55 protein-coding genes and 6 pseudogenes (1 of these 61 cut by a window edge) are annotated in these 55288 nt (G+C 63.0%); 29 read left to right on the forward strand and 32 right to left on the reverse strand.

Going from position 1 to position 55288, the window contains the following annotated elements; genetic code table 11:
* Positions 1–267: pseudogene (locus AC1DSZ_RS05735) on the forward strand (hypothetical protein); the annotation flags it as partial.
* Positions 268–443: 176 nt separating this feature from the next.
* Positions 444–890 carry a response regulator gene (locus tag AC1DSZ_RS05740; protein WP_476837431.1) on the forward strand — a complete coding sequence of 149 codons (447 nt, stop codon included), beginning with the start codon at positions 444–446 and terminating at the stop codon, positions 888–890.
* A gap of 43 nt (positions 891–933) precedes the next feature.
* Here the strand turns inward: AC1DSZ_RS05740 and AC1DSZ_RS05745 are convergent, their stop codons facing one another.
* From AC1DSZ_RS05745 to AC1DSZ_RS05755, 3 genes are all read right to left on the reverse strand, one after another.
* On the reverse strand, positions 934–1353 hold the full coding sequence (locus tag AC1DSZ_RS05745) for a response regulator (protein ID WP_476837432.1): 420 nt from the start codon (positions 1351–1353) through the stop codon (positions 934–936).
* 263 nt (positions 1354–1616) lie between these two features.
* Positions 1617–2183 (reverse strand): substrate binding domain-containing protein, encoded by a 567-nt coding sequence (locus AC1DSZ_RS05750; RefSeq protein ID WP_476837795.1) that lies wholly within the window; start codon positions 2181–2183, stop codon positions 1617–1619.
* Positions 2104–2511: a LysR family transcriptional regulator gene (locus tag AC1DSZ_RS05755; protein ID WP_476837433.1), complete on the reverse strand. Its 408-nt coding sequence runs from the start codon at positions 2509–2511 to the stop codon at positions 2104–2106. The genes AC1DSZ_RS05750 and AC1DSZ_RS05755 overlap by 80 nt, the downstream gene beginning before the upstream one ends.
* A 168-nt stretch (positions 2512–2679) precedes the next feature.
* On the opposite strand from AC1DSZ_RS05755, the gene AC1DSZ_RS05760 reads away from it, so the two are divergent.
* Together AC1DSZ_RS05760 and AC1DSZ_RS05765 are read left to right on the forward strand one after the other, a co-directional pair.
* Positions 2680–3099 (forward strand): nuclear transport factor 2 family protein, encoded by a 420-nt coding sequence (locus tag AC1DSZ_RS05760; RefSeq protein ID WP_476837434.1) that lies wholly within the window; start codon positions 2680–2682, stop codon positions 3097–3099.
* Between the two features lie 62 nt (positions 3100–3161).
* On the forward strand, positions 3162–3560 hold the full coding sequence (locus tag AC1DSZ_RS05765; RefSeq protein ID WP_476837435.1) for a MoaF-related domain-containing protein: 399 nt from the start codon (positions 3162–3164) through the stop codon (positions 3558–3560).
* Positions 3561–3674: 114 nt separating this feature from the next.
* On the opposite strand, the gene AC1DSZ_RS05770 is transcribed toward AC1DSZ_RS05765, so the two are convergent.
* A complete protein-coding gene (locus AC1DSZ_RS05770) occupies positions 3675–3920 on the reverse strand; it encodes a hypothetical protein (RefSeq protein ID WP_476837436.1) in 246 nt (81 codons plus the stop codon).
* Positions 3921–4947: 1027 nt separating this feature from the next.
* On the opposite strand from AC1DSZ_RS05770, the gene AC1DSZ_RS05775 reads away from it, so the two are divergent.
* Positions 4948–5217 (forward strand): hypothetical protein, encoded by a 270-nt coding sequence (locus AC1DSZ_RS05775; RefSeq protein WP_476837437.1) that lies wholly within the window; start codon positions 4948–4950, stop codon positions 5215–5217.
* An 11-nt stretch (positions 5218–5228) separates the two neighbouring features.
* On the opposite strand, the gene AC1DSZ_RS05780 is transcribed toward AC1DSZ_RS05775, so the two are convergent.
* The 5 genes from AC1DSZ_RS05780 to AC1DSZ_RS05800 all read right to left on the reverse strand — a co-directional run bounded on the left by AC1DSZ_RS05780 (position 5229) and on the right by AC1DSZ_RS05800 (position 9414).
* Entirely contained in the window at positions 5229–5498 is a 270-nt protein-coding gene (locus AC1DSZ_RS05780) for a hypothetical protein (RefSeq protein ID WP_476837438.1), read from the reverse strand.
* A gap of 340 nt (positions 5499–5838) precedes the next feature.
* Positions 5839–6024 carry a DUF3606 domain-containing protein gene (locus tag AC1DSZ_RS05785; protein ID WP_476837439.1) on the reverse strand — a complete coding sequence of 62 codons (186 nt, stop codon included), beginning with the start codon at positions 6022–6024 and terminating at the stop codon, positions 5839–5841.
* A 97-nt stretch (positions 6025–6121) separates the two neighbouring features.
* The gene (locus tag AC1DSZ_RS05790) at positions 6122–8098 is read right to left on the reverse strand and encodes a hybrid sensor histidine kinase/response regulator (protein WP_476837440.1); all 1977 of its coding nucleotides are present in this window, start codon (positions 8096–8098) and stop codon (positions 6122–6124) included.
* 142 nt (positions 8099–8240) lie between these two features.
* A complete protein-coding gene (locus AC1DSZ_RS05795; protein WP_476837441.1) occupies positions 8241–8639 on the reverse strand; it encodes a response regulator in 399 nt (132 codons plus the stop codon).
* Between the two features lie 562 nt (positions 8640–9201).
* A complete protein-coding gene (locus tag AC1DSZ_RS05800) occupies positions 9202–9414 on the reverse strand; it encodes a DUF1059 domain-containing protein (RefSeq protein WP_476837442.1) in 213 nt (70 codons plus the stop codon).
* A 1001-nt stretch (positions 9415–10415) separates the two neighbouring features.
* Between AC1DSZ_RS05800 and AC1DSZ_RS05805 the strand changes: the two genes are divergently transcribed.
* On the forward strand, positions 10416–12254 hold the full coding sequence (locus tag AC1DSZ_RS05805) for a methyl-accepting chemotaxis protein (protein WP_476837443.1): 1839 nt from the start codon (positions 10416–10418) through the stop codon (positions 12252–12254).
* A gap of 10 nt (positions 12255–12264) precedes the next feature.
* Here AC1DSZ_RS05805 and AC1DSZ_RS05810 read toward each other — a convergent pair whose 3' ends face one another.
* Both AC1DSZ_RS05810 and AC1DSZ_RS05815 read right to left on the reverse strand, forming a co-directional pair.
* A complete protein-coding gene (locus AC1DSZ_RS05810) occupies positions 12265–12555 on the reverse strand; it encodes a hypothetical protein (protein ID WP_476837444.1) in 291 nt (96 codons plus the stop codon).
* A gap of 266 nt (positions 12556–12821) precedes the next feature.
* On the reverse strand, positions 12822–13028 hold the full coding sequence (locus AC1DSZ_RS05815; protein ID WP_476837445.1) for a hypothetical protein: 207 nt from the start codon (positions 13026–13028) through the stop codon (positions 12822–12824).
* 220 nt (positions 13029–13248) lie between these two features.
* Here AC1DSZ_RS05815 and AC1DSZ_RS05820 point away from each other — a divergent pair, with 220 nt between their 5' ends.
* On the forward strand, positions 13249–13479 hold the full coding sequence (locus tag AC1DSZ_RS05820; protein WP_476837446.1) for a hypothetical protein: 231 nt from the start codon (positions 13249–13251) through the stop codon (positions 13477–13479).
* 79 nt (positions 13480–13558) lie between these two features.
* On the opposite strand, the gene AC1DSZ_RS05825 is transcribed toward AC1DSZ_RS05820, so the two are convergent.
* The 5 genes from AC1DSZ_RS05825 to AC1DSZ_RS05845 form a co-directional block, all read right to left on the reverse strand.
* Positions 13559–13990 (reverse strand): Ros/MucR family transcriptional regulator, encoded by a 432-nt coding sequence (locus tag AC1DSZ_RS05825; protein ID WP_476837447.1) that lies wholly within the window; start codon positions 13988–13990, stop codon positions 13559–13561.
* A 149-nt stretch (positions 13991–14139) separates the two neighbouring features.
* A complete protein-coding gene (locus AC1DSZ_RS05830) occupies positions 14140–14838 on the reverse strand; it encodes a DUF930 domain-containing protein (protein ID WP_476837448.1) in 699 nt (232 codons plus the stop codon).
* A gap of 75 nt (positions 14839–14913) precedes the next feature.
* Positions 14914–15561: an SOS response-associated peptidase gene (locus tag AC1DSZ_RS05835; RefSeq protein WP_476837796.1), complete on the reverse strand. Its 648-nt coding sequence runs from the start codon at positions 15559–15561 to the stop codon at positions 14914–14916.
* A 388-nt stretch (positions 15562–15949) separates the two neighbouring features.
* Positions 15950–16165, reverse strand: coding sequence for a hypothetical protein (locus AC1DSZ_RS05840; protein WP_476837449.1), 216 nt, complete (start codon positions 16163–16165; stop codon positions 15950–15952).
* A 2-nt stretch (positions 16166–16167) separates the two neighbouring features.
* On the reverse strand, positions 16168–16353 hold the full coding sequence (locus AC1DSZ_RS05845; RefSeq protein ID WP_476837450.1) for a DUF3606 domain-containing protein: 186 nt from the start codon (positions 16351–16353) through the stop codon (positions 16168–16170).
* Positions 16354–16507: 154 nt separating this feature from the next.
* Here AC1DSZ_RS05845 and AC1DSZ_RS05850 point away from each other — a divergent pair, with 154 nt between their 5' ends.
* Positions 16508–17014 (forward strand): YqhA family protein, encoded by a 507-nt coding sequence (locus AC1DSZ_RS05850; RefSeq protein ID WP_476837451.1) that lies wholly within the window; start codon positions 16508–16510, stop codon positions 17012–17014.
* A 55-nt stretch (positions 17015–17069) separates the two neighbouring features.
* Here AC1DSZ_RS05850 and AC1DSZ_RS05855 read toward each other — a convergent pair whose 3' ends face one another.
* Positions 17070–17468: a hypothetical protein gene (locus tag AC1DSZ_RS05855; protein WP_476837452.1), complete on the reverse strand. Its 399-nt coding sequence runs from the start codon at positions 17466–17468 to the stop codon at positions 17070–17072.
* Positions 17469–17657: 189 nt separating this feature from the next.
* Between AC1DSZ_RS05855 and AC1DSZ_RS05860 the strand changes: the two genes are divergently transcribed.
* The 3 genes from AC1DSZ_RS05860 to AC1DSZ_RS05870 all read left to right on the forward strand — a co-directional run bounded on the left by AC1DSZ_RS05860 (position 17658) and on the right by AC1DSZ_RS05870 (position 20017).
* Positions 17658–19133, forward strand: coding sequence for a hypothetical protein (locus AC1DSZ_RS05860; protein WP_476837453.1), 1476 nt, complete (start codon positions 17658–17660; stop codon positions 19131–19133).
* Positions 19126–19455 (forward strand): hypothetical protein, encoded by a 330-nt coding sequence (locus AC1DSZ_RS05865; RefSeq protein ID WP_476837454.1) that lies wholly within the window; start codon positions 19126–19128, stop codon positions 19453–19455. The genes AC1DSZ_RS05860 and AC1DSZ_RS05865 overlap by 8 nt, the downstream gene beginning before the upstream one ends.
* Positions 19456–19525: 70 nt before the next feature.
* Complete coding sequence (locus AC1DSZ_RS05870; protein WP_476837455.1) at positions 19526–20017, forward strand: hypothetical protein; 492 nt, start codon at positions 19526–19528, stop codon at positions 20015–20017.
* 56 nt (positions 20018–20073) lie between these two features.
* Here the strand turns inward: AC1DSZ_RS05870 and AC1DSZ_RS05875 are convergent, their stop codons facing one another.
* The 4 genes from AC1DSZ_RS05875 to AC1DSZ_RS05890 are packed head-to-tail and all read right to left on the reverse strand — an operon-like array spanning position 20074 to position 25243.
* A complete protein-coding gene (locus tag AC1DSZ_RS05875) occupies positions 20074–22749 on the reverse strand; it encodes a hypothetical protein (RefSeq protein WP_476837456.1) in 2676 nt (891 codons plus the stop codon).
* Complete coding sequence (locus AC1DSZ_RS05880) at positions 22746–24218, reverse strand: hypothetical protein (protein ID WP_476837457.1); 1473 nt, start codon at positions 24216–24218, stop codon at positions 22746–22748. Before AC1DSZ_RS05880 ends, AC1DSZ_RS05875 begins: the two co-directional genes overlap by 4 nt.
* Positions 24219–24227: 9 nt before the next feature.
* On the reverse strand, positions 24228–24713 hold the full coding sequence (locus tag AC1DSZ_RS05885) for a hypothetical protein (RefSeq protein ID WP_476837458.1): 486 nt from the start codon (positions 24711–24713) through the stop codon (positions 24228–24230).
* On the reverse strand, positions 24710–25243 hold the full coding sequence (locus AC1DSZ_RS05890; RefSeq protein ID WP_476837459.1) for a hypothetical protein: 534 nt from the start codon (positions 25241–25243) through the stop codon (positions 24710–24712). Before AC1DSZ_RS05890 ends, AC1DSZ_RS05885 begins: the two co-directional genes overlap by 4 nt.
* A 380-nt stretch (positions 25244–25623) precedes the next feature.
* On the opposite strand from AC1DSZ_RS05890, the gene AC1DSZ_RS05895 reads away from it, so the two are divergent.
* Positions 25624–26286: a recombinase family protein gene (locus AC1DSZ_RS05895; protein WP_476837460.1), complete on the forward strand. Its 663-nt coding sequence runs from the start codon at positions 25624–25626 to the stop codon at positions 26284–26286.
* Positions 26287–26351: 65 nt separating this feature from the next.
* Here AC1DSZ_RS05895 and AC1DSZ_RS05900 read toward each other — a convergent pair whose 3' ends face one another.
* From AC1DSZ_RS05900 to AC1DSZ_RS05925, 6 genes are all read right to left on the reverse strand, one after another.
* Entirely contained in the window at positions 26352–26579 is a 228-nt protein-coding gene (locus AC1DSZ_RS05900) for a hypothetical protein (RefSeq protein WP_476837461.1), read from the reverse strand.
* Between the two features lie 275 nt (positions 26580–26854).
* A complete protein-coding gene (locus AC1DSZ_RS05905; protein ID WP_476837462.1) occupies positions 26855–27319 on the reverse strand; it encodes a terminase small subunit in 465 nt (154 codons plus the stop codon).
* A 379-nt stretch (positions 27320–27698) separates the two neighbouring features.
* A complete protein-coding gene (locus AC1DSZ_RS05910) occupies positions 27699–29948 on the reverse strand; it encodes an AAA family ATPase (protein WP_476837463.1) in 2250 nt (749 codons plus the stop codon).
* Between the two features lie 54 nt (positions 29949–30002).
* Entirely contained in the window at positions 30003–30272 is a 270-nt protein-coding gene (locus AC1DSZ_RS05915) for a hypothetical protein (RefSeq protein ID WP_476837464.1), read from the reverse strand.
* 90 nt (positions 30273–30362) lie between these two features.
* Positions 30363–30902, reverse strand: a complete 540-nt coding sequence (locus AC1DSZ_RS05920; protein ID WP_476837465.1) for a hypothetical protein — start codon at positions 30900–30902, stop codon at positions 30363–30365.
* A 406-nt stretch (positions 30903–31308) separates the two neighbouring features.
* A complete protein-coding gene (locus AC1DSZ_RS05925; protein ID WP_476837466.1) occupies positions 31309–32565 on the reverse strand; it encodes a tyrosine-type recombinase/integrase in 1257 nt (418 codons plus the stop codon).
* A 511-nt stretch (positions 32566–33076) separates the two neighbouring features.
* On the opposite strand from AC1DSZ_RS05925, the gene AC1DSZ_RS05930 reads away from it, so the two are divergent.
* Positions 33077–33559, forward strand: a complete 483-nt coding sequence (locus tag AC1DSZ_RS05930) for a hypothetical protein (protein ID WP_476837467.1) — start codon at positions 33077–33079, stop codon at positions 33557–33559.
* A gap of 187 nt (positions 33560–33746) precedes the next feature.
* Here AC1DSZ_RS05930 and AC1DSZ_RS05935 read toward each other — a convergent pair whose 3' ends face one another.
* Positions 33747–34253 carry a hypothetical protein gene (locus AC1DSZ_RS05935; RefSeq protein WP_476837468.1) on the reverse strand — a complete coding sequence of 169 codons (507 nt, stop codon included), beginning with the start codon at positions 34251–34253 and terminating at the stop codon, positions 33747–33749.
* A gap of 270 nt (positions 34254–34523) precedes the next feature.
* Here AC1DSZ_RS05935 and AC1DSZ_RS05940 point away from each other — a divergent pair, with 270 nt between their 5' ends.
* Genes AC1DSZ_RS05940 through AC1DSZ_RS05965 form a run of 6 tightly spaced genes read left to right on the forward strand, consistent with a single transcriptional unit; the run spans position 34524 to position 41538 of the window.
* Positions 34524–36737: a DUF3141 domain-containing protein gene (locus AC1DSZ_RS05940; RefSeq protein WP_476837469.1), complete on the forward strand. Its 2214-nt coding sequence runs from the start codon at positions 34524–34526 to the stop codon at positions 36735–36737.
* Positions 36738–36751: 14 nt separating this feature from the next.
* Positions 36752–37519 (forward strand): enoyl-ACP reductase FabI, encoded by a 768-nt coding sequence (gene fabI, locus AC1DSZ_RS05945; protein WP_476837470.1) that lies wholly within the window; start codon positions 36752–36754, stop codon positions 37517–37519.
* Positions 37520–37566: 47 nt separating this feature from the next.
* Positions 37567–38982 (forward strand): bifunctional enoyl-CoA hydratase/phosphate acetyltransferase, encoded by a 1416-nt coding sequence (locus AC1DSZ_RS05950; RefSeq protein ID WP_476837471.1) that lies wholly within the window; start codon positions 37567–37569, stop codon positions 38980–38982.
* Positions 38979–40205 (forward strand): acetate/propionate family kinase, encoded by a 1227-nt coding sequence (locus tag AC1DSZ_RS05955; RefSeq protein ID WP_476837472.1) that lies wholly within the window; start codon positions 38979–38981, stop codon positions 40203–40205. The genes AC1DSZ_RS05950 and AC1DSZ_RS05955 overlap by 4 nt, the downstream gene beginning before the upstream one ends.
* Positions 40202–40855 (forward strand): CoA transferase subunit A, encoded by a 654-nt coding sequence (locus AC1DSZ_RS05960; protein WP_476837473.1) that lies wholly within the window; start codon positions 40202–40204, stop codon positions 40853–40855. The genes AC1DSZ_RS05955 and AC1DSZ_RS05960 overlap by 4 nt, the downstream gene beginning before the upstream one ends.
* The gene (locus AC1DSZ_RS05965; RefSeq protein WP_476837474.1) at positions 40855–41538 is read left to right on the forward strand and encodes a 3-oxoacid CoA-transferase subunit B; all 684 of its coding nucleotides are present in this window, start codon (positions 40855–40857) and stop codon (positions 41536–41538) included. The genes AC1DSZ_RS05960 and AC1DSZ_RS05965 overlap by 1 nt, the downstream gene beginning before the upstream one ends.
* Before the next feature lie 49 nt (positions 41539–41587).
* Here the strand turns inward: AC1DSZ_RS05965 and AC1DSZ_RS05970 are convergent.
* Both AC1DSZ_RS05970 and AC1DSZ_RS05975 read right to left on the reverse strand, forming a co-directional pair.
* A pseudogene (locus AC1DSZ_RS05970) lies at positions 41588–42672 on the reverse strand (porin).
* Between the two features lie 35 nt (positions 42673–42707).
* Positions 42708–42882, reverse strand: a pseudogene (locus tag AC1DSZ_RS05975) (aspartate 4-decarboxylase); the annotation flags it as partial.
* A gap of 508 nt (positions 42883–43390) precedes the next feature.
* Between AC1DSZ_RS05975 and AC1DSZ_RS05980 the strand changes: the two are divergent.
* Entirely contained in the window at positions 43391–43933 is a 543-nt protein-coding gene (locus tag AC1DSZ_RS05980) for a hypothetical protein (RefSeq protein WP_476837475.1), read from the forward strand.
* A gap of 15 nt (positions 43934–43948) precedes the next feature.
* Entirely contained in the window at positions 43949–44143 is a 195-nt protein-coding gene (locus AC1DSZ_RS05985) for a hypothetical protein (protein WP_476837476.1), read from the forward strand.
* A 132-nt stretch (positions 44144–44275) separates the two neighbouring features.
* Here the strand turns inward: AC1DSZ_RS05985 and AC1DSZ_RS05990 are convergent, their stop codons facing one another.
* On the reverse strand, positions 44276–44602 hold the full coding sequence (locus AC1DSZ_RS05990; RefSeq protein WP_476837477.1) for a response regulator: 327 nt from the start codon (positions 44600–44602) through the stop codon (positions 44276–44278).
* Between the two features lie 1642 nt (positions 44603–46244).
* Here AC1DSZ_RS05990 and AC1DSZ_RS05995 point away from each other — a divergent pair.
* Positions 46245–48404: a lysylphosphatidylglycerol synthase domain-containing protein gene (locus AC1DSZ_RS05995; RefSeq protein WP_476837478.1), complete on the forward strand. Its 2160-nt coding sequence runs from the start codon at positions 46245–46247 to the stop codon at positions 48402–48404.
* 525 nt (positions 48405–48929) lie between these two features.
* Positions 48930–49583, forward strand: coding sequence for a hypothetical protein (locus AC1DSZ_RS06000; RefSeq protein WP_476837479.1), 654 nt, complete (start codon positions 48930–48932; stop codon positions 49581–49583).
* A gap of 824 nt (positions 49584–50407) precedes the next feature.
* On the opposite strand, the pseudogene AC1DSZ_RS06005 reads toward AC1DSZ_RS06000, so the two are convergent.
* A pseudogene (locus AC1DSZ_RS06005) lies at positions 50408–50602 on the reverse strand (integrase core domain-containing protein); the annotation flags it as partial.
* Between the two features lie 8 nt (positions 50603–50610).
* Between AC1DSZ_RS06005 and AC1DSZ_RS06010 the strand changes: the two are divergent.
* The 6 genes and pseudogenes from AC1DSZ_RS06010 to AC1DSZ_RS06035 all read left to right on the forward strand — a co-directional run.
* On the forward strand, positions 50611–50847 hold the full coding sequence (locus AC1DSZ_RS06010) for a hypothetical protein (protein ID WP_476837480.1): 237 nt from the start codon (positions 50611–50613) through the stop codon (positions 50845–50847).
* 294 nt (positions 50848–51141) lie between these two features.
* A pseudogene (aqpZ, locus tag AC1DSZ_RS06015) lies at positions 51142–51849 on the forward strand (aquaporin Z); the annotation flags it as partial.
* A gap of 727 nt (positions 51850–52576) precedes the next feature.
* Complete coding sequence (locus AC1DSZ_RS06020; RefSeq protein WP_476837481.1) at positions 52577–52831, forward strand: hypothetical protein; 255 nt, start codon at positions 52577–52579, stop codon at positions 52829–52831.
* A gap of 52 nt (positions 52832–52883) precedes the next feature.
* Positions 52884–54027: pseudogene (locus tag AC1DSZ_RS06025) on the forward strand (IS3 family transposase).
* Between the two features lie 548 nt (positions 54028–54575).
* A complete protein-coding gene (locus AC1DSZ_RS06030) occupies positions 54576–55064 on the forward strand; it encodes a Spy/CpxP family protein refolding chaperone (protein ID WP_476837482.1) in 489 nt (162 codons plus the stop codon).
* 157 nt (positions 55065–55221) lie between these two features.
* Positions 55222–55288: the 5' end (the start) of a hypothetical protein gene (locus tag AC1DSZ_RS06035; protein ID WP_476837483.1), read on the forward strand. It continues 461 nt past the right edge of the window; only the first 67 of its 528 coding nucleotides appear in the window; the start codon lies at positions 55222–55224; the stop codon falls past the right edge of the window.

Here is a 55288-nt window from a genome sequence, read left to right on the forward strand (position 1 = left end):
CCGACGGATTCCCGACGGATTCGAACCATCGAGAGCAATGCCGCAGCGGAGATTGCTGCTCTCACCGAGGAGTTAACGCGCACCCGAGATAAAGTTCGCCAACTTGAACAGCAGGTCGCGGAAGCCGAGGTCCGCATCAAGGCGGCAGATAACCGGGTAGCTGAAGCCGAGTGTCGCCTCCAGAGCGCAAACGACTGGGTGCACAAACTTCATGACGCCATCACCAAGGCGTTCTCGGCCTATGAGGGCACGGCAGCCACTCGGTGAGTGTCTGCCAACTGCCGATCCACGATTCTGTCGCGGAAAGCAGGCCGTGCAACATTAGCGGCGGCACTGGCGGAATAATGCTACGGTCGCTCATCGTCAGCTGTAGCTCACCGGTTGCTGACGCTGTGAGATGACGGATTGGCCGTCTGCTCCATCCTCTGCGGTTGGAGTACGACATGACGGCTACACCCGCAGGTGCATTGATACTTCTCTTAGTAGAAGACGATTCCGACCTTCAAACCCTTCTGCACGTGGCACTTTCGGACGAAGGCTTCGATGTCGTTCTTGCCGACAGCGGGGCCGGAGCTGTCGCCGAGATGGCCACCGATGGCGCACATTTCAAAGGGCTTATCACCGACATTCAGCTTGGCGCTGGCCCCAACGGTTGGGACGTAGGGCGTAGGGCGCGGGAGGTGTTTTCCAGTATCCCGGTGGTCTACATGAGCGGCGACAGTGCGCATGAGTGGTCAGCCAAAGGCGTGCCGGAAAGCATAATGCTGCAAAAGCCCTTTGTGATGGCCCAACTCGTCACCGCAATTACAACGCTGCTGAATGACGCGAGCAGCGCCACCGCGTTGAGCGAAGCCATGGCCCACGACCGGAACACCAAGCCAAAGGAATAGCTGTTCGCCGCAGGCGGCCCATGCCCAATCAGGGCGTTGATCGTTAAACGGGTTCGCACCACTGAGCGCTGGAGCCGCCTGGCATCAAACCAGCAATGGAGATTGCGGTCGTGTGTCTACGAAGGGTTTGAACGAGCTCTTCGAAGCGAGGCGGCTTGCTAAGCCAGGCATCGTATTTGAACGTCACAGTGGTCGAATGTTCCGGGTGACCAGACAGGATCACGATGGGCACGCCGCGCCGGCGCAACTCATCAATCTGGACATCGCCCCGCCCATCAGAAAGCTGGACGTCCATCAAGGCGCAGTCGGGTGTGTCGTGAACAAGGTAATTGGCGATTTCAGCGCAGGTCCCGAACGGGCCAGCGACGCTGAACCCCTCTTCGGCTAGAACTTCGCCGATCGTGAATGAGACGATGGCTTGATCTTCCGCGTAAAGAACGATGGGCTTTCGGACGTCTAACATGGGGAGATCTCAGGCGCGGAGAGACCCCAGGCGTATCTATCACTGACCCGCCGAGATACCCGCTGCCGCGTCGGGCACGGCGGGTATCTTAAGCCTAGCTGTTCGTGCCTTGGCGAACGAGTCAGGATCATTACGGAGCCTGGTTATGCTCTGTTGTGCCTGAGCATCTCGCCCTCGGCCATGCCTTGGGATCCGCGGCCCGGCTGGGATACCCCTCACGTCTCGTGGCATTGGCAACATGGATCAGCTGGGGCCCCCGGCATTCAGGATCGGCGTTCATCAGCCAATTCAGCTGCGATGATGTCGGTTAAAGCCCGCACCTTGGCAGGGATAAACCGGCTGCTAGGATAGATCGCATAAGCAGTCCGCGGCAGTGGCTGATAGTCCCTGAGCACCGGAACGAGTTTACCCGTTGCAATCTCTCCCCCAACGATAAACGCCAGTTGAAACACTATGCCTTGGCCCGCAACAGCGAGCGCGCGCAGTAGGTCGCCATTATTCGCCTTTACCGACCCGCGCACGCGCTGGGCGATGCGCTCACCATTATGCTCGAACGTCCACTCGTCTGGAGGTTCGTTATCGGTGTAGATCAGGCACTCGTGGCCGGCGAGATCGGCCGGAGTTTCGAGAGCGCCGCGCCGCTCCAGATAAGTGGGTGCGGCGCATGTGACGATCGGAACCGAGGCGATCCGCCGTGCGATCGTCGACAAGCGCAGCTCAGACGCTATCCGGATGCTCAGGTCGAAGCCATCACGGATCAGATCCGTTGGCGAGTCGTCCAATCGAATTTCCAAATCCACATAGGGATGCTCCTCGCGAAACCGGCATATTGCTGCATCGAGCCGTCGTGTCGCGAAAGTGGGGCAAAGCGACACGAAGGCGGGCGGCGCCGATGCCATTCGCTCCTGAAGCTTCGGCCTCGATGCTTTCCAACTCCTCGATGACCTGGCCGTAGAAGGCGAAGAGCTTTTCACCCGCATCGGTGAGACTGAGGCTCCGAGTCGAGCGGTTCAGCAGACGGACGCCGACCGCTTCCTCCAGCTCGCGCACTAATCGTGATGCACTGGTCTGGGAAAGATCGGCTTGTTCCGCCGCCCTGACGAACGAACCGGCCCGCACGACCTGCAGGAAGACCTTAATTGCCGCCAGCTTGTCCATTCGACATCACTCCCGTGCGTTGCTCGATTGTGCCGCGTGACGGCATACACTCAGCCTCAAAGGCTCGATTATCACGATCGAATTGCCTGTCTATCTATGGGCGCGACAAGCCAAGGGAGGCATGTGGTGAGATCGATCATAAACATTGTAAGTGGAGCAGCGATACTCATGAGCGTAATCATAAGCCAAGCGACCGCGGGGTCAGTTCAAGAGAGCAATAAAAAGCTGGTTAGTGACGCGATACATGAGCTATTCGTCACACGAAATGCCGAGAAAGCCGTCAAGCTATATTTCGGTGCACCGTATCATCAGCACAACCCGATGATCCCGGATGGCGCAGAGGACCTTCCTGCGGTCGTGAAGGGCCTTCCGGCTAACTTCAAGTACGAGCCAGGCATCATTGTCGCGGATGGCGACATGGTGATGATCCATGGCCGCTACACCGGGTGGGGCCCCAAGCCGTTGGTCACCGTGGACATCTTTCGGGTGAAGGACGGCAAGCTCGTCGAGCACTGGGACGTGATGCAGGAAGATGTCCCGGCGTCGCAAACAAAGAGCGGCAGGCCGATGTTCCCGATCGAGCGCTGAAACTCGGCGTGCGGTCGCGCTGATCGCCTGGCCGCACGCTGCTCCCGTACCAAGGATGGGTTATGCCGAACAAGGATACGATTGGGAAGATGGTGGCGGTCGGACTCGCTGCCTCGGCGACAGTGCCTCCCTATTCCCATGCAGCAGCCCCGAGTACTTATCCGCCCGTGGGTAAGATCGCCGTTGTCGACTTCGGGAATGCGGTGTTCCAACTCAACTTTGTTGACGGCCGCACTATGTCGTTCAAGGACGCATCTGGAGCATTTCAGGGCGTCACGGACACCATCGAGTACACCGCTTTCAAGGTAAGCGGTCAGGTGTTCATGATTTACTGGCATGAGCCAAGCACCGGCTCTAACGTCGTCCATGTTCAAGACTGGAATACGGGCACGGTCTACACCAATATCGCAGCGAAAGACGGCTCGTTTCTTCACTTCAAGGGCACAATCCGACTGCAATAAAGATCCTGGAGTTTACCGTCACTCCGGCTGCCGGATTGCAGGAATTCAGGTCACGCCTATGGCAATCCGCCGTGCCTCGTCCCAGGTGAGATCCCCTGCCCTCGGGTCGTTGTATTAGACGCAGCCAAGCGCGAACCCCGGCGAGTTCACCCTAAACATGCCGTCGCTGTCCTCCACGGCGTACGGGCCGGCGGGGATGTCGCCCAGGTCGGCCCTCTCGCCTTTCAGCGCCGCCGGCAGCTTGGCGATGGCGTGCGCGACCCACTCGGCCGTTGCGGCGTCCATCTGGCCCATGACGGAGCTGCGGCCCTGGAAATCGGCGTAGCAGTAGACCAGCCGGCAGCCTGTCGCGTCAGACACGAGGAAGCTGCCGGGAACGCGGTGGGCGGACCAGGGTGGCGGAAACCGCCGAGCCGTGGAATCTTCGCCCTTCGAAAGGGAGGGCTCGTAAATGTTTCCGTACTCTGAAAATGCAACCGATCGCCTGGCGGAGATCATCGGCGATGTAATGTCGCTGCTGGTTGTGCTCGGCCTTTTCCTCACCGCGTTCAAGGTCTGGTGATGGACGGCGTAGCGTGGCTGAGAGAGCCCCGAGCCTCATCGGTTATCTTTGGCAGCTTCGGGCCTTCCATTCGCCATGCTCTAAGGCCGGGTGCCCGCCACCAGAAACCATGCGGCCTAGCCCATTGGCTCAGGCCTGACAGCTTCCAAGCGCATCGCGCAAGCATGGCGGAATAAGTCAAGTCCGTGTTCGTCGTGAGCATCCACGGATGCGATGCCGTCCCTGCGCTTGGCAAGAAGATGCCGAGCTCGGCGCGGCTTCGCACCAGTGGCCATGAGTGGAGATCTTGGCCATCTAACTCAAGTAGATCAAATGCCATCAGCACCGCCCGGCCGGCGCCATAGCGGGACCGCAGAGCGTGCAAGTCGTCGCGTCAATTGGAGAGCTGCACGACGGCTTCGCCATCGAGGATGCAAGAGCTGCAGGGAAGGCGCAGGAGCCCGCAGCGTTACGCGGGAGGCGATCGGTCCAAACAGGGCCGTTGCGGCTGTACAGGCGCGCGCCTGCCTCCCATTGGCCCTGCATTCGAAGCCATCTTGCTTGACCTGGTACTGCCAAACAGGACCGATTGGAATCACATCGCTCTGAGTGGCAAGCGTAGGCGGGATGAACCCTTCAGGGCTCTACCGATCGCGAGCCCACAGCCGTGCAAGCCGAGCCATAGAAAGGATGATTTCAGGGCAAGGTGGTTCGCTGGCGGATTGCCTGCGCGTCGGATAATTGACTCGAATTATAGAACGTTTGAATGGCAGGGCGCTTGGGGCGGGAGTATGAGCCCATCGACAACGATAGCTGGAATCAGACGTGACGAAGCCGCGGCCAGAGGTGACCAGCCTCGCGAGAGAGTTTCTGGAAGGGTGGCTCGATGAGCGGTTGCCGACGGCTATCACACCGTTCGACCTCGTGCATGCCGAGGCTTGTCGTCTGTCTTTCGAATGCCTGGTTGCTGCAGACATCGCTGGCATCCGGCGGCAGGCGATCGAGAGAGCGGTTGGCGATCTGGTCAGCCATATCGAAGTCGCTCTCGAGGAGCGAAACGCCGAGTTGCGAGGAGGCGTGGTCCCACTCGGACGCTCCGCCAAAATTGTCTCCTAGCCTCCGCCCGTTTAGTGTTGATCACCATTCGAACCGGAACGGAGTTCGCGGCAGGTCTGCCCAGAACGGCTCTGCAATTTGCCGGTCTCGTCGTAGTGCATCACGGTCACGGATCGGCAGCGGGGGCTCACGCTTCCCGTCTCGATTTCGTCATTGTAGCGGGATGGATGCTCTCGGTCCCAAACGCGGTCAAAATGCATTTTGTGGTCGAGATCATTAGCGGCGCCGATCGATGCGAAGCTTGCAGCAAGCATGATCCCCGCAACGATCGTGCATTGCATCCGACCTCCTCGCGCCCCCGCTCCAATCCAATCTGACTGAGCGCTTCCGCCCCCACGGCAGCGCTCCTTCGAAGTTCCCAGCTTGGGCAACACAAAGCCGCTCCGAGGCGAGCGTCTGTTATGCGCGAGCGATATGCCGGTCGCCACGTTAGGCCCCGCTCTTCGGCTTTGATAACTGCTTCTCCGACGTCGGCCCTGCCAGGCGCTCTTGCCGGAGGCGCTCCGTCTTAGCTCTCATGTCGCCAAGCTCTTTCTCCAGCAAGGGCTTCACATGCTCATCAGTGGCGCGGGCGCGTTCAGAAGCCGACATCTTGGGTGACTTCTCGGACGTGGTCACTGCTCACCCCTTCAGCTTCCCGGCTGCCGCATCAAGCACCTTACGGTTGCCGCCATGCTCTTTGAACAGCTGCTCAGCCTGATCGACGGTGGTGCTGTGCTTCTTGGCGAAGTAGCGAACCGCGTACCCTTTCTCCGCCGACACGCGGCCGCGGTCCTGCTGGCCTTTCTGGGCCTTATCGTCGCTCATCCCTGTGCTCCCGTCAGAGTCGGCTAAACCTGAAGCTGAGCGATTCAGTTCCGCGGCGGGATTGCACTGGCTACAGAAAGCTTTGCCCCGGGTGAGATCATTTTCGAAAAGGCAGTACATCCCCCGGAGGCAGGCTTTGCTTTACAGCCGAGTAAATTGCGGCCACGAGGTCACGTTGTAAAAATGGCTTTGAAAGCCGTCTCGCGCCTTCGGCCCCACCCGGCGAGATGTCGCCATACCCTGTCGCCAGCACCACTGGCAGATCCGGCCGCTGGGAAACGACGGCGGCGATAAGCTGAGTACCCGTCATACCCGGCATCAGCTGATCCGTGATCAGGAGATCAATGGACGGATCGCGTTTAAGAATGCGGAGCGCTTGCTCACCGGATCCAGCTTCCAGCACCGTATGGCCGAGATCTTCCAGCATGGCGGCGGTGTTCGCGAGCACCAGGCCATCGTCATCCACGACCAGAACGCAAAGGGGCGCAATGTTGGCAGGGTACGAGTCTGCAATTTCGTCTGACTTAGCGCGAAGCGACGCCGTCCTACTTCCAGCAGGCAATAGCAGTTCGGCCCTCGTTCCTTGGCCGAGGCTGCTGCGCAGGTGCAGCCGGCCGCCGGACTGTGTTGCGAACCCATGCACCATCGAAAGACCCAGACCAGTGCCCTTCCCGACCCCCTTGGTTGTGAAGAAGGGTTCCACGGCTCGCTCGAGGGTATCGGCGTCCATCCCTTGGCCATTGTCCGTGACCCGCACGCGAATGTACCGCCCCGGCTCGACTCCTACATCCGGATCGGGAGTATCAAGCGCGAGGTCCTCGGCCGAAATCGTAATCGAGCCACCCTCCGGCATCGCATCGCGCGCGTTGACGGCCAGGTTCAGAATCGCAAGTTCGAGTTGGTTGGTGTCCGCCAACGCAGGTCGAAGCACGAGCGGGAACTGGGTAGTTAACGATATCCTCGGGCCGATTGTCCGCTGCAGCATGTCAGCCAAGCCGCGAACAAGGTCAGGCACGTCCACAGTCTCGGTTTTGAGTTCTTGGCGCCTGGCGAAAGCGAGCATGCGCTGCGTCAGCGATGCACCCCGCCTGGCCGCTTCTATAGAGTTCTCAACAAGTGGCTTGAGGCTCTCATCAAGTTCTGATCGCCGCCTGAGCAGATCGAGGTTGCCGAGTACGACGGCAAGAAGATTGTTGAAGTCGTGTGCAACTCCGCCGGTGAGCTGGCCGATCATCTCCAGCTTCTGCACCTGGGCGAACCTGGCCTGAGCCTCCTGAAGCGCTAGCTGGGCATCGCGTCGCTCAGTGATGTCTCGGGTCACCTTGGCAAAGCCGATCAGCTCGCCGCTCTCATCCTTGATAGCGTCGATCACCACGTCCGCCCAGAACCGCGAGCCGTCCTTGCGGACGCGCCAGCCCTCCATGGCGAAACTGCCTTGTCGCCTTGCATTCTCCAGAGCCTTGGCTGGCAGGCCCGCTGCGCGGTCCTCGTCGGTGTAAAACCGAGAAAAATGCTCTCCGATGATCTCGGATTCTGTGTAGCCCTTGAACTGCTCCGCACCGGCGTTCCAGTTTGTGACCCGCCCCAGTGGATCGAGCATATAGATTGCGTAGTCTTTGATGCCTCTGACCAGGAGGCGAAAGCGCTCTTCGCTCAGACGTAGCCGTTCTTGCGTCTCTTTGCGGTCGGTGACGTCGCGGGTGATCTTCGCGAACCCCAACAGATTGCCTGACTGGTCGCGGATAGGGTCAATGACGACGTGCGCCCACATGCGCGTGCCATCCTTGCGAACACGCCATCCTTCCTGCTCGAAGCGGCCTTCGATCTCGGCAGTCTTGAGGGCGCGCCCGGGAAGGTCAGTCGCGCGGTCCTCATCGGTGTAAAAACGAGAAAAATGCTGGCCAACAATCTCGTGGCTCTTGTAACCCTTGAAGCGCTCTGCCCCGGGGTTCCAAGTCGTGACCAGCCCCGAAGGGTCGACCATGTAGATCGCGTAATCAGTGATGGATTCGATAAGGAGCTTGAAGCGGTTCTCACCCGAATGCGGGCTGACCGTCTTGTTTTCCAAATGCATGGTGTTCTCCGGCGCATCGGTACGCCAAGCGCTCGTGCAGAATTGCGTCATTGTGCCGCGGGGTGACACGGCCGAACAACCGGAAAACTAGTTTGGTTCCGTAGGCGGGCTGCTCGTCGCTGAAATCGTGCAAGCCAGATCATCACTCACTGCTCGTACATGGAGCAGGAGATCGGCATGGTTTCGCGCCCGCGAGGAGCTGACGCACTAAGGCTAGAAACAACCCTTCGCAAAGCGGCTTGGGCAGAAAAGGGATACCCGGCGGCAGGGCGCTAGAAGGGAAGTCCTGTCCAGAGATCAAGATAATCGGAAGGCTCGGGTGAATGGCCCGTATCTCTGCGGCCAGCTCAGCGCCAGTCATGTCGCCTGCAAGATTCATGTCTGAAACGACGAGATCCGGCAATTGATCCTCATCCTCGAAATGGAGAAGTGCGGAGAGGCCGTCAGACTCATGTCGGACCTTGTATCCGCTTCCCTCCATCAAATCCTTTGTAACGAAGGCTATGAATAGATCATCCTCGACCAAAAGAACGTTGTACATGCCGGCCCCTTGTGGCGATGCGATCGTCCCACGAGAGCTGGCTACAGAGCACATTCACAATAGCGTTCGCAATCCGTACTTAAATTCGAACTAGCCGTTCGAAAAATTGCATCAGGTGTTTGCAAACGGGGTTAGGCAGCCCCGCTCACATTGAGCGTCTGACGGGTTGATATAATCGCGTTCGTTGCGCTCCAGGATGCTCATGAGCATCAGAATTTCGGGCGGCAAAGGCTCATCCACGATCGATCGCCAGTAGAGGCGTAATCGCTCCACAGTACGGTCATGCTCACTATTGTACTTGAAGGACACAACGAACTGGAGCCCTCGTGTTTCGCCAACGCCTAACATCCCGACCTCGCCTTCAGGAAGTGAGGTCAAATCTTGGCGGCGGAAATCGTTCTACGATGATTGAGCTTTTTGGGCGGACAGGCGGGCAGCCGCAGAGCAACTCGAACGGCGGCCATCAACGCCCCTCAACGCTGACGGCCGCCACCCTGAGTTGCCCCAAGCTCATACTGCGTAACGCTGTTTCCGTTCGCAATCCCAAAACTGCCCGAAGAGATCAAGCTGCCCGGCCAACAACTTCTGGCGGCGTCCCCTCACATACGGCAGCGGTAATCATCTTTCGGAGCTCGGGCGTGTCCTGGTGGCCATGAACCGCCACGGCATGCTGGACGGCAGCCTCAACCAGTTCGCGCTCCGTGTCGGCCGAGATTGCGATTGTGCAGTTGATTTCACTCGGGATGCTGCGGCAGTCGATGTACTTGCGAGCCATTGTCTCCTCCCAAGGCACCTGCAAATGACGTACGCTGACGGCGAACCTTAACCCTCCAAAGATCCGAGGCGTACTAGTCGCCGGAGCTAAGCCTAGGCATCTGTGGCTCAAGGTCCGAAAAAAACCCCTGCAGCGGTGGCATGCTGCAGGGGCCGGTAGATCCATGGGATGATCAATCCCAAACTTGGACCAATAACGAGATTGGCCGGCTCGGGTTCCCTCTCTGCGCGCCGCCTGAGTTGAAGACTTCGACGATGCGAATGTCCCGGACGGCTCCATCCCCAAGCTGCCCCAGTTCCTGGCGGCCAGCCTGAAGCGTAAAGCCCAAGCCGCTCTCTCTCTCTCTCTCTCTCTCTCTCTCTCTCTCTCTCTCTTTGTCCTGAGCAGCGCCGCGGAGCCGATAGCCGTCCATCCGTTCGGCATAGAGCTGCTCGGCTCGGTCTTTCTCAGTAACGAGGCATCATGGTGCCTACGCTCTTCGGACGTAAGCGGGCCGGGCCGGATCCGGCGTGGTCGTGGAACTCACGCAGGCAGGCTTGTTGCCGATCGACGTTGGGCAGGTGCGCGAAGTGGCTCTCAATCTCGTCCAGGGTCCGAACGTAGATCAGAAGCGCCGGAATCTCGTGCCGCTTGCCTTCAAAGGTCACGGAGACGGGTGTTGTGTAGCCGATGAGAACTTCTGGGCGTTCTGGCACTCCTGCGGCCCTGAGCCGGTCCTCGGCCTCCCCTTGGGCGTCCAGCGCCGCAATTTAGGCAGCGTGCACCGTGCGATGGTGCTCGATCGCGGCGAACACCGGATCGGGGCTTTTGGCCGTGCCACCCCGCCCGGAGGTGACGTATGCCCTCAAGGCGACGAGCGAAGCAGTGTGGCGGCGAGTCATGTTCAAGCGTGCGTTATCGTTCGGCGACATGGGACATGGCGGACGAAAGCGCCCCGCAGCTGTGGCGTGCAAAGAGGCCGGGGGGTTAACCTCGGACTTAAGAGTTCGTGTTCAGCTCACATGATGGACACCGCTCACGTCGTTTTCGACTATCTCCACAACGCTTCGCATCTCGTCTGCGCGCTGCTGGCGGCCAGCATTCTATGCCGTCGCATCGATCGGCTGGGACGGGTGTTCGGCCCTGCGGTGATTGGTGTGCTCGGAATGGTCATTGCCCTTTTGAGCATGGCTGATCCGATAGTCGTCGACAGCGGCTTCCGCTTCGACGGGCGCAACGCGGTAATCGCCGTCATCGCCGGCTGGGGCGGTCCAATAGCCGTTTTGTTGGCCGGAGCGGGAGTCGGAGTCGGCCGCGCTTACATTGGCGGTATCGGACTTTGGCCCGGACTGGCCAGCGTCGGCATTGCTTCGGTCTTTTCGGCCCTTCTTACCGCTGTCCGTCCAGGTCGGCTGCAAAGTGATTTGGTTGTGTATGCCGCAATCGCGGGCATTGCGACGGCTGGTGGAACCATCGCACTCGGCAGCGCCGATCAGATCCGGGCTTTGTGGCAGCTTCTCTTGCTGGCGAGCATCGCCAATTTCATGGTCGCATACGTCTTGGGACGCCTGCTGCTTTGGCATTTCGCCCAGATGCACACGACGCAAGCTCTAGCGGACACCGATCGCCGCCTTCAGGTCGTCGTCCAGAACATGAAGGGCTGCGTGTTCCAGATGTTCCGCGACCATGGTGGTCAAATTGGTTTCACGTATGTGTCCGACGGTCTCCGATCTCTTCTGCACATGGCGCCATCTGAACTGCTGAAGGACCCGCGGCGGCTCTTGGCTACAATCCACCGCGACGATCGGGCCCGATGCCGAAACGCGATGGAGCAGTCCGCGCTTGCAATGTCGCCGAGCACTTTCTGCGGCCGCTATGTAATTGATGATAAGACGCACTGGCTCCAGTGGGACGCGGTGCCTCGAACCGAAGGCGACCGTTTGTTGTGGGACGGTGTCGTCGTCGACGTTTCGGAACGGATAGCGGAGGAGGAGCGCCGCCAGCTCGAGAAGCAGCGCGCTCTGGAGGACACTGCGTCTCGGCTGGAGATGAACATTGGCGGGGCTGTCCAGTCGATTGCGACATCAGCCGCCGAGATCAGCACCGAACTGGATACGATGCTCGACCGAGCTCACGAGGCATCCACTGCGACCGTGATGGCGCGCGGTGTTGCGGCCGGAACAGTGAAGCGGTCGGGAGAATTAGCCACCGAGGCGGACGCCCTGTCGACCTCTGTCAAAGACGTCGCCGCTATGTCGTCAACCGTTGCCGAAGCGGCGGAGGCCAGTGCGCAGAAGGTTGCGCGCTGTCTCGCGACGGTGAAGCACCTAGCTCACGACTCCGAACAGATCGAACGCATCGTTTCGGCGATCCAAGAGATTGCCGCACAGACCAATCTGTTGGCCCTGAATGCCACCATCGAAGCGGCAAGGGCCGGCCATGCCGGCCGTGGCTTCGCCGTGGTCGCGGGTGAGGTCAAAGCATTATCGACCCAGTCGGCCGGGGCGGCGGAGCATATTTTCAGGCTAGTCGGTAACATCCGGGAACTTGTGACGCGTTCTCTGGAAGAGATCGACGACGTCGCGTCCATCTCAGCCGAAATGCAGTCGACGGCGGCAAACCTCGCCAACGCAGCCGGCGCGTGCGCGGAGAGCACGCATCGGATTGGATCAGCGTCCGAGATCTCGTCCCAACAAGTGGCGCAGATGGCAGAACTCCTCGCACGGACAGACGAACAGATTTTCGCCGCGCTCGATGGAGCTGCGAGGCTGACAAAAGGCACGCAGTTCCATGCCGATCGTGTTCAAGGCATTCGGGACGATCTTGAGGGTTTCATCCGCAAAGTGCGGGCTGGCTCGTAGGAGCGAGGGTCTAACCCGTGAAGTTCTCCAAGTCAGCCGGCACGTCGCCGACACGGAGAAGCACGACAGCGTCGTCGAACTCGTCGACCGAGGGGTCGCCAGATCGCGAGAACGCCACCGCACCTCCGTGCTTCTTCACCAGCGGGTTCGCAGCTTGCGTCGCGGCGCCCGGGCTCTGGAACTCGGCGGCCTCGCCGGCGGCCAACTCGCCTTCCTCGTCGCGCGTGAATGGCAGCGCGACATAGTAGGTGACACGTTTGCTGGCCGCCTCGGACTGGGAACGCTCCTCCATCTTTTTCATGCTCGCTCTCCTCTCTCCTCAATCCCGGACCACCCGGCCTCCACCGCCCTCGGGCGTGTAGTGCGGCTTGGCCCAAAACCGTCGGTGGTCGCCGGTCAGGGCGCCTGCGAGGTTGTCCAGGAGGGTCAGCAGCTCACGGCAGGCGATAGCGCCCTCAGAGCCGATAGGAGCGCGTGTGAGCGCCCGGACAGCTGCGGAACGGCACTCCTCCACCGCCCGGAGGAGCTCGCTTGACTCTGCTTCGGAAAGGACGCTCCGCCGTGTCCTCACGGCCGCCCCACAATCCGGATCTGGCGGCCGCGGACGAAGCCAGCCGAGACGCTTGCCTCTCGATCGTCGGCCAGCGTCGCCAGGTCCTCGAGCAGCGCCTTGATTGCGGCTTGGGCGTCACCTTCGAACTCCACCAGGAGCGCATCGACATCGGCGTCGGTGGGGTAGGTTGGCGATGCTGGAGGTGTGGTGGCGGTCGACATCGAGTCGCTCTCTTCGCTAGAACGAAAAGAGAACATCAGCGGCGTAGACGAGAGTCAACCGACATGGCCGGCCGATGTCAGGCCAGTTCGCCCAGGCGGGTTGGTGCGAGATGGCCAGCCTGCCCCAATGCCCCCGCTATCCACAGGGCGCGCATCTTGCGGCGCAGCTGCATCTCAGGTGTGTTCGTTTGCCATCCGGCAGTGAAACACGGGGCCGATGATGATCCACAAAGTTGCTGCAATGGTGGAGCCCGGGAGAATTGCAGAGGTCGCCAAGCTGGTCAGCCTGCTTGTCGAGCAAGGCGTTTTGGATCGAGTGAACGCGCTCGAATATTTCGATCGCGCCGCGGTCGCAGCATTGGAAAGCGATATCGGTCCTTATGGATCTTTCGCATTGCAGGGGGTCTCGGACCTCCTGCGTGGCGCTTCCAACGTCGGTTGCGCGAACTGACCCTGACGACTGCTGGGCGAGCCGCGGGGCTCGCCCTTTTCTCCGACGACCTCTTACCGACCGACTCCTCGGCAGCGGCTTACGCAGCTTTCTTCGGCCTGCCGCGCTTGGCCGGCGCCGGAACCGGCTCAGCCGCCTGACGGCGGTTGACGCCAAGCCCCATCGACTTGGCCAGCGCCGATCGAGACGCTGCGTAGTTGGGCGCGACCATAGGATAATCGCTCGGCAGCCCCCACTTGGCGCGGTAATCGGCCGGGCTCAAGTTGTATCTGGTCATCAAGTGGCGCTTCAGCGACTTGAACGACTTGCCGTCTTCCAGGCAGATGATCGCGTCGGGCGTGATCGACTTCCTGATCGGAACGGCGGGCTTCAGGGCTTCGGGCTCAGGATCGGCGACCACGCCGCCGGCCGCGGCGGCCATTGCCGCATGCACTCCTTTGATGAGCGCAGGCAGATCTGCGGCAGGCACGGAATTGTTCGTCACGTAAGCTGCGACGATGTCAGCCGTCATTGATGCTAGTTCGTTCTGTTGTCCTTGCATGTGCTGCTCCCCTCGTAAGAGCTTTTACTTAAAGCAGTTGCGCTGATTTGGACAGTACCTATCAGCTCAGCCTATCGGCACATGTCCGAAGATTAGCGAGTTCGCGTCGCCGCGCTGGATTAATCAGCATCGGAGCCGCCGGTGAGAAAGTGGTCTTCCCAAAGTTGCCGCGGGACGGCCGATCCGGCGATGAATTCGAACGACTTCACCGCCGCGCCTTTGTCGTCGCCGCCGCAAGTGAACCGAAGCCGATACCAGCTGTGGCCCGCGTGGTAAGCCGCTCCCGCCGCTACCAGCCTTACCCCGTCGAGGCGCACGGGCTCAAAGGCGTAGGCCAGCACCTTGTCCGGCTTGACGCCTCCGTCGTGAGCGGCGATTTGGGCCATGGCTTCCAGGTTGCAGATCTGCTCCAGTCTGGCGCTCGGGGCGAGTTTGGCCAGGGTCTCTCGCGACCGACGGCTTCGTGGATCTTGAAGAAGCTGGGCGGAGTAAAGCCTCGTCGCTTTGATCGTCGAGCTCGGAACGGCGGGACGGGACACGCTCGGCGCCGCCGGCGACGCTACGTTCGGGCCTGGGGCTGGCGGCGTGGGCTGGTCGGCAGTCGGCGGGGCCGGTTTGGCGGCCGTCTCAGGGGCTTGGTCGATGATCACTTCGACGGGGATTGGCTCCTGCAGTTCGTCGGGCGCAATCACCCGCTGCGAAACGAACAATCCGAGCAGGAGGATGTGCAAGGCCAGCGAGGCGACCAGCGCGCGCAAGCGGTCGGACTGTGCAACCCGCCCCGCCGCCGGCATAAGCTGATAAGCGGCGGTCGACACGACGCATCTCCGGGAAGTCCGACCGGAAGGTTATGCCTTTGCGCTAGTCGGCCGTGCAACTGGAATGCGCAGGGCCTAACCGTTCGAGTCTTCCCGCGGCCCGCGGGCGACGACGATAAGGGTGCCGTCCGGTAGCGGCCGCTGTAGCCGCAAGGCTTCCTCGGCCGGCGCATTCAACCAGGCTTCCCAATCATTCGGTGCCGTCAGGATCGCCGGCATGGCTTTCGGATGGACGGCCCCAACTTCAGCGTTGGCCTCGGTAGTCAGGAAGCCGAACAGCTCGTGCCGGCCCTCGATCGGGTTGGCCTTGGTTCCCCGCACGCCGTGCCAGCCTGTCCAGATGCCTGCGAAGAACGCCAGCGGCCGGCTCTCGTCCAAGGCGAACCAGGTCGGCGTTTTGCGTGGCTTGGTGTCCTCGTACTCGCAGAAGGACGTGAACGGGACCAAGCAGCGGTTGGCGGGCTTGAGCCAAGCGCGCCAATGCGGGCTTTTGGTGTTCCGGATGTTCGTCACGGGCTGGCCGCCATAGGCCGGCGGGCACGGCATACCCCAGCGCAGCATAGCTAAGTCGCGGACCCCATCCGGGGCATGGCGCACCACCGGCGCCATCTGGTCAGGGAAGATCCCCGGTAGGCTCGGAAGATTGCCCGTGCTGTCGCGCATAGCCCGGGTGAGCTCCAGGATCGCGGCCTGGTTTTTGGTCATGCTGTATAGATTGCACATGCTCTGCAATGTAGCCGCGGCAGTGCGAGCGAGGCTATCTTAAGATCGTCAGCCACACGACCCTTCGGCTATCAGCATCGGAAAGCAGCATGGACGTGATCGTCGAGATGGTCGCTAAGGAGCCTCCGACCTGGTCGCTCGTAGACCTGCTAGGGCGTAAGATGGGGGTTGTTGTCGAGAACAAGCCCGCCCAATTTACAATCCAGCCGGCTGGAATGGCGGTCGGGACAATGGAAGGGTTGAGAGGCGGCCCGTTCTCCTCACTCGATCTGGCGCTGGCCGAGATCGAGCGACACACTCGAGGGGTTTGCCGCAGAAATCCCGGGGCAGACGGAGTCTAGGCTGGATCTATCCTAAGTTCTGACCTTAGCCAGGCAGCCCATGGCAGTCAGCGCGGCACAGGCCTGAAGTAGATGTTGTCCTCCCCGTCGTTTCGCCCCCACCAGTACCCCTGTTCGGCATCACAGCCGGAGTTGCTGAAGGCGGTTACGATATAAGCCTCGATCCAGGCGATAGCCTCCTCGCGGCTCTGCTTGGTTATCGTCAGCGCTCTGAGCAAGCGCTCGTCGTGACCAGTGCCGATGTAAGCGTCAACGCCCCACATTGTTAGCGCTTCAGCTTCTCGGCCGCGGCATCCAGCACGCTCCGTCGGTTGCCGTGCTCCCTGATGAGCTGCTCAGCTTGGTCGACCGTGATGCCGTGCTTCTTCGCAAAGTAGCGAAGCTCGTAACCCTCGTCGGCCGAGACGCGACTTCGATCTTCTTGGCCCTTTTTCGTTCTGTCATCGCTCATGCGTTCGCTCCGCTTAGAGCGGACTCAACCTGAAGCTGAGCGACTCGGTTCCAGCGGCGGGCGTGCAAGCCCAGAACCCGCTGCTTGCAACGTGCTAGGTATTCCGAAGCGGGATCGCCTATGTTGGGCATCCGCTAATCAACTAGGCCTTCCAATGCTTCGCGCGGTTCTCTCCTTGCGTTATGTCATGCTCCTTGCCAGCCTCGGCGCGGCGTTTGCGGCACTGATGATGTTTTGGGAAGCTATCGAGAAGCTGGCAGGCGGCTTCAAACATCTCGTATCCGCCCAGGGCGACGCCGGTTCAACGCCCATCAGCGCCGTTATGGGCGCGACCGACGCTTTTCTGTTTGGTGTTGTGCTCGTGATGTTCGCTTACGCGATCGCGTTCGGATTTGTGTTTGAGATCTCAACCGAGATGCGTGCGAGCCTCCCACGGTGGATGCATACCGACGACATCGGACACCTAAAGCGAACTCTGATCGAGGTCATCATCGTCTACCTTGCCGTAGACTTCGTGACGGACGTCGCGGAAAGCGAAAGCCACGCGACGTGGCAGAACCTCGTTCTGCCCCTCTCGATTTTTCTGCTGGCTGGAGCGCTATGCCTGATGACCCACGCACATGGACAATCAGGACCGGCAAACCATAGCGACAAGAGTTAATGGGCCGAGATTGCATACCCGCAGGCACGGCGAGCGGGTATGTCCACTGGGTCGCTCACCCCCGATTTCGTGAACCGCCTTTGGCCTTCTTCGGCTCAGCCGGCGCCACAGCTTCGGCCTTCTTGGCTGCTTTTGGCTTCTTCGATGCGGCCAGCGGCTTGGGTCGTGCGGCCGCCAGCGCCGCCTTCTCCGTCTCGATGCTGCGCCGAAGCGCGTCCATGAGGTTGACCACGTTCGTCGGCCTTGGCGCGGTCGGCGCATCGACCACGGCAGCACCGGCCTGCTTCGATTTCAGCATCTCGACCACGGCCGTCTCGTAGCGATCCTCGAACTCGGCCGGATCCCAATGGCCGGCCTTGCGCTCCACGATGACGTGCGCCAGGTCCTTCATGTCGGCCGGGATCGGCATGTCGGGAATGTCATCGAAATAAGCCGCGGCGTCCCGAGGAGCCATGCCGGCCCTCCTGTACTCGATACCGCAACTGGCGGACTCAACCTGAGGCTGTACGACTCGTTCCGCTCAAGCTCCAGCTTATCCAAACAATCGTCCGTGAGCTGTGGGTCACGGCGGGGGCAGGATAAAAAGGGGTCGCCAATCGCCGACCCTCGCCTTACTAAGCCCCGACACGAGTTGGGCCACTTTATGCTTCAGAAGCCATTCCTAGATCTGCTGAAGCGAGCTCTCCGAGTGAGCCGGACGTACTCCGATGATCCTCAACGCTCCAACGCGGCCAGCGAGGCTGAACTGCTGCTTGCAGCCTATCTCCGCGCGTACCGCGCGCGTCTTAAAAGAGGGGCGTTCCAAGGATCTTTTGCCCTGAAAGCCAAAATCGCTCGGCGAAGGTTCGCACGCGATAAGGCCCAGCAGCTTGCTCGACGCATCAGGCAGGGCAAACGAGTGCCGTTGAAACGTGAGGCGCTGCTCAAGCGGTTCATTGATTCTCCTATCCTCACGGCCCTCCTGCCAGACCGCTTGGAGAGGTGGATCCCGATCACGAAGCGTCGAAACCGAGAATTCGTTGTGGAGCTTACACTCCGCGATTTTTCGATTATCGATAATCCCGGCGACACGCTGAAGGCCATCAAAAAAATTGCGGAAATTGAATGTGAAGCCGTGTCTGGACAGCTCCATTTCGATGACACTCATTGTGCGGATATTGGCGCCTATCTCGTTTTGGCTGAAATCTGGCCAGCTATTCCTAACCTGTTCCGAGGTGGGCGAATGAGCAAGCCCGTGCAAAAGGTCATTGAGGCTGTTGGCTTGCGAGAGCCGCTAAGGATGAAATTTCCCGAAGCGAACGAACTTGATGACGTGTGGGCTTTCCCCCTACACAGGAGACGCCCGGCGGGGGCGTCGCGATCACCAACTAGAGATCTAGAGCCACAACGGCGCGAGAAGGTGGCCGACCGTTTCTGTGCAGCCGTGAACGAGTGGCTGGCGCTGCCTGAAATCGAGATGGAATTGAGCGAGCACGGTCTCTCTTGGTTCAGCAGCATCATCGGTGAACTACTGGACAACGCGGAACGGCACAGCAAGCTGCTTGGTAACGACGGTAGCTGGTCTGTAGCCGCGTTCATGGCAAGGCGGATTGAAAACGGTCAGGTCGTCTACCGCTGCCACATGGCGTTTCTAAGCGAAGGGACGTCAATCGCGGAAAGCCTGGAAAACTGCGCTCCTGAAATTAGTGAGGAGTTGGACGCCTATTGTGGAAGACATTACCGCGCTGGCCAGAGCAGGGATACGCTAGCCACTTTGTTCGCGATCCAAGACGGAGTGACGAGAGATACGCTTGCGTCCGCCGAAGGCCGCGGCGGAGTCGGTTTCCAGGACGTTCTCCGGTTCGTTGACGACCTGGGCGGTACGTCCGCAGTGGGGTATGAACCTAAGCTAACCATTGTCTCAGGGCGCTCTTGTCTAAGGCTACGTCCACCGTACATGATAGGGCAGCGCCGTGGTACACATGCGCCGCGCGTGCTATGGTGTAATGAACACAATGATGCGGCCAGCCCCCCAGATCCAGCCTACGTTTTCGATCTCGAGGAACGGTTTGGTGGCACTATCGTTGGGTTGGCATTCGTGCTCGACCCGGAGTATCTGAGGACAAAGATCGATGAGTGAAATCAGCCTTCTACCACTGACGGGCGATGGTGAGGTGCGCAACCTCTCTGGCCATGAGCGGGGCAAGGCTGCTCGTCAGATGTTCGAATTGGACCGTTTAGATGGGACGACTGCTCCAGTGCGAGTGGTCGTGCCTGAGCATGTCTACACCCTCACGCCCTCGTTCTTTCAAGGCATGTTTGCTAAGAGTGTCAAGAAACTGGGAAGCCGAGAGCAATTCCTGAACCACTACGGCTTTGATGCAAGCCCGATCGTTTTACGTCAAATTGAAAGTGGAATCGAAGCGTCGCTAATGCAGCGCGGATCTCTCCTGGCGATCTGAGTAGCTCGATTGCCTACCCCTCCTGCCGAGAGTTCAATCGCTTGGGGCAATCTCGGTCAGTGGATCGGGATTGTTGCCACGCTTTTGTTCAATGTTTTCAACTATATGCGAACAAGCAACGATCCAGAAAAAAGCTCGTTCTGATGCCGTCAGACTTGATGAATTCAAGCGGTTGAGAACGGCCGTCGAGACTCCGCTAGCAAATTTAAGAGATAAGCGAGCGACCCTTAGGAGCTTAGAAGTCTCTGCGTCCAGCACAAAAAAACTTCAACAAGAAGTCGCTGGGTGCAACAAAGAGATTGCAGAGGAATTTTCAAAGCTTCAACTCTCTTTGTCGGATTTGGATACAAGTACGATTATTTCGGAAGACGGCTGGGCGGTTTGCATAGACAACTGTCTTGATGGCTTCAGTAATGCTATCAATGCCGCATACAATCCAAACAGTAATGATAGCGAGATTAAAGCTGCCATCGCGAAAGCTGTAAGTGAAATCGACAAGCTTGTTGCTGTTATTCAAAAGAAAATGGATGCAGAACTCTCAAAATACGTAGATGATGATTAAGTTCAAGCTTTGATAATGCTTAAGATATGTTGATCTCTGTTGCTGTCTAGCCGCCTTCAGCGCCATTCGAGCAACGGCGCTATCTGTCCACCCGTTCGCGCCACTGCCTCGCCATAGTTGGCGGGCCTGCCGCGAGTTGCGGCCGCTCGGATCAGGTCGACGGAGTTCGGGTCCAGGAACATATCCGCGAGCGTCCCGATGCTTCGGCGCATTGTCGTCCGGCGCGCCGCGTCCGCCGCGTTCGTGATCAAAGATGTTCCCAAGCTGCGAAGCGCCAGCGCGCCTTGCGCGCCGAGCGAACCGTCGCCGAGCTCAGCATTGAGGCTGCGGTTGAACTCGGTGGCCGAGCCGATCGGCTTGCGCCGGCCGGTCGCTTGCAGAACCTCGAGCAGCGCATCGGTGCTTCCCGCTGCCGGGCCGCCCGGGATGCCGTTTAGGACGGCGTTCAGAACCTCCCGCCGCGGGTCGCTACCGGCGACGTCGTTTCGGAACTTGGCGCCGGCGAACTCGCGGTTGCCCTCCAAGGTGTCCGTCGCCGCGCGACCGTAGCGATCGGCGAGGTTCTGGCGAACAACGCCGAGCGTCGCGTCCGCGTCTTTCGCCAGGAGGCGCGCAACGGCGTCGGCCGTCTCCGGCCCGGATCCCGACATCGGGTTGTGGGGCAGGATCGTCGCGCCGGCCTCCTGCGTCGTGGTGGCGCGAGAGACCTTACCGAGAGGCCCTGCGCGCACGCCGGCAAGACCGGCGTCGGCCCGCGGGACCGCGGCCAGTCGTTCGGCCACTGCCGGGTACTGCGACAGAAGGTCCTGATTGTCCCGCAGCGCGAGTTGAAGCCTCGCCGGATCGACCACGCCATTCGCGTCTGTCACCGAGTCCATAATCTTCGTCGACAGGTAGTTCTCGTAAGCGACCCGCGAGTTCGTCGGAGCGACCTCGTTGAAGGCGCGAGCGGCCGTCGGCCCGCCCGCCTCCAGCGTCGCCGGAACGTTCTCCGGCGTCGTGGTGAAGTTACGGTTGGTGTTGTCCCGGGCGATGACCTTGTCCACGGCCGGGTTCTGGAAGGGCTCCAGCGGCGCACTGGCCGCTTGATAGCCCTGCCGGGCGCGGGCGTACTCCGGCACGCTCGTCAGCGCGGTGTCGAGCTGACCCTGCACGGCGCGGAGTGCTTCTGCGGTCTGCCCGTCCCCGGCCTGCACGGCCTCATTGATGCGCGCATTGATGCTGCCACGGAGGTTATCTAGGCCCGTGACGCTGGTGTCGACGCCGTTCGGTCCCATCAGCCCGTTGCGCACGCCGCGCAAGGCGTCTTCCGTGCTGCCGCGAGCATGGACGAGCGCTTCGTCGATGTGGCGCATGACGGGCCGAGGGTCGACCTGAATAGCGCTCGGCCCCGTCAGGCTCTCCATGGCGACGGGCTGCGGGGGCGTGTCGACGCGCACTGGCTGCATACCCGGCGCGGCGCCGGTAGCCTCGTCGGCCGCTGTCGGGCGGATCGAGTAGACCGGGCGTTCGGCGGCCACAGTCTCAGGCGCAAGGCCGGTCGCGTCGATGCGCGGCGGCGCGGCGCGAGCGGCCGTATAGTCGCGATCGCCGAGTGCGTCGCGCATGCCGTCGCGCCGGTCGAAGATGCTACTCAGCGGCTGCTGGATCTCCTGTCCAGCCTGCATCGGCGTGGTGCGCGGGCCCGCGCCGAAGATCGCGTCGTTCAACGCTTGTCCTTCGGGCGTCTGCTCAATCGCACGCCCAGCGGCCGAAGCTGCCTTGGCGCCCAGCTGCGAGGGGTTTGGGCTCTGAGGGGCGATGCTGTTGAGCCACTGGCCAACGGCGTCGTCGACCTGTCCTGGCCGAGCTGCGAAGAACGGGCCGGACCTGGCGCGACCTTCGACGCTGCCCTCAACGACGCGCATCACGTTCGGCAGCGCGGACGCGCCGCCGGTGGCCTGCGCGATGGCCTCGGGGCCCGACAGGCGCACGCCGTGAGGGTTGGCGGCCAGGTCGCGTGCGGCCTGCCACTGCGCTTCGGTCATGTCGCCAGTTGCGCGCCGCACCACGTTCTCGGGTGCGTTGGCCGAGCGCACGGCAGCCGTTCCGATGTTGCCCGCCGCGGCGCCCAGGACGCGCGCCCACGGCTCCGCCGCCGTGCCGTGCGTCAGCTGGCCAGCCGTCTCGGACACCAGCGCCGGCGCAACCACGTTGCCAACGAGCTCCCCGGCTGCCGCTCGGACCATTGCGCCAGCTGTCGGCGCGGCGCGCGCCATGCGGGACGGCATGGCGCCGGGCCCGGCAAACTCGCCGATGGTCTGCGCGTACTCGCCGGCTTTCGTTTGCGGCTTGTGCCACTCGCCGGTGATGTTGTCCTCGACGGTCTTCTGCACGTCAGCGGAGCCGCCTAGGCCAAGGTTCGGCGTCATGGCGCGGCCCATACTGCGCATCCCCTCCCGCTGCTCCGCCGTCGGAACAGTGGGATCGAGACCGAGCAGTGACCGGACCTGGTTTCCGACACTCAGCACGCCGTCCATCATCGGCCCCGTAATGAGGCCGGCGACGTCGCGCGGGGCGCCGATCACCGACGCGGGCTGGCGCAGCGCCGCGCCCGTGGCGAAGCTCTTGGCCATGTCCGCGGCGACTGACGGCTGGTCCGGTTTAGCCGCGGGCTGTTCCGCGGGAGTGAAGCGCGACCACTCGTCAGACCCGGCCGGAGCCGGAGTGAAGCGGGACCAAGGATCGCTCATCGAATGAACTCCCGACCGTCAGGGGTGCGAAAACGTGTTCCCGGCGCAAGCTTGTCGGCCTCGTCAGGCGAGCTCACGGGTACGGCTGCTCGCGCTGCTGGCGCGCCGGCCGGCGTTGACGGAACGGAAGCCGCCGGCGCGATCCCGCTCGACTTGGCGGCGGCCTCCCGCTCGTCCTCATCGAGCGCGGGGCCCGCCTGTCGGCGGATCGCGTCGCGGTAGGTGGCGAACTGGCGTCGCTTCTTCGCCGTGACGCCCGGGTCCTCACCCTTGATCGGCACAAGCTCTTCGGTCTTGCGGCCGTACTCGCTCTCGGTCACGCCGAGACCCGATTGCGTCAACAACTGCATCGGAAGCGCGGTCCTGATCTCCTGCAGGAAGTTCTGTCCGGCCGGGGACATTTGATTGCGCACCATCCCCTTGGCGATCACGGGTGAGACCTCCGCAAGCCCGCGGAGAACCTCGTCCCCCTTCGTCGGGAGACCTTCGCCGTTGGGCGCGTCGAACGCCTTCAACAAAGCGTCTGTGGCCTCGTTCGTCATGCGGTGGGCGTAGGCGGCCTTCCGCTGGTCTTCGGTCGACTTCGAGCCGAGGCCACCCGGGGTCTGCGCTTGGACACTCAGCGTCGCCGAGCCCGTGCCGGCCGGGTACGGCGTGCCGGAAGTCGGCTCGACATACTTCCCGTTACGCATCACGCCGACGCCGAGAACCCGACCCGCGGCATCCACCGCGTTGGTGATTGTCTCCTTGCTCGGATCAACCGGAACCTCGGCGCCGGCCGCGTCGGCCGCGTTCGCGTAGACGCGCCTTCCGCCCTGCATGATCTCGGTTGGCTTGACGTCCTTCATCGCGATCGCGCGCCGGTCGTTCTGCGGCAGAGCGCCCACAACCGCGCCGATGACTTCGCTCTCGGTCAGCGGCTTGGCAGGGCCGGCAATGACACGCCCGTTGGGCAGCGTGGCAACTTCGCCCGGCTTGCTCTCGATCACGCCCGTCTGCGTCGGGTCGACCTTGAACATGCTCGCGACGTCAGGCGGCACGAAGCGGGTAGCGCCGGCGGCGACCGGCTGCAGCATCGTCGTCGTGACCGCGCGCGCATTGTCCGCAGCGTTGGTCTGGAGCGCCCGGCCGTTGTCCCGCACGTTGTTTTCGGTCGATGCCTCGTAAGTCCGATCGTACCCGTAGCGCTGCGTGTCGTTGTTCATCTTCACGGCAGTGAAGCTCTGAGCCGGGTTGAAGAACTGCCCGGCGATGCCGACGCGCTCCCGGACCTCCGGCGGCGTGTTCGGGTCATTGTAGACTTGCCAGGCTTGGGCCGCCCGCGCGGCTTCCTCGCGCTTGGCGGCGGCCGTCGCGCCGGCGGCGATGTCTTGGGCGCTCGGCGGCTGGAACATGCTGGCGATGTTGGATAGGCCTTTCGCGATGTTTGGGTCGTTTGGCGCATAAGGATTGCGGCGAATGCTGGCCATGGTTGAACCTCAGTGGAGCAGGCCGCCCGAAGGCGGGAGAAAGATCTGAGCCATCGCGATTGCGCTGTGCCGGCGGAAGACATCGCCCCGGCTTTCGATCATGCGGCGGCGGTGAAGGGCGTCGAGCTCGTCCGCGAGAAGCGCAGCGAGGTCGAAGCGATCAGCGGCGATCTCTGGCGTCTCGGTGGCCCACAGCTCGGCAGGGTCTTTGCCGAAGAGCCGCAGCAGGCCCGACGCGGCGCCCAACTTCAGCGCGGTCTCGTCCATGTCGAGGTGAGGGTGGGCGGCCGCTATGATGGTGGCGGCGGCCCGCTTCATCGCTTCGTCGGCGCATGCCGCCAGACGCGGCGACACATCGTCTGTGTGGGCCTCTATCGACATCATCAGCCGGCGAAGCCCCTCCACGGCGCAGACGATCGGATCTTGGTCGGGCTGATCGGCCTTCAAGAACCAGTGCCCTGCGGCCGCAACGTGTTCACCCGAGGTCCCGGTCATCCGAAGAGCCCCGAGCCGGGAAAGATGATGATTTCGGCGGGGCCCCGCTCGGCCCGTTCCTTGGCCTCGCGCTCGGCTTTCTGCTCGGCCTCCCGCTTCGCCACGCGCTCGCGAAGCTCAAAGCGCAGGGAGGCCGTGAAGGCCAAATTATGCAGCATTCGAACCGCCAGAATGTGCTCGTAAATTTCGGACTGAAAGGGGTGCGGCCGACGCTCCGGCTGTTCGGCGAGATAGTTGACGAGGACGCCCACCGCTTCGAACCCTGGCTCGATAACGCTGGCCGGACCCTCGGCGGCCAACTCCGCCTCGCAGGACTGCCAGGCTCGGCCAAACATCTGGATCAGCTCTTCGCGGTGGCCCTCGCCAAACTGCGGGGCGCGCGAGCCGCCGCCAGCTTCCCGTGCCAGCCGGTCAAGCGCGGGGGTTAGCGCGAAGCACCGGTGCTCGGTGGCGAACACGGCCGGCGTGAGATGCATGAGAAGGCCTTCGGCGACCTCTCCGCCAGTCCTCTCTAGTCGGTTCTGCAGCACGTCGCTCCTCCGATCCCCTCCGATTGCATCAGAGGCCGTACGGGGACGCGGATAAACGGAAAAGCACGCCGAATTAGCGTGTTTCCTTGCAGGTGGACGCCATGTCCGAAAGGTATTTTCGGCCGAAACTTTCTTCGGACGTCGGGCGGCGTCTCCGCCGCACGGGTCCGACTACCCCGCAGGGGGCGGACCGGCCGCCGGGCCGGAGCCGGCCTTTGCCCCGTGTCGCCTGTGTCGCGAATGTCAGGCGACGTCGCTCGACAAACCCTACACGCCCGACAAGCGGGAACGGATAGGAACAATGATGAACGGGCGTGAATGATGAATTGACAAACTCAAACGGTCGTATAGGATTGTCATATCGACCGAAAGGGCCTCGCATGTTTTCCTATGTCGCCTACTACCGCGTCTCGACCCGGAAGCAGTCGCTCGGCCTGGACGCCCAGCGCGCCAGCGTCGAGGCCTTCGTGAAGCAGCAGGGCGGAGAGTTGATCGGCCCCGTGTTTGTCGAGAAGGAAAGCGGCGGCGACAACGAGCGCGCCCAGCTTCTCGCCGCGATGGCCTACGCGAAAGCTCATAACGCTTGGGTCGTGATCTCAAAGCTCGACCGTCTGTCACGCGATGTCGAGTTCATTGCAAGCCTCATGAACAAGGGGGTTCGGTTCGTCGTGGCCGAGCTCGGCCACGACGTCGACCCGTTCGTCCTCCATCTCTACGCTGCGCTGGCCGAGAAGGAGCGCAAGCTGATCTCCGAGCGTACGCGCGCCGCCTTGGGCGCGATCAAATCGGGCGTCAGGACCACGAAGACCGGCAACAGGCTCGGGAACCCGCGCGCAGCCGAGGCGGCCGCCCTGGGGGCTGCTGCGGCCTCAGAGCAGGCCACTCGGCGGCGTTCGGCCGTCCTCCCGATCATTGAGCGGTGCAAGGCCGCCGGCGCGTCTACGCTGGCCGAGATCGCCGACTGCCTGAACCGCCTGGGCCACAAGACGCCCCGCGGCGGCTCTTGGGGCCCCACACAGGTCCGGCGCGTCCTGACGGCCTGAGATCCACCGGCAACGCGAAGGGCGCCACGTGGCGCCCTTCGTCTTGTTGGATTGCCCTCCCCGCTTCAGGCGGCGGGGTGCTTCGTCGCGAACAGATAGCTCTCGACCACTTCCATCGCCGAGCGCAGCACCGCGTAGCCCTCGACCGATCCGGAGGCGCCGAGCAGCTTGTTAAAGAGCAGCGGCCCTCGGCCGTTGACATTGTCGGCCGCGATCGCGACCCGCGCGGCGAGAAAGCCAAGCTCGATGCTGTGGCCCTGCGTGACCTTGCTGACGGTGGTGTTGTCGTTCATCGGGTAAACCTCCTCGCCGTCTCTAAGCGGCGTGTTTGGCCCCGGGGCTAGAAATAGCCGACCGTTGGCGGCTCCTCCGCGCCTTTAGGCCTTTCGGCCTTGGACATGCGCGCGGAGACCCCGGGTGCTTCAGGTTCACTCTATGCAGAGTACGGATAGAGAGCTTTCTAGGCCCTTAAGAACGAGCCTATCTTTGAGTAGTCGTGCTTCGCAAGTGAGTATCTTGTCAGTATTGTCGTCTGACATTGCACGACATTAGACGATTCTTGTCTAAATCACTGAAATAGATCGCCTTCCGAATGGAATTGATCTGGACAAGGCCCACTAATTATTTTTGCTCGGTCTCCGGCGACACGTTCCAGCTTGTCGATTGCCTGTTGAATTTCGGCGGCCGTCATCTCGTGCGGTTCTTTGGCCTGGCCATCGTCGCCACGGCCCACACCGGAATGCTTGACGAGCTCTGTTGCGGCCCTGACGCGCGTTCCGCCCGGTTGGCGGCTGTCCAAGGCAATCTCGACAAGCACGGACACCCCGACCTCGGCGCCCTCCGTCTCGAGCCGCTTGCGGGCGTTGCGGCGGATCTCGTCCAGGACGGCCGGCTTGCCGAGGTTCGCCGAGGCCCTTTGCGCCGGCGAGCCGTAGCCGGCTTTCTCGGCCGAATATCGGCCGTCGCCGGTCGATGCAAAGTGCTTGGCGAACACGCGCTCTTGCGGCGTTAGGCGACCTTTAGTGTCCGGCATCCGCGCGGCTCCTGGATTATCGTTTCGGACCCGATTTATCTCAGGTTCCATAACTCCGCGCAAGTTGCGGCCCCGTCCAGTGCCCGAACGCTGGCCCGGGTGCCTATCGGTCACTCGCAAGCCCCGGTGCACATCGGGACAATCTGTCCATTTCCGGATTGGGCGGGGTGGCGCGCAGCAGGCAGGCGAAGCAGCCGCCGCCCTCCGAAGGATGGGTAATTTCGCCAACGATATCAATGACTTAGCTGACCTAGTTTCGCTGGCAGTTTCGCTTTCAGTTTCGCCAGCAAAATCAATAACTTAGAGGCTGCTGCTTCGCTATTTCGCCCTGTTTCGCCACTTGTTTCGCCTTCCAATTTCGCCGGCAATTTCGCCTCGGCTAATCGAACAATCCGGTGTCAGCGCTAACAAGTTGTCCAGGGTAGGACACAACGCGAAGGCCCCTTTTATTTGACTTCTTGTCGCATTTACCCTCGCCGAGCGCTCCGGAGCCGAGCCAAAATTCAATGCACTTTCCGGCCTCCTCCAGCGGGAAACCGTGATCATCGGCCATGCGCTTTGCCGCCCACCGCTCGCCAGCTCTCCGATGTTTGCTCCAAGGCTCCTTAGCGTCCCACGCGGCCGCGATCGCGTCGAATACGGCCGTCGCCCTCTCCGGCGTTAGCGCGGTAACCACGGCCCCTTCAACGCGCGTTGGGACGAGCGACGACTTCCCGTCGCCAACGCCGACCACGTCGAAGCGGTAGTTTTCTTTCCATCCGTCTGGCGCGTCCTTCTGCTTCTCGCATGTCAGAAGGCCCATCGTGGCCGTTTTTGAGCGTTCCAGCTTGAACACGAAGTCGCCGGCGCCGAGCAGCACGGTCGACCCGCGCATGTCACCGTCCCGGTTCGCGTGGTGCACGCCGAGGACGCAACAATCGAACTCCTCGCGCAGCACGTCGCAGTTCTTAACGAACAGCGTCATCTCCTTCTGCAGGTTCTCGTCCGCCCCGGGCATGGCGCGCGAAACGGTGTCGACCACGAGCAGCGCAACGCACGCGCCGTCTTTCAGGATCTTCTCCCGCAACGTGGCGGCGAGCCGGCGCACGTCGTCGGGCTGCATGAAGTCGACGCCCTGCTTCAGGAGCCGGAAGCGGCCGCGCGCGCCATCCGGAACGGCGTGGTGCTTGCGCCAGGCGGCGAGCCGGTGCTTGACGCCCTGCGCGCCCTCTCCCGCCAGGTAGATCACGGCGCCGTTGGGTTTCGATCGGATCGCGTCGCCGTGCCAAGTGTCCCGGCCGTAGGCCACATGCATCGCCCAATCCAACGCGACGAAGCTTTTCCTGGCGCCGGGCGCGCCGTACAGAAACCCGAGCGATTGTTCCGGGATGTGGCGATCGATCAAAAAGACCGGGTCCGGCATGCTCTCCACGTCCTCTTCTGAGTAGAGGTCGAAAAGCTTGGGACCGACCGTCAGGTCGTGAGGGCTCGGGCCCTCGGTGGGGAACAAAGGGGTGTAGTCGGCCGCGGCCTGATCAAACCACACCTCGGCCCGGTCAAACTCCCCGCCGCTATGCTTGTCGGCGAGCTCGTAAACGTAAGACGCACCCACCCGAAATGGCGGCTTCATGCGCTGCCAATCGCCGACGGCAAAATCATAGTTCGGCGCGCCGTCGGTCCAGCGCTCGCACCAATCCCACCACACGTTGAAAGCATCAGGTTGGCCGGCCAGCGCGGCTTTGACCGCTATGCCGTACTTCACATAGTCGTCGCGGCTGGGACAGATAGCCGACGTGTTCGGCGTCGCCGCGATGGCCTTCCGGACTAGGTCCGGGTCGCCCTGCAGCGTTTCCTGCGGCGGTGCGCTATCGGCCGAGGCGCTCGGCCGTTGCACGCGGCCCTTCGGCAGCTTGCCTGCCACGGCCTCGAGCAGATCAGCCACGGCCGCGGCCGACCCGACAGGCAGTTCATCGAACGGGACAAGACTTTCGGTCCAGCGATACGGCTGGCGCGTGCCGGGGTGCACGCCGGACACCACAGCCTGTCGACCCTCCGCAAGTATCTCGACGCGTTCCGCCAGCGTGCCGCGTTCGTTGAGCTCGCCGAACTCCGCTCGCGTGTAGCGAACTTCGGCGTCAACACGGATCAGGTAAAGCGCTTTCGGGGCCTTGCCGATCCGCTTCGGCGGCACGCCGAAGCGGCTGAAGACATCCTCGGCGATAATCGCGGCCCACTCCCGGTTGAGTGTGTCCGCGTCGATGCCTAGCAGCCAGGTTCCGTCTCGCTGTTCACCCATCTTGATGCCGACGCCGGCGCCCGTAGTGTGCCAGCGGTCGAGATCGTCCTCGGTGGCCTCGTGCTTCGTCCAATTGTAGCTCGTCCAGCCGTCATGGGACCGGACCCCAACGGCCTTGCCGCGGCAGCCGGGGTTTTTGCTGAGCGATGATCGCGGCGACAGCTCGGCGTCCGGCGGGACGATCGGGACCAGCCGGCGATAGCCGAGATCCCAAAAGACGCGAAACGGGTTCGGCTGGACGATTGTCGGCTCTGCCGTTTGCGGCAGCCGCGCGCCGACTATGTCGCCAAATTGTACCGACGCCAGGCCGTGTTGATCTAAGGCGCCGTGACGCTCTATAGTGTGGTCATCCATAGCAAGGCCTTTCGGGCCGGGCCCCGTTCGCGCGGGACCCGGCCTATTTTCTTTTCAGGAGTTGGAAACGGCTAGATAGAGGGGAGCTCTCGGCAGGGCCCGGGCTGCATCTATTCTGTTCAATGGCTCGAGCCCGTCGACATACTTAGCGATGCTCGCGACAACGACGAACATGGGGCCGCCTTTCGTCGGGCGTACGGCGTTCAGGACGCCGGCCGCGACAAGGCGCCGAATGTAGCTCCCGGAATAGCCGAGGATCAGCCCGGCGGTGGCCGGCGAAACAAACGCGCGCTCGCGCCAGTGGAGAAGTTGCGGTTCAGACATGGCGGTTCGTTCTCCCGTTCCTGTAGACGGTAGGGGTGCGCTGCACGCGCAAATAGGCCGTGTGGTCAGTAGGTTTTCGCCCGCAGCCCGCTAAGCAGCTTGGCTGGCCTGCCCGCGGCGGCGCTCGTCCCGCTGCGTTTCGAGATCGGCCAAAATCTTCAGCAGATCTTCAAGGTCGCGCTCTAAGGCGTGCCGGTTCACCGGCTCCCCACCCGCTTGGGCCAGCATCCGGTTCCTGACGCTGCGCACTAAGACGAGCAGCTCCGCTACGTCCCAGGCCGTTGCGCGCTGAGCCGCCAAGAGGCGGTCAACGCGCCTGCACGACTTGGCCACGCGGTCGGGAGACACGCCCGTACTATCGGCCCTGACGTGGAATTCTAATCCCAAGCTGCGAGCGGCCGCTTTCCGCAATTCTGTGAGCGACATCCCGGGGTGAAGCTCGCGCATGTCTTCGAATTCAGCTCGAAGCACGAAGTCGTCGAACGTCTTCGAGGGCCTTCCCGGGCGCCGGGACGATTGCTTCATCTGCTCTTCGTAGCCCCGGGCCATGTGTTGCAGGTTCCGCAACGTCTGCTCTTGCCGGTTGCGGCCGACACGGGCCCTTGCGAGTTGATCCAGGAGCTTTTGCATTTTCCCGGGCTTGCTCGTGCTCACGGAGCCGCCCCGATCCAGGCTTTCACGTCCTGCACCCTATAACGAGGCCGGCCCTCGACAGTCGTGATCCGCGGTCCTCGTCCCTCCTGAACCGCCCAATTGTGAAAGGCTCGTTCGGTGTAGCCCGACAAAGCCGAAACCTGGGCGCGAGTAAGAAGCGCGTCAGGCGGCAACGCGCTCAAGTCTGGAGCCGACTTTTTCATCTGTGTTCTCCTCAAGCGAGGCCAATTGCCCCTTGGGGAACAAGATGGAGTGTCGTTCTGCTCCTGGCAATATGTTTTCTTGCTCTCGTCAAATAATTTGAAAGCAACGCGCCATACGTTACTGTCCTTGCACGCCCGGACAATCTGTCCATTTCGTTCGCATTGGACAACTTGTCTTTTTACTGCGGCTTGGGCGCATTGTCCGTCCGCCCGTTGTTGGACAACTTGTCCTTTTCACTCTCGGCCAGCTTCGGTAACAGACGAATATGGTCTGCCCACCGCTCGAAAGCCTTGCGCAAGCTGTCGCGGGCGTCGTCACGGTTGTAGCGTCCCTCGAGGTCGTCGCGGGCGTGACCGAGCGCCAGTTCGGCGAGATCGGGCTCCACGCCGAGGCGCGACAGGCCCGTCCTGAATGACCGTCTCAGGTCGTGGAGGTTGAACGCCACATCGGCCTTCTTCTCCAGGCCGCTCACAAGCTGCGTCCATCCACCGATGACGCCGCCCGAACGCGGCGACGCGAACACGAGATCCGGATCGCGCGCATCGACGGGGCAGGCCTTCAGAAGCTCCGCAAGCGCCGGTGCGATCGGCACGACATGGGACCGGCCCTGTTTCGTGAAGACGGCCGGCAGCTCTATAATGTCGCCCTTGATCATGCTGTGCCGTAGGCCAGCGCCCTCCCCTCGCCGACAGCCCGTGAGGATGAGGAAACGGACGAGCCGGCCGAAGTTCGTGGCCGGGTCTGCGGCGCGCCAGACCGCGCCGAGCTCGGCGTCGGTCAACGCGCGGCCGTGCTGCGCCTTGGCCACCCGATCGGCGCGTGTCGCGCGCTGCTTCCGGTAGCCCTCTAGGGGGTTCTGCTCGATGACCTTGGCCTTGGTCACGGCGTAGGCCAGGAACGCCCGCACGCGCGATCGGAAGTCCTGCGCCGCCCCTGGCTTCCCGGTGCTCTCCAGCCGCTCGATGATGCCGGCCAGGTCCGCCCCTCTTAGCTCGCCGATGTCGGCGTGCAAGTGCCTCGCAAGGCGAGCGCGGAGGCCGGACATCACGACTTTCAGATTGACGTACTGGCGCCGGCGCAAGTCGCGCTCGTAGGCGTCGAGGACGTCCGACAGCTTCGACTTCTCACGCCGCTTCTGCTCGGCCCTCTCGGCCGCCGGGTCAACGCCCGACGCCACCCGCCCCAACAGCACCCGGGCGGCGTTGCGCGCCTCCTGCGTCGTCTTGAACGACTCTGCCGGGCCCACCTTCAGTTTCTTCGAGTTGGCCGAGCGCCCCGCCCCGGCTGGTCGATAAGCGACAATGAATGTCCGGGTCGTCGCCCGGATCCGAATGCCGAAGCCGGTCAGGTCCGTGTCCCACAGGATCAGCTCTTCACGGCCGGCCGGAACGGTGGTCTTGTCGATGACGGCGTCCGTCAGTTTTATTCGCGGCATGGCGGATCCAAGGGAGTGGTGAACTGTCAGGCGCTCTCCAGGTAGCACAATGGCAGCACCGTTCGCCAGACACAGGTTCACCGTCGTTCCGCTTCGTTCCGGCCGAAACCGTTGGCCTACCTAGGAACTCCGGACCACGTTCCGCCGGATGCAACTCGGTTCAGTCTATCCGAGGTATTTGGTAAGGGAGAGGTCGACAGTTCAATCCTGTCCGGCAGCACCAGAATTCCCTGCAATCAGTACAAAGATTCACGCCAGCTGCGTCTCGCAACGGCAGAACGAACCGCGGCCGTGCATGAGCGTGGATGCGCTGTGGCTCAAGACCGTCAGCACGCCGCCATTGGTTGATCCAGGACAATGAAGCCGCAGGGCGGCCGTATAGGCTGAAGTCCGTGCGAGCCGGGGCGTGTCTCCCAATGGAAGCCGGTCCCGGCGGACCCGGGCGGCGTTGCGGCGGCCCCGTGCTGGTCCGGGCGGGCAGAACCTGATTGCATCAGATGGGAGATGGGCGATGAGAGGTCTTACCCTTGTTTCGCTGGCGGCTCTCGCCCTCATGGCGCCGGCCTCGGCGCAGAACAGCCCTTATTCGGAGCCGGCCGCGCCGCGGATGGGGGGCTACGCGGACCCGGCTGTGCCGGCGCTCGGCGACGTGATGCTCTCGGCTCAGCTTCGTCACATCAAGGTCTGGTTCGCGGGCCGCACCGGCAGCTGGGCGCTGCTGAAGCACGAGGCTGTACGCCTGCAGGACACGCTGATCCGCGCGGCCATGCTCTACCATGGGATCCCGATCGAAGAGGTTGCGAAGATCAACGATCCGATCGCGGCCATCATCCAGGCCTCGGAGGAAAGAAACGTCGCCAAGTTCCAGGCCGCCTACGCGGACCTGACGTCCGCCTGCAACAGCTGCCACAAGTCCGGCGGGGTGGAATACATCCGGATGCAAACGCCCTCGGCGTCGCCCTTTTCCGACCAGGCTTATCCCGGCCTGCCATAAGGCCGGCGCCCTCGGTGAACGCGGGCCAGCGGCCCGGCGACAACGGCGAACCGGAAGCTGGGCATCGATCGAGAGCGTGTTCCACGCCAACGACGCCCGGCCCCGGGCGCCTCACGTCCAGTCGCCTGGCTCAGCAGGCCTCGACGGCGAAGGAGCCGGCCGGGGCCAGCCCGGCCCGCAACGGCGCTCAGTGCGCCTTTGAGTCCGACCAGCTGAGAAACATGCCGACATCGCCGGGCAGGCCCTGGGGCCATTCGATGATCATGGCCTTCAGCTTGTAGCCCGCGGGCCGCAGCTTATCGCGCCAGATCTCGTAGGCCTGGCGCGGCCGGCCCGTCAGGGTCTCGGGCCAGCCTTCCTCGGCGTTGTTGATGGCGCGGCCGCCGTCCGAGCAGAGGGCGTTGGGGAAGCGCATCACCATGATCTCGGACACGCCGTTCTTGGCGGCCTCGCGCAGCCGGGACCCGAGGCGCCGCTTGATGCCCTCCATCACATCGGGCGTCAGCGACAGCGGAGTGGCCATGGTCTTGATCAGTTCGTTCTTGGCCTGATCGGCTTTCGCCATGGCGCTGACTTCCGCCATCGCCTCCGCCATCGACATGTTCTCCATGTACTTGCGCAGCTCATCCGCGCTCATGAAGACTTCGTCGCCAAGCGTTGCATGCTCCTTGGCCTGCGATGTGGTTGCCGCCATGGTGATCTCCTGTCCCACGCATACCGGCGCTCCGGCGCCCGTCACAGGCGCGGCGCGATCCGGGCCCGTCCTCCCCGGAGCTACCGCATCGTCCGGCCCACGGACTGAGCAGGATCAGTTTTGATCCGACGCCCGGCGCTAGGATGCCGGCCAACGCAACTCCGCCGCGCCAGGCGCGCCGTCTCGTCCCCGATCGGGAGAGGGCGTTGGCGATGTCCCGCAATCCCGGGACCGGGCTTGGCGCCTGCAACCACCGAAAGGAACGATCTCATGAGCTCAGCGAAAGAGCCCAAGGCCATCACCGCGGCCTCGCACTTCAATCCGATCGTCGTCTGGGAAAACTATTGGACAGACGCCCTGCAGCGCTCCGTGCTCATGCTCGACACGCTGCGCAGGCGCGGCAACACCTTCAAGGCCCAGTCCGAGAAAATCGCCCCGCACATTCTCAATTTCGAAGGGGAGGTCGTTCTCGACGGGCGCACGCTCGAGCGGCCCGTCAATTATGCGCTTCTGCGCATCAAGCCGCGCAAGGGCGTCTCGATCGACCACCGCAAGCGCCCCTTCATCGTGTTCGATCCCCGGGCCGGGCATGGCCCCGGCATTGGCGGCATGAAGCAGGACAGCGAGATCGGCGTCGCCCTCGAGGCCGGGCATCCCTGCTACTTCGTCGGGTTTTCGGCCAAGCCCATCGAAGGCCAGACCATCGAGGACGTTTGCGTCGCCGAGGCGACGTTTATCGAGAAGGTGCGCGAGCTGGAGCCCGAAGCCGTCGGCAAGCCCTGCCTGATCGGGAACTGCCAGGCGGGTTGGCAGATCATGCTGACGGCGGCGATCAAGCCCGACCTCGCAGGCCCGATCATCCTCGCCGGATCTCCGCTGTCCTACTGGGCCGGCGTGCGCGGCAAGAACCCGATGCGCTACCTGGGCGGCATGCTCGGCGGCACGTGGATGACGGCGTTGGCCGGCGATCTCGGTCATGGCGTCTTCGATGGCGCCAGCTTGGTCGCCAACTTCGAGCAGCTCCATCCCGAAAACACGCTGTGGGAGAAGGCCTACAACGTCTACGCGAAGATCGACACGGAGCCGCAGCGCTTCCTCGACTTCGAGACGTGGTGGGGCTCGCCCGTTCTGCTCAACGCCCAGGAGATGCAGTGGATCGCCGACAACCTCTTCGTCGGCAACAAGCTGCGCGAAGGCGGGATCGTCACGTCCAAGGGCGAGCGGGTCGACCTGCGCAATGTGCGCTCCCCCATCGTGGTGTTCTGCTCCTGGGGCGACGACATCACCCCGCCGCCGCAAGCGCTGGGCTGGGTGCTGGATCTCTACGACAAGGACGAGGACGTGGTCCTCGCCGGCCAAACCATCGTCTACTGCGTGCACCAGACCATCGGGCACCTCGGCATTTTCGTGTCCGGCAAGGTGGCCACGAAGGAGCACAGCGAGTTCACGTCCTGCATCGAGATGATCGATCTGCTCCCGCCGGGCCTCTACGAAGCCGTGATCACCGAAGCCGGCCCGGACACGCCGCGCGCCGACCTGATCGAGGGCAAGTACCTCTTCACCGTGGAGCCGCGCTCGCTCGACGACATCCGCGCCTTTGGGGTCAACAGCCCGGATGACGAAGCCCGCTTCGCCACGGCCGCGCGCGTATCCGAGATCAACAAGGGTCTCTACCAGACGTTCCTGTCCCCTCTCGTGCAGAAAGCCTCGACGGAGAGGACCGCCGAGATGCTGCGCGACCTGCATCCGCATCGGCTGCGGTTCTCGGCCATATCGGACAACAACCTCATGTCCGGCGCGATCGAGAAGGCCGCCGAGACGGTGCGCGCCAATCGCCGGCCTGTCAGCGAGGACAACCCGCTGCGGCACGTCGAGGACATGATGTCCCAGCAGATCAGCAACGGGCTCAGGACCTGGGGCGAGCTCCGGGATATCTGGACCGAGCAGGTGTTCCTGGCGACCTACGGCAATCCCCTCCTGCAGGCCATGGTGGGGCTGAAGGGGGCGCCGGCGGACGAGAAGCACCAGATCGTGCGCGACATCACGCGCCGGGGCGATGCAGAGGCGCTCAGGAACGAGGTCGAGAGGACCCTGGACGAGGGCGATATGGTCGACGCCGTGTTGCGGGCCGTGCTTTACGTCGCACGCGGGGCCAATCGCGGGGCGGACGAGCGGTCGTTCAGCACGCTGAAGGCGATCGCCTCCAGCCTTCCGCAAGGGCTGAAGGTGGGCCGGGACAGGCTGAAGGACGCTTTGCGGCGCCAGGCGCTCACTTTGTCGCTGGACGAGAGCCGGGCTTTGAAGGCCTTGCCGAACCTCCTGCCCGACGATCCGCAGCAGCGTCACAACGCCCTTTCGCTCATCAGGGCTCTTTTCGAGAGCCGCGACAGGACGGCGGAGGAGACGCGCCGTCTCGCCGAAGTCTCCGCGATCTTCGAGCCGAGCCGGGCCCGGGTGGTCCACCGCCAGCCCGCCGCCTCGTGAGCGAGGATACCGCCATGACGAATGCGCTCGCCGGCCGCAAGGCCCTGGTCATCGGGGTCGCGAACGACAAGTCGATCGCGTGGGGCATCGCGTCGGCGCTTCGCGCCGCCGGCGCCGAGCTCGCGATCACCTACCTCAACCCCAAGGCCGAGCCCCACGTTCGGCCTCTCGCCGAAAAGCTCGGCGCCCAGATCGTCGCGCCGCTGGATGTGGCCAGGCCGGACGACGAAGACGCGTTGTTCAACAGGATCGCGATGGAGTGGGACCGGCTCGACATCGTGGTCCACTCGATCGCGTACGCGCCGCGTGACGATCTCCATGGGCGCGTGATCGACACCACGGCGGACGGATTTGGCCAGGCGATGGACGTCTCGGTGCACTCCTTCGCGCGGCTCTGCCGCAGGGCGGAGCCCCTGATGCGCGCCGGCGGATGCTGCATGACGGTCAGCTACTACGGCGCCGAGAAGGTGATCTCGACCTACAACATGATGGGTCCCGTCAAGGCCGCCCTGGAGGCGACAGCGCGCGAACTGGCGTCCGAACTCGGACCCCGCGGCGTGCGCGTGAACGTGCTGTCGCCCGGCGCCATGGCGACCAGGGCGGCCGGCGGCATCGCCGAGTTCGACTCGATGCTGGAGGCCACGATCGAGCGATCGCCCATGGGCCGGCTGGCCAGCATCGAAGACGTGGGCGCCACGGCGGCGTTCCTGGCCGGCGACGGCGCCCGCAGCATCACGGGCGAAACGATCCACGTGGACGCCGGCTACCACATCATGGGCTGACGCCCATCCGCCTTCGGTCCTTTTCAAAAACTTCAGAAAGGCTGCTCATGAGCGCCCGCGATACGATCAGCAACCGGACCTGGGACGAGCTCGACGTCGGCGACACCGCGAGGGTTGAGCGGGTCTGCGCCGTTCAGGACCTGATCCTGTTCGCTCACGCTTCGGGAAACACGAACCCGCTGATGCTGCCATCTGCGGACGAGGCCGCCCAGCCGGGCGACCTCGCTATGGCGCCGTCGCTCTGGGTGGGCTCGCTCATCTCGGCGGTTCTGGGCAACATCCTGCCAGGGGCCGGGACGGTGTACCGGAGCCAGAGCTTCCGTTTCCCGTCGCGGGTGCATGTCGGCGACCGGCTGCTCGCCACGGTGAAGTGCGTGGCCAAGCGGGAGCGCCCTGTTGCGGTGTTCGAGACGACCGTTGCGACCGCCGATGGCCGGCTCGTCTGCGAGGGGACGGCCGAGGTGGAGACGCCGCTCGCTTCCGTGACGACGCCGCGCCGGGCGCTGCCGCAGATCATCGTCGACCAGGAGGATCACTTCGCCAAGCTCTTCACGGCCGCCGCAGGCCTTCCGCCGCTCAACACCGCTGTGGTCTGCCCGGACGATCGCAATTCTCTCGAAGGGGCGGTGCTGTCCGCCAGGAGCGGCCTGATCCGTCCGATCTTCATCGGCGACGAGGCCGCCATCCGCCGCATGGCGGCCGAGATCGACGAAGACATTTCGGGCTTCCAGATCGTGGCCGAGAAGGATCCCCGCGCCGCGGCCGCCAAGGCCGTCGCCATGGTGCGCGCCGGCGAGGCGGCCGCGATCATGAAGGGCAACATCCACTCGGACGAACTGCTCGCACAGGTGGTGAAGAAGGATGGCGGACTGCGCACCCAGCGGCGCATCAGCCACTGCTTCGTGCTGGACGTCCCGACCCTCGAGCAACTGCTCTTCGTGTCGGACGCGGCCATCAACATCGCGCCGGACCTGACCACCAAGGTCGATATCGTCCAGAACGCGATCGACCTGGCGCAGGCCTGCGGCATCGCAAAGCCCCGCGTCGGCGTGCTGTCGGCGGTGGAGACCGTGAACGTCAACATCCCGTCGACGCTGGACGCCGCCATCCTGTCCAAGATGGCCGACCGGGGCCAGATCAAGGGCGCGATCGTGGACGGCCCGCTCGCGATGGACAACGCCATCGACCTGGAGGCCGCGCAGACCAAGGGCATCGCCTCCCTGGTCGCCGGCCGCGCCGACATCCTCATCGTCCCCAACCTCGAAGCCGGCAACATGCTGGCGAAGGAGTTGACGTTTGTGGCGCGCGCGGAGGCGGCCGGGCTCGTGCTGGGCGCGAGCGCGCCCGTGATGCTCACCTCGCGCGCGGATGACGCGCGCGCGCGCAAGGCCTCGTGCGCGCTGGCGCTCCTGTACGAGCACTTCCGGCGCGAGGGCGCGCCCGCGCGCAGGCTCGCATCATGAGCGCGTGCCTGCTCACGCTCAACGCGGGCTCGTCCTCGCTCAAGTTCGCGGCCTACGCGGTGCGCGCGGGCGAGCCCCACCGCCTCGCGCGCGGCCAGGCGGAGGCGCTCAAGGGCCATCCGCGCTTCGAGGCGCGGCTGGGGGACGGGCCGAAGCAGAAGGCCGCGCTGGGGGATGGCGGCCCCGCCAGCCACCGGCAGGCGCTGGACGCGGTGCTGGGCTGGCTCGCGGAGCATCTGCCCGACCACGAGGTGGCGGCCGTAGGGCACCGCGTGGTGCATGGCGGGCGGTTCTTCTCGGGACCGGTGGTGGTCACGGACGAGGTGCTGGAGCGGCTTCGCCTGCTGGAGCCGCTGGCGCCGCTTCACCAGCCGCACAACCTCGCTGGCGTCGCGGTCGGCAGGCAGGCGTTCCCGGGCGCGGTGCATGTCGCTTGCTTCGATACGGCCTTTCACCGCGGCCATGGCTTCGTGGAGGAGGCTTACGGCCTGCCCCGCGAGTTGTATGCGGCCGGCATTCGCCGTTACGGCTTTCACGGCCTGTCCTACGAATCCGTCGTGCACCTGCTGCTCGCGACCATGCCGTCCCTGTGGGACAAGCGGCTGGTCGTCGCCCACCTGGGCAACGGCGCCTCGATGTGCGCCATCCAGGGCGGAGCCTCGGTCGCCTCCACGATGGGGTTCACCGCGCTGGACGGATTGCCGATGGGCACCCGGTGCGGCCAGCTCGATCCAGGCGTGCTGCTTTTCCTTATGGCGCATCGCGGCATGGACGCCGCCGCGCTGACGGACCTGCTCTACAACCAGAGCGGCCTGAAGGGACTCTCCGGGATCTCCAGCGACATGCGGGAGCTCGAGGCGTCGGGCAAGCCCGAGGCCCGGGACGCCATCGCGTATTTCGTGGCCCGGGTCCGCCGCGAGATCGGGGCCCTCGCCGCCACCATGGGGGGACTCGACGGCATCGTGTTCACGGGCGGCATCGGCGAGAACGCCTGGCGCATTCGCGAGAAAGCGCTGGAACGGTCGGAATGGCTCGGGCTCGCTTTCGATCCGGAGGCCAACAGGGCCGGCGGACCGGTGATCTCGGGCCCCAACAGCCGCGTCAAGGCGCTCGTGGTGAAGACCGACGAGGAGGCCGCGATCGCGCGGCACACCATCCGGGCGTCGGGCATGGGCCTGCGGCCCCAACCGGGGACGCACGAGTTGGCGGGGGAACTGGAATGAAAACCGCGATATCGGCCCGGGACGCCGCCGCTATGATCAAGGACGGCGCGAGCCTCATGATCGGAGGCTTCATGGGAGCGGGCAGCCCGCACCGGCTCATCGACGCACTCGTCGAGGCAGGCCGAAAGAACCTCACGGTGATCGCCAACGACACGGCGCGCCCTGGTTTCGGGATCGGCAAGCTCGTGACCGCCGGGGCGCTGGCGCGCCTCGTCACGTCTCACATCGGCATGAATCCCGAGACCCAGAAGGGCATGCTCTCCGGCCGGATCGAGGTCGAGCTGACACCGCAGGGAACGCTTGCGGAGCGTATCCGGGCCAGGGGCTTCGGCCTTGGCGGCGTGCTGACCCGGACGGGCCTCGGCACGCTCGCGGCGGAAGGCCAGCGCGTGATCGAAATCGACGGAGAGGAGTGGATCCTGGCCAAGCCTCTGAAGGCCGATTTTGCGTTGATCCACGCTGATCGCGCCGACTACCTCGGCAACGTCGCCTACCAGCTCACCGCCACCAACTTCAACCCGGTCATGGCCATGGCGGGCGCCACCGTGATCTGCGAGACGCGCGAGATCTTACCGGTGGGGACGATCCCACCGGACGCGGTGGGCACGCCGGGGGTGCTGGTCGACTACCTCATCGAAAGGCGCGTGTGATGCAGCCGGAAGAGATCATCCATCGCCGCGTCGCCCTCGAGTTGAAGCCCGGCAGCCTGGTGAACCTGGGCATCGGCTTGCCGACGGGCGTGAGCCATTACGTCCCGCATGGGGCCGGTATCCTGTTCCAGTCCGAAAACGGCATCGTCGGGATGGGTTCGCGGCCGCCGGAGGGCATGGCGGACGAGGACCTGACCGATGCGGGAGGCGCATTCGTAGCCGCCGTGCCGGGCGCGGCGACGGTGGACAGCAGCATGTCGTTCGGACTGATCCGCGGCGGGCACCTGGACGTCACAGTCCTGGGCGGCTTGCAGGTCGACGAGCGGGGTTTCCTTGCCAACTGGACGATCCCGGGCAAGATGGTGCCCGGAATGGGCGGGGCCATGGACCTCGTCAGCGGCGCCCACCGGGTGATCGTGGCCATGCAGCACACCGCCAAGGGCGGTTCGAAGATCGTCCCGGAATGCACGCTTCCCATCACGGCGATGCGGCGCGTCACGCTGATCGTCACCGAGCTCGCCGTGATCGAACCGACGGATCGGGGCTTGGTCCTGCGCGAGCGGGCCCCGGGCGTGGCGATCGGGACCGTCCTGGAGGGAACCTCGGCGCGCCTCATCGTGCCGGAGGTGGTGCCGGAGATGAAGCTCGCGGGCGTGCAATCTCCCGAAGACCGCGCCGCCTAACAGGCATCGCTCCGATCCGAGAAGAGGCGGCGGAGCGATCCCGCCCCGCTCACGCGTGAGCAGGGCGGCGAGGCCGGCAGTTTCGTTTTCGCAGTAGCGCCAGTCGCGGTAGGGGTTCGCGCCGTTGAACGACGAGGTCAATCCGTTGCCGGCGTAGACGGCGCTGTTGCTGAAATCGACTCGACATATACGTGCCGAACAGCGACTGCCGAATGGTCGGCGTCCAGTAGTGCAACGCGGCCGCGGTCAGTCCCCAGATGCTGGTGAGCTTCAGATCGCCCGGCGCGCTTCCCGCGATCACGGCGTCCGGCATGCCGAGGTTGCCGACCCCGCCGATGCCCCATCCGGCGGCTTTCCCGAGCCCGAAATAGTTGCCCATGATGTAGGAGCTCGCGCCGTGCGTGTACGTGCCCTGCAGGTAGAGCGCGTCGCCCGAGCCGATCATCGGCAGGTTGAATTTCACGCCGGCGTTCACCGCGCAGCCGTACTCGGTGGAGGGCGCGAAGCCCTGAGGCGTCACGCCGCTGGCCAGCGCGGTCTGTTCACCGACCCTGACCTGATGAAGCGCGCCCGAAAGCTGCGCCGCGCCCCATGAGGCGTCGTAGCGCAACAGGCCCACGACATCCGGCACGCCGGAACCCGCATAGGCGTAGGTGGGTGCGAGGCCGGGTACGGCCGTGACCGCCGTCGCGGTGGCGTTGCGGGCCTCCACCGGGTCCTCGATGGCCAGGGTGGCCGAGAAGCCCGATCCCAGATTGGCCGTGTAGGCCAGAAAATTCGTGAGATCGTTGAGCGACGACTGTCCGGCCGTGATGCCGACCCATTCGAGGTCGCCCTGGTAGAACCCGAAGAAGGATTGCGTGCGCCCGGCCGTCAGGCCGCGAACTGGATGAAGGCGCGGTCCAGAACGACCTGCGTCTGGGCGTTCCCATTGTAGTCCACGCTCGTGCCCGTGAAGGCGTTGCCGATGCGGGTCGCCGTGCCGCTGTAGATCGCGCCGTTGCGGCGCGCGACGTCGACGCGCACAAACGCGCGGAGCAGGCCATAGTCGGTCGCGGTGCGCGTGTCGGCATAGATGCGGCCAAGCCCGCGCGTGCCGGTTGGGTCATCGTTGCGCGCGTAAGTGGTCTGCATCTGGAATTCGTAGCGAACGCGACCGCCGATCCGAACCCCGTGCGCCTCCGCCAGGCGGAACGCGAGGTCGAGCGGATGAACATGCGATTTCAGGTAATCGACGGCTTTGTCGCCGATGTTCTTGCGCGCCCAGAACTCGGAGTCGATCAATCCATAATAGGCGTCGAAGTTGGGATTTGGCTCGACCTGCAGACCCAGTCCCCCGATCAGCGCGCCCGCGCGCCGATGCCGGGTTGTTGGCTACCACCGGCCGGTTTCTTATCGGGCTTCGCGCTACCGGGTCGCGCACTGCAGGGCGGGTCACGTGACGCATGCGGCCGGGCATGTGCGGTGCCGCTAGGATCGCCGATAGGGCGGGCTGACCCGCGCTTCACTGGGGCGCGGGTTTGGCCGCCGGTCCAGGTCAGAAATCCGGATATCGGCGCGCGCTCGGATCCGGCAAGACTTTAGCTGCCAGTGTCCGATAAAATTCGGGATAATTACGACGGACTGTGACAGTTCATGATTGCACCGTGACAAAGTATTTCTGGAAATGGAGGAGGCGTTATGACGGCTCTCGAAGCCAAGCTCGACGAATTGGAGCGCCCGCTCGTTGAGACCTGCGTCGAAAAGATCTGCGGCAGCAGCGAGTTCCGGCTCCGACGCGCGCCTGAAAGCCTATTCGATCGCGCTGGCCGTGTTCGACCGACCGGAATCCTTCGACGGGCAGATCGACCCCGTGGTGCGTATCGAGGCCGGGCGCCTCAGGCGCGCGCTGGAACGCTATTACCATTCGTCCGGGAAGGACGATCCCGTCGTGATCTCGGTTCCGCGCGGCGGCTACGTGCCGGCCTTCCAGAAGCGGACCGAAGATGGCTGTATCCCGAGCGACGAGCATGATCCATGCCCGGAGGAGAAGGAGCGCGAACCGTCGTACCATCACCTCGCGATGCGGGCGCGGCCAAGATCGAACCGGATGCGGTGGAGCGTCGCCGTCGCGGCGGTCGCGGTGGCTCTGCTTGTGACGCTCGTCCCTTTCTGGATTTTCGACGATGGCCAGTACGGCTTCAACTCGTCTTCGTCGAAGCCTCTGGTGGCGGTCACGCCTTTCGTGGCCCAGCGGGGCGACGCCTCGGCGGAGCAGATCGCGAAGGGCTTCTCGGAACAGCTGATCGACCAGCTGGCGTCGTTCAGCGATTTACGAATCCTCGGCCGAGAGGCGATAAGCCAGGCGCCCGACGGACCCCGGACGTCGACCTGGACCCGCTTCAACGTCCGGTAGGTCATCGAGGGCAATGTGGTCATGTCGCCCAGGGGCGGTGTCCTGACGGCGCGCTTGGTTGACGCGCGAAGCGGCCAGATCCTCTGGATCGAACATCAGGCGATCGACGGCGGCGCGGAGCTTGCCCCCAAGACGCAGATGAACCTGGCGCAGAAATTTTCCGACACGATGTCGCGGGCTTCTCTGGCGTCATCCGGCGCTGGGCGCTGAGCCCTGACAGCAGGCTCCGGCGACGGGGGGACCGGCACCGAAACTGAACCCGCTCAACCGCAGTGCGGCGAAGGTTGCCTGAATCAAAGAAACCAGACTGTGGACCAGCCGCGAGGCCGTTAGCGGTTTGGACTACACTGGCACTGAGGCCATCGTGCCCGGGAGCATCGTGTGCTCAAAGGTGGTCACGAAAATGAATGGCTTACCCTTAGCGCGTAGAGCTTCCGCCGCCGGGTAAGACCGCCCATCGTTCGGGTTCAGATTCATAATCGCCGCGTCGAACTCCCCCTTGTCGATCAGAGCCAGTGCATCGGCCACGAGCGGGACGGGGCCAACAACGATGGCGCCGGCGTCTTCCAGCTCGCATTCCAATTGATTGGCGATAAGAGCCTCGTTTTCATCGACGAGAATACGAACTTTAGCGAGCGGAAGCGGTTTCAGAGCAACCATATCGGCCAAGGGCCAATCTCGACCGAACGTTCCGTTTGGTTCGGGTGCGGTCTCACGGATAGGGGACAGCGTGAGAGACAGCTTCATTGTACGGCGGATTACAGTTGTTGGTCTGATGCTCACGATCACTGCCAATCTTGCAACCTGCGCCCATGATCTTCGCGCAATTTTGCAAACGCCGAGCTTAGACTCGAGCTTTCGCCATTCTGACGGACCTTAGATCCGATAAGGAGTGAGCCCGCTGTGGGCTTACCGGGCGGGCTCACGACTTTGCAGGCTATGTCGGTGGTCGCTTGCTGCGCTGGAAGGATCGCTACACCCGGTTGTTGGTTGCCTACACTGGTGCGACGAATGCCCCAGCCGACATGGGCGCAGACAGTCAGGCGAGCACATGACGCCGAACGGATTGGACTATTCAGGCTCGCGGCCGAGCTGGTGGCCGAGTTCGGACACCTGGGGACTGAAACGCTAAGCAAGGAGGTGGCGCGCTTCCTTGCAGGCCACCCTGAGATCGACGCCGACGTGTTCATGGACATTGCGATTGATCTCTACTTGGATCGACGCCGCCCGCCTAGGCTCCACTAAATAGGCGGAAGGTGTGGCCGGGCATCGATATGCAGGTCACTCGCCGTTCAGATGCATCTTGATCTACGCTAGAGACGTCCGCCCCCTGGCTCGGGACCGGCCATGGAACGAAATCGCGAGGCCAATACGTGCGGGACAGTTCGTTGGATCGGTTCGTCAAGTCTGCCGGTAGCTTTGTCCGCAAGACCCTGCAGCTGTGGCCGGGCCGGCTGCGTGCACAACATTCGTATTGCCGACAAGCATGGGAGTAGCCGTACTAGGGCTGCCGCCGCTAGCGATCGGTCAAGCGACAGCCCGTCATTGGCCGACCCCGGCCCCGCACCGACTGTCCCGCACAGGACCGGGCGACTTTGAGGAGGGTACCGAGGCGCACGTCAATCGACCCGGTGCTTGGCAGAGTGCGAGTTGCTCATCAAGCGCAGAGCGCCCGCCAAGAGGAAGATTGAGAGTGGTATGACCAGGTTCTGCCACGACCCGTGGTTCTCACTTTCTGCGATGTCCGTTACAGAATCCACGGCAAGGTAGACGAGGATAACTTCGATCAAAGAGCGCTTGAGTTCGCTGCGAGGGTGCTGAGCTGGGCTCTATCCCGGCCGGCCCGTGGAGCGTCGAACACAGCGACGGTAGTTTCGCGTGTACTCACAGGGCAGTTCCGACCGAAAAAGAGCCGGTATTGAAGCCGAGCGGGTCCTAGTGTGGCGGCCAATGCCACTGGCGCGTGACAAACGACCGCCTCCGCCCCGGCGTTGTCCCGCCCATGCTGGCCACGCTCTCGAACGTGGTCCCGATCGCTTCCCCGCATTGCCGCCGGCCTCGACGGATGTAGCCGCGCACGGTGCGGGTGTCCTTGCGGCGACCGGGCCCCTACAACTCCACAGAAGACAGCGCCGGGCTGACAAGCACCGCAAAGACCGCCCACATTCGCGGAAACGTGCAAGGCACAAGGAACGCGATGCAACCGCGTAGAAAGCCGCACTCGCCTGACGATCGGTTCAATTATACAGTGTCCCGGCACAACGACAGACACGGTCCGAAAACTCATCCGCGTGGGATCGCAGGGCTTCATATGAAAAAGCTGATATCCTTGTCGGTCCTTGGGTTTCTAATATTCGCCATTGTGCGGAGCCCAGTATCCTTCGCTGACCTGACCCAGTCATCCCGTCCCGTCTATATTCTCGGCGTGGTCGCGTTCTGCCTCCTGAACTATGGAGTCTCATTCAAGCGTTTCGTAACGTCGTTCAAGATCTTAAAATTCAGAATACCTGCATGGGCGCTCTACCCAGCGTTCTTCGCTGGTCAGATCGGTGCCTTGTCGATCGGGGGCCCATTCGCGCAAGGATTCGCCCGGCAGGCGATGTTGTCCCGCACGGGCATCTCGCCCTCGGTCGCGGCCTTTCTCGGACTAGCCGAGCGCGCAATCGCATTGCTTTCACTTTTGGCGCTCGCGACCACCGCAGCTCTTTTCTATTTTCCTGAGGCTGCCAGCCAATTCGATGTACAGGTGCAGGGGATCTCGGCTTTCCTTTATGCCGTTGCCTTGGCCCTTGTAGTGGTGGGATTCGTCGCAGTAGCGCCCGTCCGCGTTAAAACGAGTTGGCGACGGACTTTCAAAACGGTGAGTCTCGCCGGGACTCTCCAGTCCATCCTCCTTTCCTTTGCCTCCCATCTAGCGATGCTCGGTGCTTTCAGTTGTGCACTTCTGACATGGGGAGGGCAGATCGGGATGGCAGAGATTGCTGCGCTATGCATTGTGATGTTCATATCCGCGCTGCCGATCAGCTTCTCGGGCTGGGGTGTGCGCGAGGCGGCGGCGGCCTTCATGCTCGCGCAACTCGGCAAACCCGAAGCCGTGGGCGTCGCTGTGGGGGTAACAGTCGGCCTGTGTTCGCTGCTGCCGCTTCTTGCTTCATCCGCCTACGAGTTTGTTCGCAATACTGCGCGCCCGCCGCCGCTTCTGCAGCGAAAGCGGGTCGCGATGGCGCATCTCGACCGCAGCATCGTGCTGGGCATGGCTGGGGTGATTGCCTGCCTAATCTTCTTTCAGGTCCGGATTGCAGCTGGCTCCCATTTGACAAACGTGAATGGCGCGGATCTGCTCGCCACTGTTGCGCTAATTATCGCCGGGACTGAGCTCTATGTCCGTCGGGCGGATGTGGATGCTGACCAATGGAAGACATGGCTCGGACCTCTGGCGCTTTTGACTAGCCTGATTGCAATTGCAGCGCTCAGTTCAGTCTGGAACGGCGGCGGGACCTGGGGGCTCGTCAATCGTGGTCTAGGCTGGTTGCTTATCTTATCTTACGCGATGATTGGCCTCACGGTGCGGCTCGTCGGCCGCTCACAGGACGTCGCGGCCGTGCTGCTGAGCATCGTCTTCGCCAATGCGCTCGTTGCTTTGATCCAGATTGCCGCCAACCTTTATTCGATCGCTGGACGCGACGACCTTGGGACTTGGTTTGTTGGTTGGCATGCTCTAACCCTCGACGCCAACGCTTATTGCCTGCAGTGTTGCCTTTCGCTGATCGCCTGGCATGTTGTTCGTGATCAGGGTTCCGCGCTGCCAAGGGGCGCAATCGCGAGGGGACTGTTCGCCTTCGTTCCACTAATCCTCAGTTCTGGGGTCCTGCTCACGCGATCCCGCGTCGGCGTCGTCCTTCTACTCGTGGTGTCAGCGGCCTCTCTCCTGTTGCCCCGCGTGAGGCGGCGGAGTCTCGCCAGTCTATTGGCGGCGGCCGTTTTTGCGCCGGGAGCAACCGCCGCGTTGGAATTCTCACTTCGAGCGTCCAATCGGTATAGCGGCGGGGCGGTCAGACTCGCCGACAAGGCTTCGGATGGAGAGCGGTGGCAGACGATACAGGATGGCCTTGATCTGTGGTTCCAGCACCCAATCTTCGGATCAGGTCTGGGAGGCTACGTTCAGGCCCGCCTCTCAAGCGGACAGCCGCCCCAGGTCATCCACAACATCTATGTCTGGCTTCTAGCCGAGGCTGGCATCGTCGGATTCGGCTTGGCCACAGTGGCTTTCACGGCCTTCGCTGTAGGGGTTTTTCGCGCCTATAAACAGCAGGGGCTCACAAGCTCCGTCTACGGAGCCGCAGTAACACTGTTCGTGTTCCTGACTGGCGGCCTTGTTCACGACTTCTTCTACCAGCGAACGGTATGGCTGATGTTGGGCCTCTTCGCCGCAAACCTCATCCTTCCCCGGCCTCCTATGACCGCTGCCTGATGAACGTGCTAGCAGTCGCCTGCCCGCCTGCGTCCCCCTGCAAAAGCAGGCGACATGTCGGGCGCGGTCGGCGCTGCCGCTGTGCGATCGCCTGCTCGCGGTTCGCCATTAGATAGCTGCGACCATGAGGCGGCGGCACCGCCCCCGAAACCCGCTTCCTTCAATTCGGATGGATTGCCGCACCGGCAACAATCGCCTAAGGCAGACCGGATGACGGATCCATGGCGTAAGCTGCTGTGCCGCATGGCCTTGGTAACTGTGGTGACGAGCGTTGCCGCGGCGGCTTTTATAGCTGCCGTAGATCCCTATGATGCAGGCCGGATACCCGGTCTCGGGCTGGGCTACACGCGGGCGCAGGCACCACGCACTGCGCACGCAAGCCGGGCTCGGGATCCCGCATTTGACGCCGTAATCATTGGAAATTCGCACGTCCAACTCATCAACCCCCTCCGCCTCGGTCAGGCGACGGGAGCACACTTCGTCTCGCTGGCGGTACCGGGCTCCGGTGTTCCGGAGCACCAGGCATTGCTGAATTATTTCCTGCGCCGGCGTCCCCAGCCCCCAAAGGCGGTTGTAATAGGCGTCGACGAGTACACGTGTCGGGCTGGCACCATCACGCGGGAACAGTTGCAGGGCGGCCCCTTCCCGTTCTGGCTCTATGCTTCCGACTTCTGGACCTTCGCCAAGGGCTCGTTCCGGGCGCACGTGTTCGAGGACGCCGTCGCGTTTGCGCTCGGCGTTGGAGGTGCAAATGTGCTAGCTGGCCGCGACGGATACTGGAACTACGAGTTGGGGAGGACGTGGCGCGAGCCGGAGGCGGCGGTGGCGGCCAGGACGATGTCGCTGGCGGACAGACCGGGACCGTTCCGAGGTGTTGGAGTTCTGCGGGAAATGCTTGAAGAGATCCCACCGCTCACGCCGGTTATACTACTGCTTACGCCAGTCTATGCCCCGTGGCGGCCGAGACCAGAGAGCCCGGCCGCTTTGGCAGAGTTAGCTTGCAAGGTTGCCGTAGCCGAGATCGCGGGGCGCACGAATGCACGATTGCTCGATTTCCGAAGCGACACCCCGCTAACCCGAGATCCAAAATCGTTCTGGGACGGCTCGCATATTACGGAGACGGCGGCGCTGCGCATCGAAGCGGCGATCACGGAGGCAATTCAGGCCTCGAAGAACTGACAGATGTCACTGATGTGGGCTCTAGCAAACTTAGTGCATCCACACGTTGGGTAAGTCGTATGAGGCGTAACCGCTCAGGCAAGACCAGGACGTGGAGATGCCCCGAACGAGCCTGTTCGAAATCAGAGCGTATGGTCGCCGGAGAGAGTTCGCTCTTTCCCAGCGTGTCGTCAAGTTCCTGCTCGGATCGAGTTGTGCCCTTGTAATGGCCGCTTGGCTCGCTTTCCTCTGCTGGAGATTATGGCGTTTGTTGCCCCTAACCCTTACCACTGGTTCGTTGTCGAGAGCATCACGAACAGCGATCGTGACCGCTGCGTGGACCTGAGCGGTTCCCGCTGCACAGTCACCCTTTCTGCAGCTTGTGTGGTGCTGCCCAGAGGCACTCCACGCCACCGCCAGGTTGAAAGCAGACCAAATTGTATTTGATCCCGACACCCCGCAGTTCGCCCGTGGCACCGGCGAGTATCGGGATATCATCGCGATTTGCGCCAGACGATCGGATGCCTAGCCGTGTGAGTTCCTGGACCGCGGCTTAGTTCTTGGTCAAGCTGTAAAGACTGCACATACGCCGTACTGTAGCCGCCGCTGCGCTACCGCCGCCAGCCTAGCGGTGGCGGCCGTCCGGCTTGCCTCTGGTCCTTAATTGTTGTCTGATTTGAACTCATCGGAGAGGGCGAACGTTGCGCAGCCGATATGAGATCCTCAAGGAAGCTCAGGAAGCAAATTTGTCGCCGGTTGAGATGCTCGATCTCTTTTCCGAACAGGTTCGTCGTTTCGGAGGTGAGTGAGCTACTCCCCAATCCTTGGACAGATTTCCGGCTGGCTTAAGCTACTCTGCGGGTCTGCTGATCGGTTTCGATGGCGTTGAAGTAGACCATGGCGGGCGGCTGCCCGCCATGGGCGGCGTGAGGCCGCTGGTGGTTGTAAAAGGCGATCCACCGCCCGACACCAGCCTTGGCCTGCGAGCCGGTTTCCCAGGCGTGGAGGTAGACGCACTCGTACTTCAGGGACCGCCACAGGCAAGATCGTGGAGAACCGCGAGGCGACCGGTGTGCAGGTGATCACGCGCGAGACCACCGAGGGGGTAACCGAGTTTTCCTGCCGGCTCGCGCGGCGTCGCAAAAAGGAGCGCGGCACGCCCGGCCGGGTTACGCTCGTTGACAAGGCCAACGTGCTTCGCTCCTTCGCCTTCATGCGCAAGGTCTTCTACGAGGCCGCCGCCCGCAAGACTCATCGCCTACGTAAAACTGATCACGATCAGTAGCCAAAGGTCCTCTGGGGTACACACTTGGCGACCTGCACGCCCAGCCGCGAAAATTATGACGAGAGACCCATGTGGTATTGGTTTTGCCCCGCTAGCGGACGCACTTAGGCTGCTGGCGTGGTTCTTAGCCAACCACGGCGGTTCCGCCTGACTACCAAGACGGATGATCGTGCGAAAGGGATCGTCAAGATCACCGAAATGGCGGCGCCCCGTCTTTGAGACCCGGCTGGGGTCCAATTGACTGCAAAACGTGTCTTCAATGCTCGTGCGCAAGCCCAGGACGGGAGCAGGCACATGGATCTTCGCAAATGCAGCGCCGAGGCGATCGGCACTTTCTGGCTTACTTTTGCGGGTTGTGGCAGCGCGGTGATATCCGCCGGTTTCCCCAGCGGCGGCATCGGGCTACTCGGCGTCTCCCTCGCATTCGGCCTTACTGTTCTGACCATGGCCTATGCTGTCGGGCACGTTTCGGGCTGTCACCTGAACCCGGCCGTGACAATCGGGTTGGCGGCGGGGGGACGGTTTCCCGTCAAGGACATCCCGCCCTACATCGTCTCGCAGGTCGTAGGCGCGGTTACCGGCGCCGCGGTGCTTTACATCATCGCAAGCGGCGGCTCCGGTTTCGATTTGAAAAACGGATTTGCTTCGAATGGCTATGGCGAGCACTCGCCTGGCCATTACAGCATGGCGGCTGCCCTGTTAGCGGAGTTCGTCCTGACGATGATGTTCCTTTTCATCATCATGGGTTCAACCCACGGAAGGGCTCCCGTCGGTTTCGGCCCGATTGCGATTGGGCTCGGGCTGACCTTGGTCCACCTCGTCGCAATCCCAGTGACAAACGCCTCGGTTAATCCTGCGCGCAGCACCGGTCCGGCCGTGCTGGTCGGCGGTTGGGCCCTCGCGCAACTCTGGTTGTTCTGGGTGGCGCCGATCGCGGGCGCAATCGTCGGAGGAGTGTTCTACCGCTGGCTGAGTGAAGAACCGTCAACGCCTGTCACTGGCGAGCTCGCGAGCCCCGTCTTTCTGCCCGACAGGAGGGAAGCTCTCAGCACCCCCGGATTACATCTTAAAAATGAAACTGGACCCGCTCATGGTGGCGAGGGCCAGTTGCATCGAAAACGGCTTCCCAGAGCCTTGCTGGGCATGCGGTCGAGATGACGTAGGTCCAACGGAGGTGTGGCATGGCGCTCAACGACATTGTCGAGAGTGCCGGCTGACGCGATCGTTCCGTAGCCGCTACGCAGCGCTGACCTTCCAAATCGAACATGGCTCCGCTCGGAGAGCAGGGCGCGTCTCAAAACAATGTTTGGGTGCTCTCCGGCTTCTTGCCTTCAGATTGGCCCTGATCTTACAACGAACTCTGAGCGAGGCCGCACTTGCGGCGCTCGCGCAGGGCGTTAACTCTGGGGCACATGGCAGATCCTTGGCGAAGGGTTCTAGGCACTTGGGCCTTGACGAGCGCAGTCACCCTCCTTGTGGTGGCGATATTCGTGTTGGCGATCGATCCCTATGACGCCGCCCCGATAAAAGACCTTGGCTTGGGAATGACGAGGGCGCAGGCGCCGCGCACTGCGCATGCGAGCCGGCGCGGGATCCGGCATTCGACGCCGCCATCATCGGCAATTCGCACGTCCAGCTCCTCAGCCCGGCCCGCCTTGATCGCGCAACGGGCGCGCGTTTTGTGTCGCTCGCAATCCCGGGATCCGGGATCCCTGAACACAAGGCTTTGTTGAGCTATTTCCTGCGCCACCATCCTGGCTCGGTGCGCGCCGTTCTGATCGGCGTAGACGATTATACCTGCCGAGCTGGCCCCATCACCCGAAAGCAGCTGCAGGGTGGGCCGTTTCCGTTCTGGCTTTATGCGGCCCAGCTGCCGACTTACATGATGGGAGCCTTCCGGCTTGACGTGCTCGAGGCGGCTGTTTCCCTACTATTGGGGCGCGGCGGCTCTATCGTGAGGTCCTCCCCGAAATCCGGACAGTGACGGAAGCTACGATGTGACGTCTGCTGATCTCCAGGGACAAGGAGATCATGGCATGCGCAAACGCAGGAACCATGACGCGGGCTTCAAGGCTCGCGTGGCGCTAGAAGCCGTAAAGGGTGAGCGCACCGTGTCGGAGTTGGCCGCCGCATATGGGGTGCATCCGACGATGATCCACCAATGGAAGAAGGCGCTCCTCGATGGAGCGGCGGACATCTTCGAGCGGGGCGGCAGGAAGCCGGCCGAGGTCGACGAGGACACGGTCCGGGATCTCCATGCCAAGATCGGGGAGCTGGCGGTCGCCAACGATTTTTTGTCACGAAAGCTCAAGCCGTGGACCGGGAAGTGAGGCTCACGATGATCGAGCGCAACCACCCCTCGTTGTCGGTCGGGATGCAGTGCCGGCTGCTGTCGCTCCCCCGGTCCTCGTTCTACTACGAGCCGCAGGGCGAAACAGAGATGAACCTCGCCCTGATGCTGCTGATCGACAAGCAGTTCCTGGACACGCCCTTCTACGGCGTTCAGCAGATGACCTGGCACCTGAAGAACGAAGGGCATCCGGTGAACGTCAAGCGCATCCGGCGGCTGATGCGCCTCATGCGGTTGATGCCGATCTTCCAGAAGCCCGACACGAGCAGGCCCGCGAAGGGGCACAAGACCTACCCCTATCTGCTTGGCGGCCTGAGGGTGGATCGGCCCAACCAGGTCTGGTGCGCCGACATCACCTATCTGCCGATGCGGCGTGGCTTTCTGTATCTCGTCGCGATCATGACTGGTTCACCCGCAAGGTGCTGGCGTGGCGCGTCTCGAACACGCTGGATGCGGACTTCTGTGTCGATGCGCTGAATGAGGCACTGCACAGGTTCGGCTCACCCGAGATCATGAATAGCGACCAGGGATCGCAGTTCACGTCCTTCGCCTGGACCGATCGGCTGAAGCGGGCCGGCGCCCGGATCTCGATGGACGGCAAGAGCCGCTGCCTCGACAACATCTTCATCGAACGCCTGTGGCGGTCCCTGAAGTACGAGTGCGTCTACCTCCACGCCTGGGAAACCGGCTCGCAGGCCAAGGCTGGTGTCGGGCGGTGGACCGCCTTTTACAACCACCAGCGGCCTCACGCCGCCCATGGCGGGCAGCCGCCCGCCATGGTCTACTTCAACGCCATCGAAACCGATCAGCAGACCCGCAGAGTAGCTTAAGCCAGCCGGAAATCTGAGCATCTCCCGCAAGACGTCCAAACCCAGGAATGGTCCGGGCGCCTCCGCCAGAGACATCGTTCTTTTCGACGTCTCCGCTTCCGGACCGCTCCACGTCCGACCCAGTTCATATCAGAACTAGCTGAAGCCGTCCGGCGCGCAAGTCCTTTCGAACCGCCGCTCGCCAGCAACCCCCGTATCGCCACCTGGGGTTCAACCCAGCGCCCGGCCTGTCGGATCGCGCTCCGTAGCTTACTGTAAAATACCGCCCTGCCTGCGCAAGAAGTGGTTTGATCGTTCCATGGCTTGATTGAGCGAACAAAACTTTTGCGAGGCCAAAGGCGAAATCTTCAACCTTGCTTTGCAATGACTGAAGCCCTTGGCCCATGTTCGCGGACGGCGGCGCAGACCGTCAAGTTGCTGGATCGGGGCCAGCGGTTCGTCTGTTGGACAAAGGAGCCGCGGCCTACCCCTCGAGGATCGGCGACGCGAACCGTTTCAAAGTCCACCAGTCCCGTTTTCCAGCAACGCCCGAAAAAAGGACAATCACCATGCTGAAAACCTTGCTTATCGCAGCCGCTATGCTGGGTTCGAGCTGCGTCGCACAGGCCCAAACCGGGTCTCCGGCTGCGCCCGACCAACTGAGCAGCGCTGATCTGAGCGCCATTCTGGATGCGCGCGTCTCGGCAACCAAGTTCGCCCTCCAGTTGACCCCGGAACAGTCGAAGATGTGGCCGGCCATTGAAGAAGCCATTCGGGCCAGGGCTGCGATCCGTCACCAGCGGATCGCACGCTTGCAATCGGGTCAGTTCGGCGACGGCCCTCTGGTGGACCTGATGCGGACGCGGGCAGACAATCTAATTCAGCGCGGTGAAAGCCTGAAAAAATTGGCCTCCGCCTGGACTCCACTCGCCGCGACCTTGTCCGATGAGCAAAAACATCGGCTCGCGGTGCTTACGTTGTTTGTTCTGCGCGAAGCGCGCGAACTTCTGCCGCGTGATCGTGCTTCGGTCGAGATCTGGGAAGAAAGCGACGAGTAGTGGTCGCCATCCACGGGAGAGCACCCATGCCTAGCCAAGGAGAGACGCCGCCGATCTAGGCCGCGCTCTTGCGTCGACTTCTCCGCAAAGCGCGCTGTTTCGCGTCGGTCCCGCAGCTACGCAGCGATCCGATGCGCACTGGCACAAGGAGGTCACCATGAAGAAAGCGGCGTCACTTGCGCTAGCCGCCATGCTCGCCTTCGGCGTTATGGCGCCCGCCACGG

It is taken from the genome of Alsobacter sp. P4_H11, from assembly GCF_056400925.1.

Coding starts and splice junctions, on each gene's coding strand:
- AC1DSZ_RS05820 (WP_476837446.1), top strand. CDS start 13,249: ATGATCCACAAAGTTGCTGCAATGGTGGAGCCCGGGAGAATTGCAGAG.
- AC1DSZ_RS05950 (WP_476837471.1), top strand. CDS start 37,567: ATGAGCGCCCGCGATACGATCAGCAACCGGACCTGGGACGAGCTCGAC.
- AC1DSZ_RS05935 (WP_476837468.1), bottom strand. CDS start 34,253: ATGGCGGCAACCACATCGCAGGCCAAGGAGCATGCAACGCTTGGCGAC.
- AC1DSZ_RS05790 (WP_476837440.1), bottom strand. CDS start 8,098: ATGCATTTGGAAAACAAGACGGTCAGCCCGCATTCGGGTGAGAACCGC.
- AC1DSZ_RS05835 (WP_476837796.1), bottom strand. CDS start 15,561: ATGTGCAATCTATACAGCATGACCAAAAACCAGGCCGCGATCCTGGAG.
- AC1DSZ_RS05865 (WP_476837454.1), top strand. CDS start 19,126: ATGAGTGAAATCAGCCTTCTACCACTGACGGGCGATGGTGAGGTGCGC.
- AC1DSZ_RS05940 (WP_476837469.1), top strand. CDS start 34,524: ATGAGCTCAGCGAAAGAGCCCAAGGCCATCACCGCGGCCTCGCACTTC.
- AC1DSZ_RS05780 (WP_476837438.1), bottom strand. CDS start 5,498: ATGCAATGCACGATCGTTGCGGGGATCATGCTTGCTGCAAGCTTCGCA.
- AC1DSZ_RS05920 (WP_476837465.1), bottom strand. CDS start 30,902: ATGCAAAAGCTCCTGGATCAACTCGCAAGGGCCCGTGTCGGCCGCAAC.
- AC1DSZ_RS05845 (WP_476837450.1), bottom strand. CDS start 16,353: ATGAGCGATGACAGAACGAAAAAGGGCCAAGAAGATCGAAGTCGCGTC.
- fabI (WP_476837470.1), top strand. CDS start 36,752: ATGACGAATGCGCTCGCCGGCCGCAAGGCCCTGGTCATCGGGGTCGCG.
- AC1DSZ_RS05760 (WP_476837434.1), top strand. CDS start 2,680: ATGAGCGTAATCATAAGCCAAGCGACCGCGGGGTCAGTTCAAGAGAGC.
- AC1DSZ_RS05910 (WP_476837463.1), bottom strand. CDS start 29,948: ATGGATGACCACACTATAGAGCGTCACGGCGCCTTAGATCAACACGGC.
- AC1DSZ_RS05880 (WP_476837457.1), bottom strand. CDS start 24,218: ATGGCCAGCATTCGCCGCAATCCTTATGCGCCAAACGACCCAAACATC.
- AC1DSZ_RS05995 (WP_476837478.1), top strand. CDS start 46,245: ATGAAAAAGCTGATATCCTTGTCGGTCCTTGGGTTTCTAATATTCGCC.
- AC1DSZ_RS05965 (WP_476837474.1), top strand. CDS start 40,855: ATGCAGCCGGAAGAGATCATCCATCGCCGCGTCGCCCTCGAGTTGAAG.
- AC1DSZ_RS05755 (WP_476837433.1), bottom strand. CDS start 2,511: ATGGACAAGCTGGCGGCAATTAAGGTCTTCCTGCAGGTCGTGCGGGCC.
- AC1DSZ_RS05850 (WP_476837451.1), top strand. CDS start 16,508: ATGCTTCGCGCGGTTCTCTCCTTGCGTTATGTCATGCTCCTTGCCAGC.
- AC1DSZ_RS05740 (WP_476837431.1), top strand. CDS start 444: ATGACGGCTACACCCGCAGGTGCATTGATACTTCTCTTAGTAGAAGAC.
- AC1DSZ_RS05795 (WP_476837441.1), bottom strand. CDS start 8,639: ATGTACAACGTTCTTTTGGTCGAGGATGATCTATTCATAGCCTTCGTT.
- AC1DSZ_RS05900 (WP_476837461.1), bottom strand. CDS start 26,579: ATGAACGACAACACCACCGTCAGCAAGGTCACGCAGGGCCACAGCATC.
- AC1DSZ_RS05785 (WP_476837439.1), bottom strand. CDS start 6,024: ATGAGCGACGATAAGGCCCAGAAAGGCCAGCAGGACCGCGGCCGCGTG.
- AC1DSZ_RS05825 (WP_476837447.1), bottom strand. CDS start 13,990: ATGACGGCTGACATCGTCGCAGCTTACGTGACGAACAATTCCGTGCCT.
- AC1DSZ_RS05905 (WP_476837462.1), bottom strand. CDS start 27,319: ATGCCGGACACTAAAGGTCGCCTAACGCCGCAAGAGCGCGTGTTCGCC.
- AC1DSZ_RS05895 (WP_476837460.1), top strand. CDS start 25,624: ATGTTTTCCTATGTCGCCTACTACCGCGTCTCGACCCGGAAGCAGTCG.
- AC1DSZ_RS05840 (WP_476837449.1), bottom strand. CDS start 16,165: ATGTGGGGCGTTGACGCTTACATCGGCACTGGTCACGACGAGCGCTTG.
- AC1DSZ_RS05800 (WP_476837442.1), bottom strand. CDS start 9,414: ATGGCTCGCAAGTACATCGACTGCCGCAGCATCCCGAGTGAAATCAAC.
- AC1DSZ_RS05810 (WP_476837444.1), bottom strand. CDS start 12,555: ATGAAAAAGATGGAGGAGCGTTCCCAGTCCGAGGCGGCCAGCAAACGT.
- AC1DSZ_RS05815 (WP_476837445.1), bottom strand. CDS start 13,028: ATGTCGACCGCCACCACACCTCCAGCATCGCCAACCTACCCCACCGAC.
- AC1DSZ_RS05915 (WP_476837464.1), bottom strand. CDS start 30,272: ATGTCTGAACCGCAACTTCTCCACTGGCGCGAGCGCGCGTTTGTTTCG.
- AC1DSZ_RS05765 (WP_476837435.1), top strand. CDS start 3,162: ATGCCGAACAAGGATACGATTGGGAAGATGGTGGCGGTCGGACTCGCT.
- AC1DSZ_RS05960 (WP_476837473.1), top strand. CDS start 40,202: ATGAAAACCGCGATATCGGCCCGGGACGCCGCCGCTATGATCAAGGAC.
- AC1DSZ_RS05855 (WP_476837452.1), bottom strand. CDS start 17,468: ATGGCTCCTCGGGACGCCGCGGCTTATTTCGATGACATTCCCGACATG.
- AC1DSZ_RS05925 (WP_476837466.1), bottom strand. CDS start 32,565: ATGCCGCGAATAAAACTGACGGACGCCGTCATCGACAAGACCACCGTT.
- AC1DSZ_RS05875 (WP_476837456.1), bottom strand. CDS start 22,749: ATGAGCGATCCTTGGTCCCGCTTCACTCCGGCTCCGGCCGGGTCTGAC.
- AC1DSZ_RS06030 (WP_476837482.1), top strand. CDS start 54,576: ATGCTGAAAACCTTGCTTATCGCAGCCGCTATGCTGGGTTCGAGCTGC.
- AC1DSZ_RS05930 (WP_476837467.1), top strand. CDS start 33,077: ATGAGAGGTCTTACCCTTGTTTCGCTGGCGGCTCTCGCCCTCATGGCG.
- AC1DSZ_RS05955 (WP_476837472.1), top strand. CDS start 38,979: ATGAGCGCGTGCCTGCTCACGCTCAACGCGGGCTCGTCCTCGCTCAAG.
- AC1DSZ_RS05885 (WP_476837458.1), bottom strand. CDS start 24,713: ATGACCGGGACCTCGGGTGAACACGTTGCGGCCGCAGGGCACTGGTTC.
- AC1DSZ_RS05860 (WP_476837453.1), top strand. CDS start 17,658: ATGCTTCAGAAGCCATTCCTAGATCTGCTGAAGCGAGCTCTCCGAGTG.
- AC1DSZ_RS05745 (WP_476837432.1), bottom strand. CDS start 1,353: ATGTTAGACGTCCGAAAGCCCATCGTTCTTTACGCGGAAGATCAAGCC.
- AC1DSZ_RS05805 (WP_476837443.1), top strand. CDS start 10,416: ATGATGGACACCGCTCACGTCGTTTTCGACTATCTCCACAACGCTTCG.